The sequence below is a fragment of the Pseudomonas sp. NBRC 111138 genome (assembly GCF_001320835.1).
Lineage (GTDB): Bacteria > Pseudomonadota > Gammaproteobacteria > Pseudomonadales > Pseudomonadaceae > Aquipseudomonas > Aquipseudomonas paracarnis.
The window spans coordinates 1-46814 of sequence record NZ_BCBO01000040.1 but is presented as its reverse complement, the minus strand read 5'-3'; the positions used below and the strand labels follow the sequence as shown (position 1 = coordinate 46814).

Here is a 46814-nt window from a genome sequence, read left to right as displayed (position 1 = left end):
GGCTTGCCCCGATTGCCATGCTGGCTGACGAACGCCTGCACCGCCTTCAGGTCATTGGCCAACACGGTGCAGCGCTCTTCGCGCTCGAACAGGTCGGTCAAATGTTCCGGCAGATCCAGCGCCTTGCCAATGCCGGCTTTCTCGACCGCTTCCGGGAACTTGACCGGGTGTGCGGTACCGAGGATCACCATTGGAATATCCAGGCTGCGGCGGCATTCGCGGGCGGCTTTCACGCCGATAGCCGTGTGCGGGTCGAGCACTTCGCCGGTCTCGGCATAGACCTGCGCGATGGTTTCGCAGGTCTGCGCATCGTCCACGGCCAGGGAATCGAACAGCTTGCGGGTTTCGGTCCAGCGCTCTTGCTCGACGCTGAAACCGCCACCTTGCTTGAAGCTGTTCATCAACTCGGCCAGGGCTGCGCCGTTACGACCGTGCATGTCGAACAGCAGGCGCTCGAAGTTCGACGACACCATGATGTCCATGGACGGCGACAGCGTGGCGTGCAGGGTTTCCTTCACATACTGGTTGCCGCTCATGAAGCGATGCAGGATGTCGTTGCGGTTGGTGGCGACGATCAACTGGTTGATCGGCAGGCCCATGTTGCGCGCCAGGTAACCGGCAAAAATGTCGCCGAAGTTGCCGGTCGGCACCGAGAACGACACCGAACGCGCCGGGCCGCCCAACTGCAGCGAAGCGTGGAAGTAGTAGACGATCTGGGCCATGATCCGCGCCCAGTTGATCGAGTTCACCGCCACCAGGCGTGTGCCCTTGAGGAAGCTCTGGTCAGCGAAGCTGTTCTTGACCATTTCCTGGCAGTCATCGAAGTTGCCTTCGATGGCGATGTTGTGGATGTTCTCACCGAAGATGGTGGTCATCTGCCGACGTTGCACTTCCGACACGCGCTTGTGCGGGTGCAGGATGAAGATGTCGACGTTTTCGCAGTGCTTGCACCCTTCGATGGCCGCCGAGCCGGTATCGCCGGAGGTAGCACCGATGATCACCACGCGCTCGCCACGTTTTTCCAGCACGTAGTCGAGCAGGCGACCGAGCAGTTGCAGGGCGAAGTCCTTGAACGCCAGGGTCGGGCCGTGGAACAGCTCCAGTACCCACTCATTGCCGTTCAGTTGGCGCAGGGGCGCGATGGCGTTGTGGGAAAACACGCCATAGGTTTCTTCCAGAATCTTCTTGAAGTCCGCATCCGGAATGCTGCCGGTCACGAACGGGCGCATCACTCGGAAAGCCAGCTCGTGATACGGCAGGCCGGCCCAGGAGGCGATTTCTTCCTGGGTGAAGCGTGGCAGGTTTTCCGGCACATACAGGCCGCCGTCGGTGGCAAGGCCTGCCAGCAGAACGTCTTCGAAATTCAGGGCCGGTGCCTGGCCGCGGGTGCTGATGTAACGCATGACTGGCTCCTCTAAAACATTCTCGAACAGGGGCCGCCGAATGGACGGGGCCCCTGGAACAAATCGGTTAGTTCAAGTGCTCGACGCGAATGCGCACCACCGGGCCGACCACGCCTTGCAGGGCTTCGAGGGCATGGATGGCATCGTTGATGTGCTGTTCGAGCACGCGGTGGGTCAGCAGGATCATCGGCACCTGGCCGTTTTGCTCCTCGACTTCCTTCTGCATGATCGACTCGATGTTGATACCGCGCTCCGACAGGATGCTGGCTACCTGGGCCAACACGCCTGGATGGTCCTGGGCCTGGATGCGCAGGTAGTAGGCACTTTCGCAGGCTTCGATCGGCAGGATCGGGTGGGCCGACAGCGAGTCCGGCTGAAAGGCCAGGTGCGGCACGCGATTTTCCGGGTCGCTGGTCATGGCGCGAACCACGTCCACCAAGTCGGCGATCACCGACGACGCGGTCGGCTCCATGCCGGCACCGGCGCCGTAGAACAAGGTAGAACCGGCGGCGTCGCCGTTGACCATCACCGCGTTCATCACACCATTGACGTTGGCGATCAGGCGGTCGGCCGGGATCAGCGTCGGGTGAACCCGCAACTCGATGCCCGCCGGGGTGCTGCGCGCCACGCCCAGGTGCTTGATACGGTAGCCCAGGGCTTCGGCGTAGTTGACGTCGGCGGTGGTCAGCTTGGTGATGCCTTCGGTGTAGGCCTTGTCGAACTGCAGCGGGATACCAAAGGCGATGGAGGCCAGGATGGTCAGCTTGTGGGCGGCGTCGATGCCTTCCACGTCGAAGGTCGGGTCGGCTTCGGCGTAACCCAGGGCCTGGGCTTCGGCCAGCACGTCTTCGAAGGTACGGCCCTTCTCGCGCATTTCGGTGAGGATGAAGTTACCGGTGCCGTTGATGATGCCGGCTACCCAGTTGATGCGGTTGGCGGACAGGCCTTCACGGATCGCCTTGATCACCGGGATACCACCGGCCACCGCGGCTTCGAACGCTACGATCACGCCCTTCTCGCGGGCCTTGGCGAAGATCTCGTTGCCGTGCACGGCGATCAGCGCCTTGTTGGCGGTGACCACGTGCTTGCCGTTCTCGATGGCCTTGAGCACCAGCTCGCGGGCCACGGTGTAGCCGCCTACCAGCTCGATAACGATATCGATCTCAGGGTTGGTGGCTACGGCGAACACATCGTTGGTAATCGCAATACCGGTCGTTTCGAACTGAGGCTTTGGCGAACGCGTGGCAATCTGCGCCACTTCAATCCCGCGACCTGCGCGGCGGGAAATTTCTTCAGCGTTACGCTGAAGTACGTTGAAGGTACCGCCACCGACGGTCCCTAACCCACAGATGCCTACTTTGACCGGTTTCACTGAAGAACTCCCCATGAAACGGCCGACGCTAGGTCGGCCGTGAAAACAGCCGCACAACTGCGGCTCTCAATTAATGACTCGCCGACGGTTCGGCGGGCCATGATCGTCAAAGGCTCAACGATAAATGCTTACTTGGCACCCAGTGCCAGTTTGGCAACTTGCGGCGCCGGCTGGTAGCCCGGAATCACCTGGCCGTCGGCCAAAACGATGGCCGGTGTACCGTTCACACCAATGGATTGGCCCAGGGCGAACTGCTTGGAAACCGGGTTGGCGCATTTGGCCGATTTGATTTCCTTGCCGTCGACCATCTTGTCCATGGCCGCTTTCTTGTCGGCCGAGCACCACACCGCCTGCAACTGCTCGTCACCCGGCGAACCCAGGCCCTGGCGCGGGAAGGCGACGTAGCGCACTTCCACGCCCAGCTTGTTCAGTGCCGGGATTTCAGCGTGCAGCTTGTGGCAGTACGGGCAGGTGGTGTCGGTGAACACGGTGATATGGGTCTTGGTTTCGCCAATGGCGGGGTAAACCACGGTTTCAGCCACCGGGATGCCGTTGATCAGCTTCGACACGCCCAGGCGCTCGGCCTTCTCGGTCAGGTTGACCGGCTTGCCATCCTTGAGCTGGAACAGGTAGCCCTGGACGATGTACTGGCCATCGGCATTGGCGTACAGCACGCGGCTGCCCTTGAGCTTGACTTCATACAGGCCGGCCATGGGGCTGGCGCTGATGCTTTCGATCGGGGTGTCGAGCGCCAGGTTGGCCAGGCTCTTGCGAATGGTTTGCTCGGCCGCATCATCGGCGACCGCAAAGGTGGAAACCAACGCAATGGCTGCGGCGGCAATAATCTGGGTCAAGCGCATGGGAACTCCTGAAGGCAGAGGCAGGGACGGGAGCAGAATACTGATCTGGAACACAACGGGTGCCGTCCCCTTTGCGAACCGGCAAAGCCTACCACAGTTGGGCGGGAGGGCAGACCGCGACAGCTAAAATGGGCCATTTCTGACGGTTTTATCCGCGCGGGTGGTGCTTGGCGTGCATGTCCTGCAAACGTGCGCGTGCCACATGGGTGTAGATCTGGGTTGTGGATAAGTCGCTGTGCCCAAGCAGCATTTGCACTACGCGCAAATCCGCACCGTGGTTGAGCAAGTGGGTGGCGAACGCATGGCGCAAGGTGTGGGGCGACAGCGCCTTGCCGATCCCGGCCACTTTGGCCTGGTGCTTGATGCGGTGCCAGAAGGTCTGGCGGGTCATCTGCTCGCCGCGCTGGCTGGGAAACAGCACGTCGCTGGGGCGCCCACCCAGCAGTTCGTGGCGCGCATCGCGCATGTAGCGCTCGACCCACACAATCGCCTCCTCGCCCATCGGCACCAGCCGCTCCTTGCTGCCCTTGCCCATCACGCGCAACACGCCCTGGCGCAGGTTGACCTGCTCCAGGGTCAGGCTGATCAGTTCGGTGACGCGCAGGCCGCAGGCATACAGCACCTCCAGCATGGCACGGTCGCGCTGGCCGATGGCCTCGCTCAGGTCCGGGGCCGCGAGCAGGGCATCGACGTCGGCTTCCGACAAGGATTTGGGCAACGGCCTGCCGAGTTGCGGCATGTCGATTTGCAGGGTCGGGTCGACGGCAATGAGTTTTTCCCGCAGCAGGTAGCGATAAAAGCCACGCACGCCGGAGAGGAATCGCGCAGTGGAGCGCGGTTTGTAGTTCTGCTCCAGGCGCCAGGCCAGGTGATCGAGGATCAACTCGCGCCCGGCATTGATCAGTTCGAGGTTTTTCTCCTGCAGCCAGCCGTTGAACAGCGCCAGGTCGCTGCGGTAGGCCTGGCGTGTGTTGTCCGACAGGCCTTTTTCCAACCAGAGGGCGTCGAGGAAGCGGTCGATCAGGGGATGGTCAATGGCAGGCATGGGCACTCAAGCGACTTAGCACAAGGCAATACGCGTATTATTTAAGGAACTGTGACAAGAGCCATTAGTCTTTCATAGCCCGCTATTTCAAGGAACAGGAAGCTTTAATGAACGAACAACAGATTTTGTTGGCTTTTGGCGGCATTGGCGTGGCCGCACTCGGCTGCCAGTGGCTGGCCTGGCGCCTGAAACTGCCGGCGATTCTGTTTCTTCTGCTGAGCGGGATTCTGGCAGGGCCGATACTCGGATGGCTCGACCCGCAAGAAATGTTCGGCCCTCTGTTGATGCCGTTGGTGTCGTTGGCAGTGGCGCTGATCCTGTTTGAGGGCAGCCTGACCCTGCACCTGTCGGAATGGAAGGAAATCGGCAGCGTCGTCCACCGGCTGGTCACCGTCGGCGCACTCTCGACCTGGGCGGTGATCACCCTGGCCACCCACTGGCTGCTGGGTTTCGACTGGATGCTGGCACTGCTGTTCGGCACCCTGACACTGGTCACCGGCCCAACCGTGATCGTGCCCATGTTGCGTGTGGTGCGTCCCAAAGCCTCCATCGCCAACATCCTGCGCTGGGAAGGCATCGTTATCGACCCGATTGGCGCACTGCTGGCGGTAGTGGTGTATAGCTTCATCATCGCCAGTGCATCGGGCGACGGTTTGAGCCACAGCCTGCTGACCTTCGGCGGCGTTATCCTTTGCGGCAGCCTGTTCGGCATCGCCGGTGGCTGGGTACTGGGGCAGATCATGCGCCGCCAGTGGTTGCCGGAATACCTGCATAACCTGGCGACACTGGCAGGCGTGCTGGGCATCTTCATTGCCTCCAACCAGGTGATGCATGAGTCCGGCCTGCTGGCGGTCACGCTGATGGGCATGTGGATGGCGAACATGAAAGGCGTGGATGTACGACACATCCTGCACTTCAAGGAAAACCTCAGTGTGTTGCTGATTTCCGGGCTGTTTATCCTGCTGGCGGCACGCCTGGACCTGAACGCCATGATCGCCCTGGGCCCGTTCGTGTTGATCCTGCTGTTGATCATCCAATTCATTGCACGCCCGTTGAACGTGGCGCTTTCGACCTTTGGCTCGGGGTTGAACTGGCGCGAGCGCGCGCTGCTGGCCTGGATCGCCCCACGGGGCATTGTGGCGGCGGCGGTGTCAGCGATCTTTGCGATCCGCCTGGATGAGGCTGGCCACGAAGGCGCGTTGTTGCTGGTGCCGCTGACCTTCGCGGTGATCATCGGCACCGTGGTGCTGCAAAGCGCCACGGCACGCCCCTTGGCCCGCCTGCTCAAAGTCGCTGAGCCGGCGCCTAGCGGCTTCCTGATCGTGGGTGCGAACAGCCCGGCGCGAGCACTCGGCAAGGCGTTGCAGCAATTGGGCAGCCGCGTGTTGCTGACGGATTCCAGCTGGGAAAACATCCGCGCCAGTCGTATGGAAGGCTTGCCTACGTACTTCGGCAACCCGGCCTCCCAGCATGCCGAATCCCATCTGGACCTGGTCGGCCTGGGGCATCTGCTCGCCCTCTCGCCTTCTGGCGAACTGAATGCCTTGGCCACCATGCGTTTTCGCCATGACTTCGGCCATCGCCTGTTCGCCCTGGCCAGCAGCCAGGAAAACCGTCGCACCGACAAGCACAAGGCCAGCCATGAACACCGTGGCCATTTGCTGGGCAGCCAACCTTTGAGCTACACCAAACTGGCCAGCCTGTTGGGCCAGGGCGCCGAACTGTATAGCACCAACCTCACCGACGGCTTTGGCTGGGAGCAGTACCAGGCGTTGCACGGCGAGCGGGCTACCTTGCTGTTTGCCCGGGACACCAGCGGCTGGGTGCATGTGGTCTCGCCCGAGAGCAATTTGAAGCCTGTAGCGGGCTGGACCTTGCTGGCGGTCATTCAACCGCAGGCCAGCACCACCGAGTAATCAGTCAACAAAGCCAGGCAGTACCGGGACAGGGCGTTTATCTGCGTCAATCGCGACGAAGCTGAACACGCCCTGGATCGCCTTTTCACGGCCATCAGCGCTCATGCTCTCGACGAACACTTCAACCTCGACCTTGAGGCTGGTGTTGCCGACCTTGATCACCCGACCGATCAGCTCAACGATAGAGCCGGCCGGGATCGCGTGGTTGAAGTCGATACGGTCGGTGGAGACCGTCACCAAAGGCAAGCGACAGAAACGCGTGGCGGTGATGAACGACACTTCGTCCATCCATGCCAGGGCGGTGCCGCCGAACAGGGTGTTGTGGTGGTTGGTGGTGGGCGGGAACACGGCCTTGGTCACGTGAGTGACGGACAGGTCGGTACGGCGTTGGATTTCTTCGAGGCGGGTGGTCATGGGTCAATACCGGCGTATAGGCAAATTTCAGGCACAAAAAAGCAGCCCGTAGGCTGCTTTTTTCTGCATCGGGAAGCTGGACTTAAGCCAGTTTTTCCTTGATGCGAGCTGCTTTACCGGACAGGTCACGCAGGTAGTACAGCTTGGCTTTACGTACGTCACCGCGACGCTTGACGGCCATGCTGTCGATTTGCGGGCTGTAGGTCTGGAAAGTACGCTCTACGCCAACACCGTTGGAGATTTTACGAACAGTGAAAGCACTGTTCACACCACGGTTACGTTTGGCGATTACCACGCCTTCGAACGCTTGCAGACGCGAACGGTCGCCTTCCTTCACTTTCACCTGAACGACAATGGTGTCGCCCGGGGCAAAGGTAGGGATCTCTTTGGTCATCTGCTCTGCTTCGAGTGCAAGGATGATTTTGTTAGTCATGCTGTGCTCCTAAGGTAAGTCAATGGACCTACCATCGATACGTTGTTAACTATCGTCCCGCGCGAGGATGTATTCCTCGAGCAGCTTCTTCTCTTCTCCAGAAAGCGAGCGGCTTTCCAGAAGATCGGCGCGTCGTTCATAGGTCCGACCAAGGGACTGCTGTAAACGCCAACGCCGGATGTGTGCGTGATTGCCACTTAGCAATACGTCGGGAACACGCTGATCCACATACACCTCCGGACGGGTGTAGTGCGGGCAATCCAGCAAACCATCCGTGAAGGAATCTTCCTCCGCGGAGTCCGCATGCCCTAAAGCTCCGGGCAGCAGTCGTGTAACCGCATCTATCAGGACCATCGCCGGCAGCTCGCCGCCAGACAGGACATAGTCCCCAATCGACCACTCTTCATCGACATGAGCTTCAATAAAACGCTCGTCAATGCCTTCATAGCGACCGGCAATCAGGATCAAACTTTCCTCATTCGCCAGTTCGCGTACCGCCGCCTGTTTCAGCTGACGGCCTTGAGGGGACAGGTAAATTACCTTCGCCTTCTCCCCGGCGGCTGCCTTGGCCTGAACCAACGCGTCTTCCAGGGGCTTGATCTTCATCACCATGCCCGGGCCACCGCCAAATGGGCGATCGTCCACAGTGTGATGTCGATCCGTCGTGTAGTCTCGCGGGTTCCAACAGGTGAGCTGCAACAGCCCCTGTTTCACCGCCCGACTGGTGATGCCGTACTCGCTGATGGCGGAAAACATCTCGGGAAACAAACTGATCACTTCAATGCGCAAATTAGCCACGCTTAGAAGTCCGCGTCCCATTCCACCTTCATCTCGCCCGCGGCCAGGTCGACGGCCAACACGCATTGCTCGGTATAGGGCAACAGGCGTTCACGGTCATCCAGGCTGCCAGCGCAAGGCTTGACCACCATTACATCATTGGCGCCGGTTTCCAGAAGATGATCGATTTTCCCCAGCAATTGCCCGAGTTGATCAATAACCTTCAGACCTTCCAGCTGGTACCAGTAGTACTCGCCGTCGGTCAATTCAGGGAACAGGTTGCGCGGCACGCAGATCTCATAACCGGCCAGAAGACGAGCTTCTTCACGATCATCAAGACCCTTGAGCTTTGCGACCAGGAACTTGTCGCTCCCGCGTCCACTGACCAGCTCAACCTGCTTCACACTCCCTTCGCGCTTGAGCGTCCAGGTTTTGTACTGCAACAGGTTTTCAGTCGGATCAGTAAAGGAATACACCTTCACTTCGCCGCGAACGCCATGAACAGAGTAAATCTTGCCGATAACGATCAAATCATCAGCAACAGCTGGCGTCGCGTTCATATTGCTCAGGCTGCGGCCTTAGCCGAGTCCTTCAACAGTTTTGCAACGCGCTCGGATGGCTGTGCGCCAACGCTCAGCCAGTAGGCTACGCGCTCTTGGTTCACGGACAGACGAACTTCTTGACCACGAGCAACAGGGTTGAAGAAACCAACCTGTTCCTTGTGCGAACCGTCACGCGGGTTGCGGCTGTCGGTTACGGTCAAGTGGTAAAACGGGCGCTTTTTGGAGCCGCCAAGGGCAAGACGGATTGTTAGCATGTGAACATCGTTCCTGTAGTCGGTGCTGCAAATCTAAATGCACAGCGGGCATAGGTGCCCGAAAGGCCGCATATTCTAAGGAATATCCGGACTTTTGCAAATGTCTTTTTCTGGCGCCTATCAGCGTGCCATTCAGATCTGCTATAGAGCCGTCGGTTAAAACGGCGAGTCAGCGCCCGCCAACGGCGGGTTTGCTGGAGATCCCACATCCTTGTGGGGCGGAGCGCAAGCAAGGCTTGCGCTCGAATACTTTACATTTTAGGCATGCCGCCGCCGGGCAACATACCGCCCATGCCGCGCATCATCTTGGCCATACCGCCCTTGGCGGAGAATTTCTTCATCATCTTCTGCATCTGCTTGTGCTGCTTGATCAAGCGACCGATGTCCTGCACCTGGGTGCCGGAACCCATGGCGATCCGGCGCTTGCGCGAACCGCTGATCAGCTCAGGGTCGCGGCGCTCGGCCGGGGTCATGGAATTGATGATGGCTTCCATCTGCTTGAACTGTTTCTCTGCCGCGCCCTGGGCGTTGCCCATTTGCGCCAGGTTCACACCGCCGATGTTGGGCAGCTTGTCCATCAGGCCGCCGAGGCCGCCCATGTTCTTCATCTGTTGCAGCTGGTCGCGGAAGTCTTCGAGATCGAAGCCCTTGCCCTTCTTCAGCTTCTTGGCCAGTTTGTCGGCCTTGTCCTTGTCGAGCGTGGCTTCGGCCTGCTCGATCAGGCTGAGCACGTCACCCATGCCGAGGATGCGCGAGGCGATACGCTCAGGGTGGAACGGCTCGAGCGCTTCGCTCTTCTCGCCCATGCCGATGAACTTGATCGGCTTGCCAGTAATGGCACGTACCGACAGCGCGGCACCGCCACGGGCGTCGCCGTCGACCTTGGTGAGGATCACGCCGGTCAGCGGCAGTGCGTCACCAAAAGCCTTGGCGGTGTTGGCCGCATCCTGGCCGGTCATGGCGTCGACCACGAACAGGGTCTCGACCGGGTTGATCGCGGCATGCAGCGCCTTGATCTCGCCCATCATCTCTTCGTCGATGTGCAGGCGACCGGCGGTATCGACGATAACCACGTCGATGAACTTGAGCTTGGCTTCTTTAATAGCCGCGTTGGCGATGTCGACCGGCTTCTGGCTCAGGTCGGACGGGAAGAAGGTCACGCCCACTTCGCCCGCGAGCATTTCCAACTGCTTGATGGCCGCCGGACGGTACACGTCGGCCGATACCACCATCACGGATTTCTTCTTGCGCTCTTTGAGGAAGCGCGCCAGTTTGCCGGCGGTGGTGGTTTTACCCGCACCTTGCAGACCCGCCATCAGCACGACGGCTGGCGGCACGGCACTGAGGTTCAGGTCTTCGTTGGCCGCGCCCATCAGGCTTTCGAGTTCGGCCTGGACGATCTTCACAAAGGCCTGGCCCGGGGTCAGGCTGCGGGACACTTCGGTGCCGACCGCACGCTCCTTGACCGAGTTGACGAAGTCCTTCACCACCGGCAAAGCCACGTCGGCTTCCAGCAACGCCATGCGCACTTCACGCAGGGTGTCTTTAATATTGTCCTCGGTCAGCTTGGCCTTGCCGGTAACGTGGCGCAGCGTCTGCGAGAGACGGTCAGTCAAGTTTTCAAACATGCGCGATCCTTTCAGGCCCTATTCATCGAAATGCAGGTAGACCGAGGTAATGGCGGCCCAGGCTGGGGGAAATCGCTATTAAAAACAGCGTTCGCCGAGCCTGCGGCGTGGGCAGGTCGCGGATTATAGCGAAGACTGCGCCCATGCACACCCGCTGTCTGGCCCGGGAGTCTTTCGTGCAACGCAGGTGTGTGCCAAACTCAACGCCTTTCGGGCTTGCCTACCAGGATTTATGCTCCCCTTGTCACCCAGTTTGCTACCCAGCCTCGCCGCCGCCATTTTGTATGCCGCTGCGACCCTCTATCAGGGCACTCGTCTGGCCCAAGGCACCAAAGCGGACAAACGTCTGCTCGTCGGCCTTGGCGTGCTGGCCCTGCTGGCCCATGCCGCCAGCCTGTTCACCCACCTGATGACCCCGGTCGGCCTGGGCCTGGACTTTTTCAGCGCCGCCAGCCTGATCGCCGCGGCCGTCATCGCGCTGACGCTGCTGGCCTGCTACCGGATTCCGGTGGAGAACCTGCTGGTGCTGCTATTCCCCCTGGGAATGCTGACGGTGCTGCTGGCGCAGTTCACCCCTACTGGCACCGTACAGGTGATCGACGAGGAGCCGGGCATCCTTGCCCACATCCTGTTGTCGATCCTCGCCTACGGCATGTTCACCATCGCGGTGTTCCAGGCCCTGCTCCTGCTGCTGCAGGATCACCAGCTCAAGCACAAGCACCCGTCCGGGTTGATCAAGAACTTCCCGCCGCTGCAAACCATGGAAAGCCTGCTGTTCGGGTTCCTGTGGGCCGGCTGGACCCTGCTGTCGCTGTCGCTGATCTCCGGCTGGCTGTTCGTCGAAAACCTGTTTGCCCAGCACCTGGTCCATAAAACCTTGCTGGCGTGCCTGGCCTGGGTCGTGTTCAGCGTGCTGCTGTGGGGGCGCAACCGCCTCGGCTGGCGTGGGCACAAGGCCATCCGCTGGACCCTGGCCGGTTTCTGCCTGTTGATGCTGGCCTATTTCGGCAGCAAGCTGGTTCGCGAATACATCCTGCATATCTGACGGGCAGTGATCATGGACAACTTGCCCTTAGGGCCGATGCTCGCCGTAATTGCCCTGCTGATTCTATGGGCAGCACTGTTTACCGCCATTGAAGCCGCGCAACAACACCTGCTGGCCCTACGCCCTGGCACACGCCAGGGCGACAAGGCGGCCGCACGCCTGAGCTTCCCGCGCCATAGCCTGATCCTGTGCAACAGCCTGTGCCGCGCCGCCGTGGTGATTCTCTGCACCCTGTTGGCGATCTATGCTTGGGCAGAGAACGGGCCCTGGCTAGGCTGGCTGATTTCCTGCGCAGGGCTGCTGGTGCTGGCCGACTACCTGCCCCGTACCCTGGCTACCCGTCACCCCCAAGCAGTGCTGGGCTTTGGCAATACATTGCTGGGCGTGCCGCTGAAAATCCTTTACCCGCTGGCCTGGCTGCTCAATGGCATCAGCCAGCTGTTATTGCGCCCGTTTGCACGCAAATCCGGCGTGGTGAAAAACAGCGACGAGCCCCTGCCCGACCATGATGACGACCCAGAGCCCGACACCGACGCCGACCGCACTCCCGGCCTGCCAGGTATCCATGCCCTGGACAACATCACGGTCAACGACATCCTGGTGCCGCGCAGCGAAGTGGACGGCATCAACCTTGATGAGTCGATAGAAGACATCATCGAACAGTTGCGCACCTCACCGCGCACCCGCCTGCCCGTGTTCCACAGCGACATCAACCAGGTGCAGGCCGTGCTCAATACCCGGCAGGTCCAACACCTGCTGCCCGACGCCAGCCTGACCAAAGAGGCCCTGCTCGCCGCCTGCCACGAGCCTTACTTCGTGCCGGAAAGCACGCCGTTGCAGCTGCAACTGCTGAATTTCCACAAACAGCAGCGGCGCCTGGGCATGGTGGTGGACGAGTACGGTGAAGTGCTGGGCATCGTCACCCTGGAAGATATCCTGGAAGAAATCGTCGGCGAATTCGAAAGCGATCAGGCTGTGGATAACCCGCACATCGAAGCCCAGCCCGATGGCCGCTACATCATCGATGGCGCCGCTTCGATCCGCGAACTGAACAAGAGCCTGGGCTGGCACCTGCCCAGCGACGGCCCCAAAACCCTCAACGGCCTGGTGACCGAAGCGCTGGAAACCATCCCCGATTGCGCGGTCTGCCTGAAAGTCGGCCGCTATCGCCTGGAAATCCTCGAGACCGAAGACAACCGGGTGAGCAAAGTATTGATCTGGCATACCAGCCACGTGCCAGTCGCTGCCTGACCTCAGCAGGCTCAACCCGGTCAATGTGGGAGCTGACTTGTGTGGGAGCCGGGCTTGCCCGCGATGCAGGCGCTTAGGGGTGTCAATCACACCGCAGTGATGCTATCGCAGGCAAGCCAGCTCCCACATTGATCCAGTTCCAGGCCATAGATCCTCACCAGCCCCTTGTTGGATCCTTAGCCCCCTTCCTATAATCCCTGCGGCTTACCCAAGCCCCGCCAGACCGCGTGCTATCCGCACCCAGCGTGTCCTGGCACCGCCTTACCATGTCCGACCGGTGTTTGCTCCCATCCCGAGCCGCCCCGCGCACAACCCTGATCCATGGGTGTTCGACCAATAATAATCCGCGTCCAAACGCGCAATAACCGTCAGGGATAACGTCATGAGCACCACCTACCAAGAGGCTGCGAGCGCCGCACCTGCCAACTCGACCGCCCGCGTCGCCACCGCGAGCATCGTCGGCACCGCCATTGAGTTCTACGATTTCTACATCTACGCCACGGCTGCCGCCCTGGTGATCGGCCCGGTGTTCTTCCCACAGACCTCCGGCACCGCGCAGATGCTGGCATCGTTCCTGACCTTCGGTATCGCTTTTATCGCCCGCCCTCTGGGGTCGGCGTTGTTCGGTCACTTCGGTGACCGTATCGGCCGTAAATCAACCCTGGTGGCTTCACTGCTACTGATGGGTGTATGTACTACCTTGATCGGCTTGCTGCCGGGCTACGACAGCATCGGTGCCTGGGCACCGATCCTCTTGTGCGTATTGCGCTTCGGCCAGGGCCTGGGCCTTGGCGGAGAATGGGGCGGCGCGGCCTTGCTGGCGACCGAGAATGCTCCCAAGGGCAAGCGCGCCTGGTTCGGCATGTTCCCGCAACTGGGCCCGTCGATAGGCTTCCTGGCGGCCAACGGTTTGTTCCTGATTTTGGCCATGAGCCTGAATGACGAGCAATTTCGCAGCTGGGGCTGGCGCATTCCGTTCATCCTCAGCGCCGCACTGGTGATGGTGGGCCTGTACGCACGCCTCAAGTTGCATGAGACGCCGGTGTTCGCCAATGCAGTGGCCAAGGAAAAACCAGTGAAAGTGCCGCTGGTAGAACTGTTCAGCCAGCATTGGCTGCCGGTACTGCTGGGCGCCGCGTCGATGGTGGTGTGCTACGCGCTGTTCTATATCACCACGGCGTTTTCGTTGAGCTACGGCGTTTCCACCTTGGGCTACAGCCGTGAAACCTTCCTCGGCCTGCTGTGTTTCGCGGTGCTGTTCATGGGGCTGGCGACACCGCTGGCCGCCCTGGCCAGTGATCGCTACGGGCGCAAGCCGGTGCTGATTGTAGGCGCGGTCCTGGCGATTCTGTCGGGCTTTACCATGGAGCCGCTGCTGACCCATGGCTCGACCTGGGCCGTGGCGCTGTTTCTGGCGTTGGAGCTGTTTTTGATGGGCGTGACCTTCGCACCGATGGGCGCGCTGCTGCCAGAACTGTTCCCGACCCGCGTGCGTTATACCGGTGCATCGGCAGCGTATAACCTGGGTGGGATCGTGGGGGCCTCGGCGGCGCCGTTCTTCGCGACCAAGCTGGTGGCGATGGGTGGTTTGAGTTATGTCGGGGGATATGTATCGGCAGCAGCGTTGCTGAGTTTGATTGCGGTGCTGTGCCTGAAAGAGACGCGGGATAACGACTTGAACAAGGTCGCCTGACCCCATGCTCGTTCCCACGCTCTGCGTGGGAATGCAGTTAGGGACGCTCTGCGTCCCCAAGCGCGACGCAGCGCGTCACAAGAGGCATTCCCACGCAAAGCGTGGGAACGAGCGTGGCGGCTTAGAGCTCTACAACAACTGCTTGGGAAGCACGTGTCGCCTTGGCACGAGCCGCTTCAATCGACTCGTCCCGCGCCAGCGCCACGCCCATACGGCGCTGGCCATTCACTTCAGGCTTGCCAAACAGACGCAACGCCGTATCCGGCTCGCTCAACGCAGCGCCGAGGTTGGCAAACGCCGTCTGGGTCGACTGCCCTTCCACCAGGATCACCGCCGACGCCGAAGGCCCGAATTGACGGATCAACGGGATCGGCAGGCCGAGGATGGCGCGTGCGTGCAAGGCAAACTGCGACAGGTCTTGGGAAATCAGGGTCACCAGGCCGGTGTCATGGGGGCGCGGCGACACTTCGCTGAACCACACCTGATCGCCCTTGATGAACAATTCCACGCCAAACAAGCCACGGCCGCCCAAGGCTTCGGTCACGGCTTTGGCAACGCGCTCGGACTCTGCCAGGGCAATCGGGCTCATGGCCTGCGGCTGCCAGGACTCCTGATAGTCGCCCTTCTCCTGGCGATGGCCCACCGGCGCGCAGAAAGTGGTACCGCCGATGTGGCGCACGGTCAGCAGGGTGATTTCGTAGTCGAAGTCGATAAAGCCTTCGATGATCACCCGGCCCTTACCGGCACGCCCGCCCTCTTGGGCGTAGTCCCAGGCTTTCTGCACGTCGTCGGCGCTGCGCAACAGGCTCTGGCCCTTGCCCGACGAACTCATCACCGGCTTGACCACGCACGGAAAGCCCAGGTCCTGGACGGCCTTGCTGTAATCTTCGAAGGTATCGGCGAAGTGGTACGGCGAGGTCGGCAGGTCCAGCTCTTCGGCGGCCAGGCGACGGATGCCTTCACGGTTCATGGTCAGCGACGTGGCGCGGGCGGTGGGGATCACGGTGAAACCTTCGGCCTCCAGCTCAACCAGGGTCGCGGTGGCGATGGCTTCGATTTCCGGCACGATGAAATGCGGCTTCTCCGCCTCGATCACCGCACGCAATGCGGCGCCGTCGAGCATGTTGATCACATGGCTACGGTGCGCCACCTGCATGGCCGGCGCGTTGGCGTAGCGATCCACGGCAATCACTTCAACGCCCAGGCGCTGCAGTTCGATTACCACTTCCTTGCCCAGCTCACCGCAGCCACACAGCAAAACGCGGGTCGCGGTTGGCGACAATGGAGTTCCGATTCGGGTCATCTCAGGTCCTCAGGGGAGCGGATCATGGGGGAGAAAGGCCGGCATTTTACATGAACTGTAAAAATTGGCCTCAGTTGGCGACAGCCCGCCGGCGGATACGCCAGGCCATGATCAGCCAGACCACGGTGACACCGGCGAACTTGGACACCAACGCCGTGCCCGCCACCGCCGGCGTCAATGCGCCGATCAGGCCGAAAAAGATAAAGGTATCGAGGGGAATGCTCAGCGCCGAACTTATCCACAGGCGGTCATGCAGCGGGCGTTTGGTGATACTGAACACCAGCCAGTCGATGCACTCGGACACGGCGAACGCCGTAGCGCTGGCCAGGGCGATGGAGGGGTCGGAGGTGATATAGGAGAGCACCAGCGCCGCGAGCATGGCGATGATTGCGCCATGGCCGAAGCGGGTTTGCACCATGTCGCGCAGGATAAATACCAGGCCACCCCAGGCGGACCAGATGACGTCCAGGTGTGGGGCGGTGGAGAAGGCGAAGTTGATTAGCACGACGCTACTGATATAGGCGATCAGGAAAAACATGGAGGATGGACCTGTGGGCAATGCCGCACAGGGTACACAATTACAAGGATGTCGTCTGGCAGGGCCTCATCGCAGGCAAGCCAGCTCCCACATTTGAAGGTATTCACACATCAAGGGTGGGAGCTGGCTTGCCTGCGATGGCGGCCTGTCAGGCGCCAGATTTCCCAGGGGTCATCCACACCATCCCACTCGCCACCGCCCGCTCATTGCACAACCCCAGCACCAGCCGGCGCTCGGCGTTGTCCATGCGGCTCCAGCGCGTAATCTCATCCACATTGCGCTGACAGCCGGTGCAGATATCGTCGTCGTCCAGCGCGCAAATACTCACGCACGGCGAGGCAACAGGCCGTTCAACCGTACTCATTCTTCCTGCTCAACCAGATCCCGCGCGTAACGCTGCGAGTTATGCACATAGTGCGCGGCGCTCGCCTCAAGCATGCGTTTCTGCGCCTCGGTCAGCTCACGCACCACTTTGCCTGGCGAGCCCATGACCAGCGAGCCATCGGGAATTTCCTTGCCCTCACCGATCAGCGAGTTGGCGCCGATGATGCAGTGCTTGCCGATCTTGGCGCCATTGAGGATCACTGCGTTGATACCGATCAGGCTGTAGTCGTCAACGGTACAGCCGTGCAGCATCGCGTTATGGCCAATGGTCACGCCGGTGCCGAGGGTCAGCGGGTAGCCCATGTCGGTGTGCATCACGCTGCCGTCCTGGACGTTGCTGTTCTTGCCGATCAGGATCAGCTCGTTATCGCCACGCAACACCGCGTTGAACCAGACGTTGGCGCCCTCCTCCAGCTTGACCTTGCCCACCAGCGTGGCATTCGGTGCAACCCAACTGTCGGGATGGGTCTCGACGCGGGCGTCGCCCAGGCGGTATTTCATGGTTTTTCCTCACGGCATGCCATTTGAACGATGGCTTATAGATTGATGAAGCTCTTGGGCGGCTGGTGCAGGCTGATTTTGGCATCGTCATAGAGCAGGTTGATCAGCTCGACGATCATGATCGCTGTCAGCCCCCAGATTTTGTATTCGCCGAACCTGTAGCTTGGCACGTACCAACTACGGCCCTGGTAATCAATGCGGTGGGTATGTTCGCGTGGGTCCTGTCGGAAAAAATCCAAAGGCACGCTGAAAACGGCGGCAATCTCGGCGTCGTTGGCCAGGTATTCGACGTAATCGGGGATCACACCTACATAGGGCGTTACGCGGATGCCGTGCAGGGAAATCAGCGGGCTCAACGGGCCTATGACCTCAACCAGCCCCGGCGGCAGGCCGATTTCTTCTTCGGCTTCGCGCAAGGCGGTAAAGATCAGGTCCGGGTCTTCAGGGTCGCGGCGCCCGCCGGGAAAGGCCACTTCGCCACCGTGGGTCGACAGGCCGCTGGCGCGCAGGGTCAGGATCAGCTCGGGTTCGTCACTGCGGGTAATCGGCACCAGCACCGCAGCCTCGGGGAAACGCCCGTCGGTTTCCAGGGTATGGGGGGTGTGGTTGCTTACCCGGCGAAGTAGCTCGTCCAGCATGAGTCATCTCGGTCTGTTGGCTACCTTGCATCATGCACCAAAGCTTGCGAGCGCCCAACCCCAAAACCGCAGCGCTGTCGCGAAACGACAACTTGCAGGAACGCCCGGCACCGAGCCAAGATGTGCCCATTGTCCAGGAACCCCAGCATGAATTTCTGCAGCCAGTGCGGCAAACCGGTGACCCAACGCATTCCCGAAGGCGACGCACGCCTGCGCTATGTATGCGACCACTGCTCGACCATTCATTACCAGAACCCCAATATTGTCGCCGGTACCCTGCCGGTATGGGGCGACCAAGTGCTGTTGTGCCGCCGCGCCATCGAGCCACGCCTGGGTTACTGGACCCTGCCCGCAGGCTTTATGGAAAACGGCGAAACCGTCGAGCAGGCGGCCATGCGTGAAACCCTGGAAGAAGCCTGCGCCCGGGTGCGCAACCTGAGCCTCTATACCCTGATCAATGTACCGCACATCAGCCAGGTGCATATCTTCTACCGCGCCGAACTGATCGACCTGGACTTTGCCGCTGGCCAGGAAAGCCTGGAAGTGAGGTTGTTCGACGAAGCCGATATCCCTTGGTCCGAGCTGGCTTTCCGCACGGTCGGGCGTACCTTAGAATGCTTCTTCGCTGACCGTCGCCAACAGGCATACCCGGTACGTAGCGAATCTGTGCCACCGCTGTCCAAGCCCGCCCAATAACAAGCCGGCCAATGTCGCCAAAGGGATACCGTTTCAATGCGTTGGTTGCTTGCTCTGATCTGCCTGTCGTTCGCCACGCTGTCCCCAGCCTCCACGGTGCAAACCCTTGGCGGTAAAACGGTCGAGAAAGTCCTGGTGCTCAAGTCCGCCCACCAGCTGCAGCTGATCAACGACGGCAAGCCGTTCAAGACCTATCGCATCTCCCTGGGCAAGAACCCCAAGGGCCACAAGCTGATCGAAGGTGACCGCCGCACGCCCGAAGGCCTCTACTGGATCGACTGGCGCAAGACCAGCGACCGCTTCAACCTGGCCATGCACATTTCCTACCCGAACATCAGCGACGCCGCCCGCGCCCGCCGCGAAGGCGTAAAGCCGGGCAGCATGATCATGATCCACGGCACCCCTGACACCGAAGACTACCCGGAACAGTGGTTCCACACCCTGGACTGGACCGACGGCTGCATCGGCATGCGCAATGTGGATATGCGCGAAGTGTGGAACCTGGTCAAAGACGGCACCCTCATCGAGATTCGGCCGTAATCGCGTGCCGTTCGTAAAATAATTCGAAAATAATTCCTGCCCCAGGCAGCGCCTGCCGGTGAATACCAGTTCACCGCGCGGGACCCTGCACTTGTGCGCGCCACAAAGACCTCTCTAATACCACTTGATACCAAGCCCCATTAAAGTGCCATGAAACCGGGATTTTCACCGTTTTGGCAGCATTGACATGGTATTTAAGTGGTATTAGTTTTCGGCCATTACCGGGCGACAACATTCCAATAACGCATCGGAAACCTGACAGATGAATCCCATCCTGGCCCTGCGCCCCGACGACAAGCAATCCACGCCGCTGTACCTGCAACTGGCCCGCAGCCTTGAAGCAGCGATCCATGCCGGCCAGTGGAAATCCGAACAGGCCCTGCCTTCGGAACGCGCCCTCAGCGAGCAATTGAGCATCTCGCGGGTCACCGCCCGTAAAGCGCTGGAAGTGTTGCTGGCTCAAGGGCTGATCCGTCGCAGCCAAGGCTCCGGCACTTTCATCACGCCGCGCCTGGAACAACCCTTGTCGCGCCTGTCGGGGTTCAGCGAGATGCTGCGGCTCAAGGGGTTTGTGCCGACGTCTCAGTGGCTGGAGCGCGACATCACCCCGCCGACCCATGAAGAACTGATCCGCCTGGGCCTGTCGCCCACCGACAAAGTGGCGCGCCTCAAGCGCCTGCGCAAAGCCGACGACACGGTGATGGCGATTGAAATGACCGCCATGCCGGCCTCGGTGCTGCCCCATCCCCAGGCCATCGGCAATTCGTTGTACGAATACTTGGAAAGCATCGGCAAGCCCATCGTGCGCGCCTTGCAGCATATCCAGGCGATCAATGCCTCGGATGAGTTCGCCGCGCTGGTCGGCATCGCCCCCGGCACCGCCATGCTGCTGATGACCCGCGTGGGCTACACCGCCGACAACACGCCGATTGAGATCACCGACACCTACTGCCGCAACGACTACTACGACTTTGTCGCAGAGCTGCGCCGCCATGACTACTCCGCCTGAATGCGAACTTAGAGAACTGCCCATGACTGAAGACAATATCCTCACGCCCAGCGGCTGGATGCGTGGTCGCCTGGTGCACGAGCACGGCAAGGTGGTCGCCATTGACGGCACGCCGTGCGACCCGGCCGACAACGACCTGCCCTACCTGCTGCCGGGCTTTATCGACCTGCATGTGCATGGCGGTGGCGGCGCGGACATCATGGAAGGTGCGGGCGCCTTCGAGACTATCACCCGTACCCACGTACGTTTCGGCACCACCTCGCTGCTGGCCACCACCATGACGGCGCCGGTGGAAGAAATTTCCCGCGTGCTTGGTGAACTGGGCAGCTTCTGCGAACAGCGCCCCGTGGGCAGTGCGCGGGTGCTGGGCGTGCATTTGGAAGGGCCCTACATTAACCCCGGCAAACTCGGCGCCCAACCCAACTTCGCCCACACCGCGTTGATGCAGGAAGTGGAAGCCTACCTGCGCCTGGCGCCAATCCGGGTGATCACCATCGCCCCGGAAATTGCCGGCCATGACGGCCTGATTCGCGCCCTCAGCCAACGCGGCGTGCGCATGCAGATCGGCCACACCCTGGGCAGCTATGAAGAAGGCGTTGCCGCCCTGGCCGCTGGCGCCACCAGTTTCACCCATTTGTACAACGCCATGAGCCCGCTGCATCACCGCGAACCCGGCATCGTCGGCGCCGCGCTGGCCCACGCCCAGTACGCCGAGCTGATCCCGGACTTGCTGCACGTGCACCCCGGCGCCATGCGCGTGGCCCTGCGCTCGATCCCGTGCCTGTATTGCGTCACCGACTCCACCGCCGCCGCCGGCATGCCCGACGGAGAGTACAAGCTGGGCAGCCACACCGTGACCAAATGCCTGGGCGGCGTGCGCCTGGCCGACGGCACCCTGGCCGGCAGCACGCTGACCATGGATCAGGCGCTGCGCAACCTGGTGAAAATCGGCCTGCCAATCAGTGAAGCCTCACAACGCCTGTCGCAATTTCCTGCGGACTACCTGGGCCTGGAAGAACGCGGCCGCCTGCAACCGGGCAGCTTTGCCGACTGCGTGCGTCTGGACCGCTCCCTGACACTCACCGACGTAATGGTCGAAGGAGAAACCATTGACTTCAAAAATGCTTGAAGAGGCCCTGGCCTCCTGCGACGCCGTCGCGGCCCAACTGCAGCGCCTGGACCCGATGCTGGAAGAAGTCGCCGGCCGCCTGCGCCGCCAGCCGCCGCAAGTGGCGATGACCATCGCCCGCGGCAGCTCCGACCACGCCGCCAGTTACTTCGCCTACCTGGCCATGCAACACGTGGGCATTCCGGTGGCGTCGCTGCCGATGTCGGTGGTGACCCTGTTGCAGGCGCCGATGAAAGTCAGCGGCCAGGTAGCGTTTGGTTTCTCCCAATCGGGGCAGAGCCCGGACCTGGTCAACAGTCTGCGCTTGTTGCGCAAGCGTGGTGCCTTGAGCATCTCCCTGGTCAATGCCGAAGACTCACCGCTGGAAGCCGCCTGCGAGTTCCACGTGCCGCTGTGCGCCGGGCCGGAACTCAGCGTGGCCGCCACCAAGAGCTTTATCGCCACCCTCAGCGCCAGTGCACAGTTGATCGGCCACTGGAATCAAGAAGCCGACTTGCTGCAAGCCTGTCAGGCCTTGCCCGAGGGCCTGCGTGACGCCGCCAGACAGGATTGGCGCCTGGCCGTCGACGCCCTCAAAGGCAGCCAGCGCTTGATGGTGATCGGCCGTGGCGCCGGGTTTGCCATCGCCCAGGAAGCCGCGCTCAAGCTCAAGGAAACCTCGGCGATCCAGGCCGAAGCCTTCAGCAGCGCCGAAGTGCGCCACGGGCCGATGGCCTTGATCGACGAGAACTACCCCCTACTGGTGTTCGCCCCCCGCGGCGCCGAGCAGGCCGGCCTGCTGAGCCTGGCCGCCGATATGCGCCAACGCGGTGCTCGCGTGTTGCTGGCTGCGCCGGACGATATCGCCGAACGCGACCTGACGCTGAGCCGCGCCGAACACCCGAGCCTGGACCCGATCCTGGCTATCCAGAGCTTCTACGTGATGGCCGCAGGCCTTGCTGAGGCACGGGGCATGGACCCGGACCAGCCGCGCCACCTGAGCAAAGTCACCCGCACGCACTAAAGCGGCGTTTTCCTGATGAGTACCGTGCCCATGCCCAACAACAATAATCCATTGACCCTTAGCGCCCCCTTGAGTGGGCCGGTGCTGGCCCTGAACCGCGTCCCCGACGAAGTGTTCGCCAGCGGCGCCATGGGCGACGGTCTCGCTATCGACCCGTTGAACGATTGCCTGCACGCGCCCTGTGACGGCGTGATCATCCACGTCGCGCGCACCGGGCACGCCCTGACCATCCGCGCTGATAACGGTGCCGAAGTACTGATGCATGTGGGCATCGACACCGTGGAGCTCAATGGCGAAGGCTTTGCCTTGCTGGTGAAGGACGGCGCACGGGTGAGCGAGGGTCAGCCGTTAGTGCAGTTTGATCTGGACCGCATCGCACGCCAGTGCAAGAGCCTGGTGAGCCTGATCATCCTGACCAACAGTGACCGCTTTGAGCTGACGCCCGTGACGCTGAAGACGGTCAAGATCGGTGAGCCGTTGTTGCAGATTGCTGCGCGCACCACCGCCACCGCCCAAGCAGCTGTGGATAACTCCAGCTTCGAGGCCAGCGCCAGCGTACGCATTACCCATCGAGGCGGTTTGCATGCACGCCCTGCCGCCCTGATCCGCAAGACCGCCCAGGGTTTCAGCAGCCAGTCGCACCTGCACTTCGCTGATAAATCGGCGTCGTGCGACAGCCTGATTGGCTTGATGGGACTGGGCATCGGCGAAGGCGACGAAGTGCGGGTGAGTTGCCGTGGCCAAGACGCAGAGGCGGCGTTGCAAGGGCTGGTCGCGGCGCTATCCGTGGCGGTCAGCGAAGCCCATCACGCCCCGGTAGCCACTGCTGCGCCACGTCGCGCCAGTGTGGAAGCCGATGTGCTGCAAGGCGTGTGTGCAGCACCCGGCCTGGTGTGCGGGCCACTGTTCCGCCTGTCCGGCATCGAGCTGCCCGAAGACACCGGTAACCATAGCGCCGACGAACAACAGCAGCGCCTCGACACGGCACTGGAGCAGGTGCGTGACGAAATCCGCAGCACCCTCGAGCATGCCCGCCAACGCAAGAATGTCGAGGAAGAAGACATCTTCGCCGCTCACCTTGCACTGCTCGAAGACCCGGCGCTGCTGGAAGCGGCCACCGACGCCATCGCCCACGGCAGCGCTGCCACCCACGCCTGGCGTGATGCGATCCAGGCCCAGTGCGCCGTGCTGTTGGCGTTGGGCAAGCCGTTGTTTGCCGAGCGCGCCAACGATCTTCGCGACCTGCAACAACGCGTATTGCGGGCCTTGCTGGGTGAGGCCTGGCACTTTGAGTTACCCGCCGGATCGATTGTCAGCGCCCATGAACTGACCCCGTCAGACTTGCTGCAACTGAGTGAACAGCAGGCCGCCGGTATCTGCATGGCCGAAGGCGGCGCCACCTCCCACGTCGCGATACTTGCTCGGGGGAAAGGCTTACCCTGCGTGGTCGCCCTCGGTGCCGAGGTATTGGATGTGCCTCAGGGCCAGCGCGTGGTGCTGGACGCCATCAATGGCCGCCTGGAACTGGCCCCTACCGATGCGCGCCATGCTGAAGTGCACCAGATACGCGACGCGCAAAAACTGCGTCGCCAGCAGCAACAGGCCCAGGCGCAACAACCGGCACGCACCCGCGACGGTGTGAACATTGAAATCGCCGCCAATGTTGCCTCCAGCAGCGAGGCCCAAGTGGCGTTTGAAAACGGTGCCGATGGCGTCGGCCTTCTACGCACCGAATTCCTCTTCGTCGACCGCCGTACCGCGCCGGATGAGCAGGAACAGCGTCAGGCTTATCAGGCCGTATTGGATGCCATGGGCGACAAGTCGGTGATCATCCGCACCATCGACGTGGGCGGCGACAAGCAGCTCGACTATTTGCCGCTGCCGATCGAGGCCAACCCGGTGTTGGGCCTGCGCGGCATTCGCATGGCCCAAGTGCGTCCGGAATTGCTCGACCAGCAACTGCGTGCCCTGCTGCAAGTCTCGCCGCTGGCGCGTTGTCGCATCCTGTTGCCGATGGTCAGCGAGGTGGATGAACTGCTGCAGATTCGCCAGCGCCTGGATGAACTGTGCGCCGAGTTGGGTTTGAGCCAGCGCCCCGAACTGGGGGTGATGATCGAAGTGCCCGCCGCTGCGCTGATGGCTGAACAGCTGGCCGAACATGCGGACTTTTTGTCCATCGGCACCAATGACCTGTCCCAGTACACCCTGGCCATGGACCGCGACCACGCAGGCTTGGCCGCGCGCGTCGATGCGCTGCACCCGGCCTTGCTGCGACTGATCGCGCACACCTGCGCCGGTGCGGCGAAGCACGGGCGTTGGGTCGGCGTGTGCGGTGCCCTGGCGTCGGACCCGCTGGCCACGCCGGTACTGGTCGGCCTGGGCGTCACCGAGCTGTCGGTAAGCCCGCCGCAGATCGGAGAGATCAAAGACCGCGTTCGCCATCTGGACGCGGCGCAATGCCGGCAGCTGAGCCAGGAACTGCTCAACCTGAGCAGCGCCAAGGCCGTTCGCCAAGCCTGTCAACACCACTGGCCGCTGAGCTGAAAACAACAAGAATAGGGAGACACGCCATGTACCAACACTTTATCGAAGGCCTGCAACGCCTGGGCCGCGCCTTGATGCTGCCGATCGCGATCCTGCCGATCGCCGGCCTGCTGCTGCGCCTGGGCGACACCGACTTGCTCAACATCGCGGTGATGCACGACGCTGGCCAGGCGATCTTCGCCAACCTGGCGCTGATCTTCGCCATCGGCATTGCCGTGGGTTTTGCCCGTGACAACAACGGCACTGCGGGCCTGGCCGGGGCGATTGGTTACCTGGTGATGATCTCCACGCTCAAGGTGATGGACACCACCATCAACATGGGCATGCTCGCCGGTATCGCCAGCGGCTTGATGGCCGGTGGGCTGTACAACCGCTTCAAGGACATCAAGTTGCCGGAGTACCTGGCGTTCTTCGGTGGGCGGCGGTTTGTGCCGATTGTCACCGGGTTCAGCGCGGTGGGCCTGGGCGTGATTTTCGGCCTGATCTGGCCCCCGATCCAGCACGGCATCAACAGCTTCGGCGTGCTGTTGATGGAAAGCGGCAGCCTCGGTGCGTTCGTGTTTGGCGTGTTCAACCGCCTGCTGATCGTCACTGGCTTGCACCACATCCTCAACAATATGGCGTGGTTCGTGTTCGGCAGCTTCACCGACCCGGTAACCGGCGCGGTGGTCACGGGCGACCTGACCCGCTACTTTGCTGGCGACCCCAAAGGCGGCCAGTTCATGACCGGCATGTTCCCGGTGATGCTGTTCGGCTTGCCGGCTGCCTGCCTGGCGATGTACCGCAATGCGTTGCCTGAGCGGCGCAAAGTGATGGGCGGGATTTTCCTGTCGATGGCGCTGACCTCGTTCCTCACCGGGGTGACCGAGCCGATTGAATTTGCCTTCATGTTCCTGGCGCCCTTCCTGTACCTGATTCACGCGCTGCTCACCGGCCTGTCGATGGCGGTCACCGACCTGCTGAATATCCACCTGGGCTTTACCTTCTCCGGTGGGTTTATCGACATGGTGCTGGGCTGGGGCAAGTCCACCAATGGCTGGTTGGTGGTACCGGTAGGCCTGGCCTACTCGGTGATCTACTACACGGTGTTCAGCTACTGCATCCGCCGCTTCAACCTGAAGACGCCGGGCCGTGAAGACATCCAGGTGGTGCAGGCTGAAGCGATGAGCGATAACCAGCGTGCGACGGCTTATATCCAGGCGTTGGGAGGCGCCGAGAACTTGCTGAGTGTGGGTGCTTGTACCACGCGGCTGCGCTTGGACATGGTGGATCGCAACAAGGCGGTGGATGCAGAGTTGAAAGCGCTGGGTGCCATGGCTGTGGTGCGGCCGGGGAATGGTGGGAGTTTGCAGGTGGTGGTCGGGCCGATGGCCGATAGCATTGCTGATGAAATCCGCTTGGCGATGCCGGGGTTTGTTGCCGCAAAGCCTGCAGCGGTTGCGCCTGTGGATAAGCCGGTGACGGTGAATGTACACGAGGCCGAAAAGTGGCTGAATGCCCTGGGTGGCCGAGAGAATGTGCGCCAACTGGAAGCGGTAGCGATGACCCGGTTGCGGGTGGAGTTGGGGGATGATTCGGTGCTGTCTGAAGCGGACCTCACTGCGCTGGGTTGCAAGGGTGTGAGCCAGCTGGATAGCGGGGTTTGGCACTTGTTGATTGGTGACAAGGCTTTAGGTTTGGGTGAGGCTTTGGAGCGGTTGGTTACCCGCCCTATCAACGCCTGACCGATCGTTCCCACGCTCTGCGTGGGAATGCCGCCCCGGACGCTCTGCGTCCCGCCCTGCGCAAGGGTGACGCTGAGCGTCACAGGATGCGTTCCCACGCGGAGCGTGGGAACGATCAGTTATGGGTGACAAGGCGTCCGGGTTGGGTGAAGCGTTGGAGCGGTTGGTGACTCGCCCGATCAACGCCTGATTTCCCCTGTGGCGAGGGAGCTTGCTCCCGCTGGGCTGCGCAGCGGCCCCAAAAATCCTGGGAGCGCTTCGCACTCCAGCGGGAGCAAGCTCCCTCGCCACAGAGTGTGGTTTATTCAGTTGCTGATGGGTACTTCGTGTAGATCCAGTACTCGATCCACCATCAACTGAATACCCTCTACCATCCGATGAATCCCCAGCACCGCATCACGGTGCGGGCCGTCGATTTCAAAAGCCAGATTACCCGCCAGTGCCTGTACGGATGCCAGGTCTTGGGAGGCATTGGCGAGCAGGGTTTCGGTGTTCAGACTGGGTAGTACGGTGAAGATCTGGTCGGATGGTGAATCACCAGCTTGGCGGGACTCGGCTTGAGATGAGATTGAACCAGTTAGCAAGTTGTCGCTGATCATCATTAAACTCCATATGGAATAGGCTCCTAGTGACTTTTCAGGCTTGCAGTCCCGGTCACTGGATTGGCAGCGACTCGAGAAGGTTAGGTGTGCGAGTTCCGACGGACAACCTGAAAGGCTTGTCGGAAAGTTTTGAGGCGCTTGCACCGACGCCATCGCAGGCAAGCCAGCTCCCACATGGAATTGAGGTACGGTCTGACAACGGGGTCAAATGTGGGAGCTGGCTTGCCTGCGATTGGCATTTACAACCAACAAAAAACCCGCTGACCAAACTGGCCCAGCGGGTTTCTTGTTTATGCAGCCAGCCGATCAAAAATCCGCCAACTGCCACACCTCATACGCCGGTGTCTCATACGGGTGGCTAAGTTTGAGAGCAGCCACAACAGCCACAATCAACTCATCCGCCACCACCAGCTCAACCTTCCACTCTTCAACCACTTCAACCTGGCCCACCTGCCCGATAAACGGCTGACTGCCGTCCAACGCGCGGAATTGGCCCTGGCCCAGCACTTGCCAGGCGCAGCTGTCGTAGTCGCCGATGCGCCCGCCGCCGGCTGCGAAGACGGCGGTTTTTACCGTCTCCACATGGCTGTCGGGCACGAAGAAGGCGAGCTTGTACACGGCCTTAGTTCACCCACACGCGAGCGTTGCGGAACATGCGCATCCAGGCGCCGTCTTCGCTCCACTCTTCCGGGCGCCACGAGTTTTGCACGGCGCGGAATACGCGTTCCGGGTGCGGCATCATGATGGTCACGCGACCGTCGCGGCTGGTAAGGCCGGTGATCCCGCGTGGCGAGCCGTTCGGGTTGGCCGGGTAGCTTTCGGTGACCTTGCCGTGGTTGTCGACGAAACGCAGGGCTACAGTGCCGGACAGGTCGGCTTCAAGCAGCGCTTCTTCGCTGCTGAATTCGGCGTGGCCTTCACCGTGGGCGATGGCGATTGGCATGCGCGAACCGGCCATGCCCTGCAGGAAGATCGAGTTGGACTCCTGCACCTGCACCATGGCGACACGGGCTTCGAACTGCTCGGAACGGTTACGCACAAAGTGCGGCCAGAACTCGCTGCCCGGGATCAGTTCGCTGAGGTTGGACATCATCTGGCAACCGTTGCACACACCCAGGGTGAAGCTGTCGTTGCGTTCGAAGAAGCCCTGGAACGCGTCGCGGGCACGGCTGTTGAACAGGGCCGACTTGGCCCAGCCTTCACCGGCACCCAGCACGTCGCCGTAGGAGAAACCACCGCAGGCAACCAGGCCTTTGAACTCGTTGAGGTCAACGCGACCGGCGAGGATGTCGCTCATGTGCACGTCGATCGCATTGAAGCCGGCGCGGTCGAACGCTGCTGCCATTTCCACCTGGCCGTTGACGCCCTGCTCACGCAGTACGGCAACCTGTGGGCGAATGCCCTTCTTGATGTAAGGCGCGGCGATGTCCTGGTTGACGTCGAAGCTGAGCATGGTGCTCAGGCCCGGGTTGTCTTCTTCCAGGATCACGTCGAACTCCTGCTCGGCGCAGTCGGCGTTGTCGCGCAGACGCTGGATCTGGTAGCTGGTCTCGGCCCACTGGCGTTGCAGCAAGCGGCGCTGACCGGTAAAGACCGTGTCGCCGTTGAAGGAGATATTGACTTCGCCGTTGTTGATCGGCTGGCCAATCACCGCCACGCACTCGGCCAGGCCAGCGGCGCTGAACTGCGCGAGCACGTCTGGGGTAGCGTCCTGACGCACCTGAATCACTGCACCCAACTCTTCGTTGAACAGGATGCCGTTGATTTCGGCAGCATCCTCGGCAACGCTGTCGAGCACGATGTTCAGGCCGCAGTGACCGGCGAAGGCCATTTCGACAACGCTGGTCAGCAAACCACCGTCGGAACGGTCGTGGTAAGCCAACAGGTGGCCGTCGGCGTTCAGGCCCTGGATCACGGCGAAGAAGGCTTTGAGGTCTTCGGCGTCATCGACGTCCGGGGCCTGCTTGCCCAGCTTGCCGTGGGTTTGCGCCAGGATCGAGGCGCCCATGCGGTTCTGGCCACGGCCCAGGTCGATCAGGATCAGGTCGGTGGTGCCCTTGTCCATGCGCAGTTGCGGGGTCAGGGTCTGGCGGATGTCAGTGACCGGCGCGAAACCGGTAACGATCAGCGACAGCGGCGAAGTCACGCTCTTGTCGGTGCCGTCTTCGTTCCAACGGGTGGCCATGGACATGGAGTCCTTGCCCACCGGAATGGTGATGCCCAGCTCCGGGCACAGCTCCATGCCCACGGCTTTGACCGTGTCGTACAGGCGCGCATCTTCACCCGGGTGGCCGGCAGCGGACATCCAGTTGGCCGACAGTTTGATGTCGGACAGCTTGCCGATGCGCGAAGCGGCGATGTTGGTGAGGGTTTCACCAATGGCCATGCGACCCGACGCCGGAGCGTCCAGCAAGGCCAGCGGTGTGCGCTCGCCCATGGCCATGGCTTCACCGGTGTACACGTCGAAGCTGGTGGCGGTGACGGCAACGTCAGCCACCGGCACTTGCCATGGGCCGACCATTTGGTCACGGGCAACCAGGCCTGTGATGGTGCGGTCGCCGATGGTGATCAAAAAGCTTTTGCTCGCCACGGCCGGGTGGTGCAGCACGCGTTCGATGCTGTTGGCCAGGTCCAGCGTGCTTGGGTCGAAATCATCGCCCAGCTCGCTTTCACGTACCGCCGAACGGTGCATGCGCGGGGCCTTGCCCAGCAGCACTTCCAATGGCATGTCCACCGGGCTGTTGCCGAAGTGGCTGTCGGTGACGGTCAGTTGCGGCTCGGCAGTGGCTTCGCCGACCACGGCAAACGGGCAACGCTCGCGTTCGCAGATGGCCTGGAAGCGTGCGAAGTCTTCAGGACCGACGGCCAGTACGTAGCGTTCCTGGGATTCGTTGCTCCAGATTTCGTGCGGGGCCATGCCCGGCTCGTCGTTTGGAATGTTGCGCAGTTCGAAACGGCCACCACGGTCGCCATCGTTGACCAGTTCCGGGAAGGCGTTGGACAAACCACCGGCGCCGACGTCGTGGATGAAGCTGATCGGGTTCTTGTCACCCAACTGCCAGCAACGGTCGATGACTTCCTGGCAACGGCGTTCCATCTCAGGGTTTTCGCGCTGTACGGAAGCAAAGTCCAGATCTGCCGAGCTGGTGCCGGTGGCCATGGAAGAGGCCGCGCCGCCGCCCAGGCCGATCAGCATCGCCGGGCCGCCGAGCACGATCAGCTTGGAGCCGACCAGAATCTCGCCTTTCTTGACGTGTTCTTCACGGATGTTGCCCATGCCGCCGGCCAACATGATCGGCTTGTGGTAGCCGCGCACTTCATCGCCACGCGGGGTGGTGATGGACTGCTCGAAGGTCCGGAAGTAGCCGGTGAGCGCTGGGCGCCCGAATTCGTTGTTGAACGCGGCGCCGCCCAGCGGGCCTTCGATCATGATGTCCAGCGCCGTGACGATGCGCTCAGGCTTGCCATACGGCACTTCCCACGGCTGTTCAAAGCCCGGGATCTGCAGGTTGGACACGGTGAAACCGGTGAGGCCCGCCTTGGGCTTGGCACCACGGCCGGTGGCGCCTTCGTCACGGATTTCGCCGCCCGAACCGGTGGCTGCGCCCGGGAACGGGGCAATCGCGGTCGGGTGGTTGTGGGTTTCAACCTTCATCAGGATGTGCACCGGCTCCTGCACCGCGCCGTACTGGCGGGTTTCCGGGTCCGGGAAGAAGCGACCGGCGACGGAGCCGACGATCACCGAGGCGTTGTCCTTATAAGCCGACAAAACGCCTTCGCTGTGCATCACGTAGGTGTTCTTGATCATGCCGAACAGGCTTTTTTCCTGGCTTTGGCCGTCGATGTCCCAACTGGCGTTGAAGATCTTGTGACGGCAGTGCTCGGAGTTGGCCTGGGCGAACATCATCAGTTCGATGTCGTGGGGGTTGCGCTTCAAGCCGGTGAAGGCGTTGACCAGATAGTCGATCTCGTCTTCGGCCAGGGCCAGGCCCAGCTCGGTGTTGGCCTTCTCGAGGGCGGCGCGGCCACCGCCCAGCACGTCAATCGCGGTGAGCGGCTTGGGTTCGGCGTGGCTGAACAGGCCGGCAGCCTGTTCCAGCTGGCTGACGATGATCTGGGTCATGCGGTCGTGCAGGCTGCTGGCGATCAGCTCGGCCTCGGCGTCGCTGAACTGCCCGGCGACGTAGAAGGCGATCCCACGCTCCAGGCGCTGGATTTTATCCAGGCCGCAGTTGCGGGCGATGTCGCTGGCCTTGCTCGACCAGGGCGAGATGGTGCCGAACCGTGGCAGAACCAGGAACAAGCGGCCAGTCGGCTCTTGAACGGGAACGCTTGGGCCGTACTTCAGAAGGCGTGCCAGCACTTGCTGTTCGTCGGCGGTCAAGACGCCGGTTACGTCGGCGAAGTGAGCAAATTCAGCGTACAGGCCTGTAACAGCTGGAACCTTCTGGCTCAGTTGCTCAAGGAGTTTGCTGTGGCGAAAGGCAGAAAGGGCAGGAGCGCCGCGCAGGATCAACATCTTCGGGACAGCCTCGGGAAGGGGTGTGCTTTGAGGCCGTGCATTCTAGCGTAAACCTTCGCCAACGGCACCCGAAACGCTACCGGTGGCCGCCGCCGAACGTCAGTTGGCACGCTTTGCCTGCAGTTACGGCGTTATCCAGGGTATTGGGCGCAGTTATTTTAACCGTCACAATCGCTCGCCAAGCCCCGTTTCTGCGGGCTGCAGCACAGTTTTACGCTGGCTAGCAGACAAGTGCGCCGCTGTCGAGATATGGCGCCGTGAGCCGTTTGCGTATACTGCGCAGATGTTCTTCCCAACTGTTTCGCGCCTGCGATGCGCCAAATGGCTCATCGCCACCTTGCTCTTCCTGATGCTCAGTGCCTGTGTTGATAAACCCAGCACACTGGAGCGAATCAAGGAGGATGGCGTATTGCGGGTGGTCACTCGCAACAGTCCCGCTACGTATTTCCAGGATCGCAACGGTGAAACCGGCTTCGAATACGAACTGGTCAAGCGCTTTGCCGACGACCTGGGGGTGAAGCTGGAAATCGAGACGGCCGACAACCTCGACGACCTGTTCAGCCGGCTGGGCAAACCCAACGGCCCGGTACTCGCCGCCGCCGGCCTGGTGAGCAGCGACCAGCGCCAGCAGCAGGTGCGCTTCTCTCACCCGTACCTTGAAGTCACCCCACAGATTATCTACCGCAACGGCCAATCGCGCCCCACCAACGCCGCCGACCTGGTGGGCAAGAAGATCATGGTGCTCAAGGGCAGCACCCACGCCGAGCAACTGGCGGCGCTGAAAAAACAGAACCCGGCCATCGAGTACGAAGAATCCGACGCCGTTGAAGTGGTGGATTTGCTGCGCATGGTCGACGAAGGGCAAATCGACCTGACCCTGGTGGACTCCAACGAAGTGGCCATGAACCAGGTGTACTTCCCCAACGTGCGCGTGGCCTTCGACCTCGGCAATGCCAGCAATCAAAGCTGGGCCGTGGCAGCAGGCGACGACAACAGCCTGCTAAACGAGATCAACAGTTACCTGGACAAGGTCGAGAAGAATGGCACCTTGCAACGCCTGAAGGACCGCTACTACGGGCACGTCGATGTCCTCGGCTATGTCGGCGCCTACACCTTTGCCCAGCACTTGCAACAACGCCTGCCCAAGTACGAGAAACACTTTCGCGCCTATGCCAAGGCCGAGAAAGTCGATTGGCGTTTACTGGCAGCCATTGGTTATCAGGAATCGCTGTGGCAACCCACGGTCACGTCCAAGACCGGCGTGCGCGGCCTGATGATGCTGACCCAGAACACCGCGCAAGCCATGGGCGTGTCCAACCGCCTTGACCCCAAGCAGAGCATCATGGGCGGCGCCAAGTACCTGGCCCGGATCAAGGATGAGCTGGACGACAAGATCGCCGAACCCGACCGTACCTGGTTCGCCCTCGCCGCCTACAACGTAGGCACCGGCCACCTGGACGACGCGCGCCTCCTGGCGAAGAAAGAAGGCCTGAACCCGAACAAGTGGCTGGACGTGAAGAAGATGCTGCCACGCCTGTCGCAGAAGCAGTGGTACAGCAAGACCCGCTACGGCTACGCCCGCGGCGGCGAGCCGGTGCATTTTGTGGCGAACATTCGACGTTACTACGACATTCTTACCTGGGTGACCCAGCCGCAGCTGGAGGGCAACCAGGTGGTGGAAGGCAACCTGCATGTGCCGGGCGTGGACAAGACCAAGCCGCCACAAGACACCCCACAACTCTGATCACGGCAGCCCGCACACTGCAAATCCCTGTGGGAGCCGGGCTTGCCCGCGATGGCGGCCTGACAGTCGAGGTAGTCGGCGCCTGACACACCGCTATCGCGGGCAAGCCCAGCTCCCACATCTGATCATCGTCGCCTTATAGGCCGGTGAGCAGATGGAGCACGCCGCCCGGCAGTACCATCACTGCGGGTATACCGGCAGCCTTCAACGCCGACTCATCCAACCCACCCACCTCCTTCAATTGCACGCGCACCCGCGTGAGTGCCACGCGCTGCTGTGACGTGACGTTCCCCTCCCCGCCCAATGCACTCACCACATCGGCCGACAACAGGCTCGGCGTCGTCGGTGCGACCGTCTCGGCCACCAAATCAGGCGTCAGGGCTTTCCAGAACGCCCGCTGCAATTTCTCGAACATGCTCAGTGCTCCACGACAGGTGAGGTTTCAACGGTGGCCGCGTGGTACAGGCGCAGGGCCTCGCGCACTTGGTCGGCTTCTTCCAGGCCCAGCACTTGGCGGGCAATGATCTGGCAGTCGTGCAGGTCCAGTTCGCGCACGGTGGCCTTGATGGTGGGGATCAGCGGCACGCTGACCGACAGCTCATCCACACCCAGGCCGATCAACGCCGGCACAGCAAGGGTTTCGGACGCCAGCGCACCACATACGCCCACCCACTTGCCATGGGCATGGGCCGCCTTGACGGTGATGTCGATCAGGCGCAGGACGGCCGGGTGAAAACTGTCGGCCTGGCTGGCCAGGCGCGGATGGTCGCGGTCCATGGCCAGGGTGTACTGAGTCAGGTCGTTGGTGCCGATGGAGAAGAAATCCACATGGGGCGCAAACACATCCGCCATCAGCGCTGCGCTGGGGACTTCGATCATGATGCCCAGCTTTGGTAACTCGGCCAGCCCGAGGGCCAGCGCCTCTTCTTCGAGCATCTTGCGCGCCAGATGCAGCTCCGACAGCAGGCTGACCATCGGCAACATGATATGCAGCCGCGCCAAGCCTGCACTGGCAAGAATCGCACGCAACTGTTCACGCAGCAGTTCGGGGCGTTCCAGGCACAGGCGGATACCGCGCAGGCCAAGGAATGGGTTGGTCTCGCTTTCCATCGGCACATAGGCCAAGGGTTTATCGCCGCCCACATCCAGGGTACGTACCACCAGATTACGCTCGGGGCCGAGGGCGCGGGCGATGGCGCTGTAGGTGTCGGCCTGCTCCTCTGCGCTCGGGGCACGGTTGCGTTCCAGGTAGAGGAACTCCGAACGCAGCAGACCCACGCCTTCAGCGCCCAGGGTCAGTGACTGTTCCACTTCCTGCAATGAGGCGACGTTGGCTGTGACCTCGACGTGGTGACCGTCGCGGGTGACCGCCGCCTGTGAGGCCTGTGCCACTTCACGCTGCAGCCGTAGCTTTTGCTGTTGACGAACCGCCTGCAGTTGCTCGATTTCAGCCAGGTTCGGCTCCAGCTGCAGCTCGCCTTTGTCGGCGTTGAGCAGTACCCGCTTGCCGTTGGCCAAGGCCAATACTTGACTGGGTACGCCGCAAAGGGATGGCAGGCCGAGGGCCCGGGCGAGGATGGCCACGTGGCTGGTAGCGCCACCGGCGACCGTGACGAAGCCCAGCACTTTGCTGGTATCCAGGCCGGCGGTTTGTGAGGGGGTCAATTGTTCGGCGACCAGAATGGCGCACTCCGGCAGCTCCATGGAACGCTCCGGCACCCCCAGGATCAACTTGAGCACGCGCTGGCCGACGTCGGCCAAATCCGCCGCACGCTCAGCCAGCAGCGTTTTACCCAAGCCTTCGAAGAGCCTGGCGGTCGCCACCGTGGCCGTATTCCAGGCAAAGGCCGCGCTCTTGCCTTCGGCCAGCAGGCTATGGGCTTGTTCAAGCAGGGTCGGGTCTTCGAGCAGTTCCTGGTGGGCGCGGAAGATCTCGGCCTGGGCACTGCCGGCCGCCTTGGCCTGCAACGCTTGCAGCGCCTCGTTTGCCGCCCGCAGGCCACGGGCCAATGCGGTACGTTCGAAGGTTTCTCCGGCACCGGCTTCGGGAATCTCAAGCGCCGGTTCAGCCACTTGGACAACCTGGCCGAACGCCGAGCCCGGCGACGCGCAGACGCCTCGCAACACGGACGCAGAAGACGCAGGCGTGGCGGGCTCGTTGATCGCCTCGACCGCTACCGGCAGCGTCTCGCCACAGCCGTCGAGCAGCAACGCCACCAGCGCCTGGATTGCCGCCTCGGCATCTTCCCCCGCCGCGCTCACTTGCACGCTGTCGCCCTGGGAGGTCTGCAGCGCCATGATCGCCACAAGCGACTTGGCATTGGCGCTCAGGGTTTGCTTGTGCAGGAAAATGCTGGAACTGAACCCCTTCGCCGCCTGGGCAAACACCGCCGCAGGGCGGGCGTGCAGGCCGCTGGCATTGGGCAATGTCACTGGCTTGGAAAACAGCGCATTGCCCTCTTCCTCGTCCACCTCAGCGGGCATCGGCCCCGGTGAGACCTGCACCAGAGGCTGGCCGGACTCCACCAGCGCCTGACCGGCCACCAATGGCACAAACGGCTCGCCGCTCACAATGAGCATCAAGGTCAGCAGGCTGCGTGCATTGAGCGCCACGTAATCGGCATCGAACTCGATCAGCGGCTGCCCGGCCTCCACCCGCTGGCTCTCCTCGACCAGCCGGGTGAAGCCCTGGCCCGCCAGGTTCACGGTGTCCAGGCCAATATGCAGCAGCACCTGCACTCCGTTATCGGCGGTGACACTGACGGCGTGTCCGCTGTCCTGAATATTGCTGATCACCCCGGCCAACGGCGCGCAGAGGGTGTGCGAGGTAGGGTCGATGCACAGGCCATCGCCAATCACGCGGCCGGAAAATACCGGGTCGGGGACCTGATCCAGCGCCAGCAAAACCCCGGACAAGGGTGCCAGCAGTTCCAGGGGTTGAGATGTGGTCATGACTTCACCTGTTTGTGTTGTTCTTTAAAAATCATTGAGCCGATGCAAGGTTGAGGATGACGAAGATCAAAGGTGGGAGCGGGCTTGCTGTGGCGAGCAAGCTTGCTTGCGCTGGGGTGCGAAGCGCCCCCAAAAGCCTGCGACTGCTGCGCAGTCGAGCGGGAGCAAGCTCCCTCGCCACAGCAAGCCCGCTCCCACACGAGCCCGGCTTACTTCCACCAATATTCGACCTGCACACCGACGTTCGACCCATGCCGCGCCGTGCCATAGGCGCCGGTGTCGGACAACGCCGAGCCCGCCGCCAGCTCATTGGCCGCACGCTTGGCCGCTTTATTCCAGGACGCATAGGTGTAATACAACCGTACTTCCGGCCGCGCCCAGAACTCAGGGCCTTTGGGCGACCAGGTCGGGGCGAAGGTAAATTTGCTCAATTTGCGCGTACCGCCGGTGGCCTCGACCTGATCGTGCCCCAGCTCAGTGACCAGTTTGAATTGCTCGCTGAGCGCATACGCAGGACGCACACCGAGCGACATCCAGTTCTGGTCCTGGCGCCCTGGGCGCACATCTTTCTGGTACACCGCCTCGACTTGCCCGCCGAAACGCGGGGTCACTTGCCAATCAAAGAACTCCACGGCGCGGTAACTTTTGCTGCTTTTGTCCAACGTGGTATTGCCGGTGTAACCCAGACCGGTGCCGGGGCCTTCGCCGTACTGCAGGGCAAACTTGTTCTTGCCACCCAGGAAGGCCGCTTGTACATGCTGCGCCGTCAGCGCCCAGCCACTGTTGGTGTCACGCCCACCGGCCTTGGCGATGTAGCTCAAGCCAAGTTCCAGTTCGCCACCGGCGTTGGTCTTGAAACCTGCGACGTTGAAGTCGTGACGGGTGGCGTACTCCTTCTGGTACAGGTTGTCCTTGCGCGACAGGGCGTAGCTGTATTTCAAGCCGCCGATCAACACGTCCTCGATCCCTCCACCGGTGGCGCTCTGGTTCCAGTAGTAGAAGTCGGAAATATGGATGTCGTTACGTTTGTAGTAACGCCGCCCGGCCCACAGCGAACCGCCATTGAGACTGGGCAGGTTGGACCATTGCGCATACATCTGCGGCATGCGCGCCGAGCCATTGTTTTCACCCTGGAACTTCAGGGCACGGTCGTACTTGTTATAGAGGGAAGCCATGGCATCGACGCTGAACACCGAACCGTCATCGAGGGTCAGCAAATCCTGACGCAGTTCCAGCTCGGCGTACTGCTCGCATTCGTTGCCCAAGCGGTACTTGGTTTGCGCACCCGGCAGTTGGAAACATTGCTGCTTGCCGCTGCCCGTTGACGTGCCCGCGCCGCTGCGCAAATACCCGGCAAATTCCAGGGCCTGCGCGCCAAAAGGCACCGTGAGGCAGGAAGCAATAAGGCCCAGTTTTATTGTTGTTTTCATGAAGTGCTCCTTTTATTTTTATTGTTTTTTCTTGCTGTCTTGCGTGACGCGATCACCTGTAGGAGCGAGCTTGCTCGCGAAGAATTTGCAACCTCCACGCAACACCTGGAGGGGCGCGTTAGCGTTGGCGATCTTCGCGAGCAAGCTCGCTCCTACAGGGGGCATTTCAACCAGTCAGGTGCAGCACGAAGGATTCATAAGGGCGTAGCACCATCGTGCTTGTGCGCAGCGGGCAATCGGGGTAGTTGCTGATCAGAAGGCGTTGCTCGTTTGCGGCGTTGATCACGCCTTCGGGCAGTTGGATCTCGCACGACGATCCATAGAAGTTGTTGAGTACCAACAGGCGCTCGCCATGACCTTCACGCAGGTACGCCCAGACCTGGAGATGGTCTTGCAGCAACGCACGGTAAACGCCTTGCTGTATCAGCGGCTCGCGACGGCGCAGGTCGATCAGCCTGCGGTAGTGATGCAGCACCGAATCCGGGTCATCCATCTGGCTGTTGACATTGATCTGCGCAGCATTCGCGGGAATGCCGATCCAGGGTTCACCGCGGCTGAACCCGGCGTTCGCTTCGGTGCTCCACTGCATGGGCGTACGCCCGTTATCGCGGGACTTCTGCATGATCGCCGCCATGCTCGAAGCTTCGGACTCTCCCGCGTCGCGCTTGAGGCGGAAGATGTTCAGGGTTTCCACATCGCGGTATTGCGAAATGCTGTCGAAGCCGGGGTTGGTCATGCCCAGCTCTTCGCCCTGATACACATACGGCGTGCCCTGCAGAAAGTGCAGCGCCGTGGCGAGCATCTTGGCCGAGACCACGCGGTATTCGCCGTCGTCACCAAAGCGCGAGACCACCCGTGGCTGGTCGTGGTTACACCAGAACAACGCGTTCCAGCCGCCACCGGCCTGCATGCCCACCTGCCAGTCGGAGAAAATCTGCTTGAGTTGCAGGAAATCGAAATCGGCCTTCACCCACTTCTGCAGGTTGGGGTAATCGACTTTCAGGTGATGGAAATTGAAGGTCATCGACAGCTCTTTCGACGCTGGATTCGAGTAGCGAATGCAGTGTTCCAGGCGGGTGGATGACATCTCGCCCACGTTGATCAGGTCATGGCCTTCAAAGACCTCGCGGTGCATTTGCTGCAGGTATTGGTGCACGTTCGGGCCGTCGGTGTAGAAACGGCGACCGTCGCTGTTGTCTTCGGGGAAATCGGCGGGCTTGGAGATCAGGTTGATCACATCCAGGCGGAAGCCGCCCACGCCTTTGTCGCGCCAGAAACGCATCATCTTGAACACTTCGGCGCGCACCTTGGGGTTGTCCCAATTGAGGTCGGCCTGGGTATGGTCGAACAGATGCAGGTAGTACTGGCCAGTCTGCGCTTCGTATTCCCAGGCCGAGCCGCCGAACTTGGATTCCCAGTTGTTCGGCTGGTCACGCCAGATGTAGAAGTCACGATAGGGATTGTCGAGGCTGCTGCGCGCCTGCTGGAACCATTCGTGTTCGATGGAGGTGTGGTTGACCACGATGTCGAGCATCAGCTTGATACCATGCTTGGCGGCTTCGCTGATCAGCAGGTCGCAGTCGGCCATGGTGCCGTAGCTGGGGTCGATGGCGTAGTAGTCGCTGATGTCGTAGCCGTTGTCGCGCTGGGGCGAGCGCAGGAACGGAGTAACCCACAGGCAGTCCACGCCCAGCCACTTGAGGTAATCGAGTTTGTCCACGATGCCCAGCAGGTCACCGGTGGCGTTACCCGCGTGGCTGTGGAAGCTTTTGGGGTAGATCTGGTAGATCACCGAGTGTTGCCAGGTTTGCATGGTGGATTCCTTCAGTAGAGTTGGGTGTTGGCCCTTCCGGCCTCATCGCAGGCAAGCCAGCTCCCACATTTGAATGTGTTCACACATCACTGTGGGAGCTGGCTTGCCTGCGATAGCGATCTTCAGGCGACCCGGTAACCAGGCCGAACGATCTTCATGCTCAACATGCACGTCAGCGCAAACGGCACGACCATCGCCACGACCATGCCAATCACGAACATCGGAATGGCGCTCGGTACGATCGAGATAAACCCGGGTAGCCCACCGACGCCGATGGCCGAGGCCTGCACCTTGTTCAACGACAGGAAAATGCTGCCCAGCGCCGAGCCCAGCAGAGCGGCATAGAACGGGAATTTGAAACGCAGGTTCACCCCGAACATCGCCGGCTCAGTGATGCCGAAGTAAGCTGAAATGGCCGAGGTCGAGGCCATGCTTTTGTCCCGCGCATTGCGAGTCATGTAGAACACCCCGAGCGCGGCGCTGCCCTGGGCCAGGTTGGACATGACGATCATCGGCCAGATAAAGGTGCCGCCCTGGGTGGAAATAAGCTGCAGGTCGACGGCCAGGAACATGTGGTGCATACCGGTGATCACCAGCGGCGCATAGAGCAGGCCGAAAATCGCGCCGCCGACCATAGGTGCGATTTCAAACAGGGTGACCAGGCCTTCGGTAATCAGGATGCCGAGGTGACGCGTCACCGGGCCGATGATTGCCAGGGCCAGCACACCAGTGACCACGATGGTGGTGATCGGCACCACCAGCAGTTGAATGGCATTCGGCACCCGCGCCCTCAGCCACTTCTCGATCACGCTCATGACAAAGGCCGCCATCAGGATCGGCAGGATCTGCCCCTGGTAACCCACCTTCTCGATCTGGAACCAGCCGAAGATATCGAAGTACGGAAGGCTCTGGCCGTCGAGGCCGGCGACCGCCTTGCCGTAGTTCCAGGCGTTGAGCAGGTCCGGGTGCACCAGCATCAGGCCCAGCACGATGCCGAGGATTTCACTGCCGCCGAACCGCTTGGCCGCCGACCAGCCCACCAGTGCCGGCAGGAACACGAAGGAGGTGTTGGCCATCAGGTTGATCAGGCTCCACAGGCCATCCAGATTCGGGTAGGCCTCCAGCAGCGTCTGGCCTTCGATGAACATGCCCTTGGCGCCCATCAGGTTGTTCACGCCCATCAACAGGCCGGCAATGATCAGCGCGGGCAGGATCGGCATGAACACATCGGAGAACACCCGCACCAGGCGCTGCATGGGGTTGGCCTTGTCGCCGCCGGCTTTCTTGACGTCGGCAATGGTCGAAGCGGCAAGGCCGGTCAGTTCGCGCAGGGCGGCGTAGACCTTCTCCACTTCGCCGGGACCGATCACCACCTGGAACAGGCCGCCGGTAAAGAACGAACCCTTGACCAGATCGACCTGGTTCAGGGCACTGCTGTTGACCAGGCTGGGGTCCTTGAGCGCCAGGCGCAGGCGGGTCACGCAATGGGCAGCCTGCTCAAGGTTTTCGCGGCCTCCGAGGTTGTCGAGGATCTCGCGGGCAATCGTTGAATAGTCGTGGCTCATGCTCGTTTTCCACTGTGATTGTTTTTATGGGTGGCAGTCGTTGGCAGCACGCCGAGGAGGGAAAAGTACTCGTCTGTACGAGTTAAATCAACAACTCGTCTGTACGAGTTACACTTTTGTTTATTCATACGATCTTTCCGTCAGGTTTTTCACCTACGGGCACGGGTGTCCAATGGACAAACCCAACCTCTGCCACTAAGGTTCCTGCCTTGAACGCGCAGTCCACCTTCATAACGCCGGGCAAGAGCCATCCCATGAGCAAATACAACCAGATCTATACGGATCTGCTTGCCAGCATCACCACCGAGCGCCTGCAACGCGGTACGCGCCTTCCCTCCGAAACCGAACTGATGGACGCCTACCAGGCCAGCCGTGGCACCGTGCGGCGCGCCATCGAGCAGTTGCAGGAGCGTGGCTTTGCGCAAAAGATCCACGGCAAGGGCACCTTTGTGTTGTCGCCCAACCCGATCGAGTTCCAACTGGGCGGCATCGTCAGCTTCCACGAAACCCACGCTGACCTGGGCGATGATGTACGTACCGACGTGGTCGAGTTCACCCAGATCCCGTTGGAAGGCTCACTGCTGCAACACATCGAGGCCGAACCCGGCACCCTGATCACGCGCATCAAACGGGTGCGCCGCATCGGCGGCAAACGCGTGATTCTGGACATCAACCACTTCATCAGCGACCTGATTCCCGGCCTGGACCGCGACATCGCCGAGCAGTCGATCTACGCGTTTATCGAGCAAACGCTGCAGCTGCAGATCAGCTACGCGCAACGCACCATCGAAGCCCTGCCACGCAGCAAGGACGACCAGGCGCATCTGGATCTGGAGGGGCAAAGCCATGTGATTGTGGTGAGTAACCAGACGTTTTTGCAGGATGGAAGGCAGTTCGAGTACACCGAGTCGCGGCATACGTTGGATAAGTTTTACTTTTCGGATATAGCGCGGCGGTAAGCGTAAGCCGTGAAACCCACTGACACCACGAAAAATACCCTTCACGAAAAACCTTCTTCGTAGTGACTGCATTAACTGTTGCGCAGACGCCGTACACATTATCCGAGTCAAACCAAGGGAGAGAATACGATGTTCAGGAAGAGCCTGGTGTCGAGTATGTACGCGTTGCTATTGATCGGCTGCACCGGCAGAGGCTTTCAACCACCGCCGCCGGAATTTACCAATTGGAAGAAGATCGGGGTGTCTGAAGAGGGCGTCAAACACGCCATGACCGCATGCGGCTATACCAACCTGATAGGGACGGGCGACAGAACCCCGATTGACCAGGTGCTCACGCGGTTTTATTGCATGAAAGACGCAGGTTTCAAGCGCACAGATAACATTGACCTTTGCAAGGAAGGCCGCATCGGCGAATCACCCGTTTGCGAAGGCCGCCGGTAATCCGTCAGCGAAAAGACACAAGGTGCTTGGCGATGCACAAAGCTGCCAGAATTTGCCAGACCCAAAAAGCCAAAAGCCCGCAATTACGCGGGCTCCAGGGCATTTCTTGCTAGATCGTGCCGGACAATGCCGGACGTCCCATCATTCCCACTCAATCGTCGCCGGCGGCTTGCTCGACACGTCATACGTCACGCGCGAGATACCTTCGATCTCGTTGATAATCCGGCCGCTGACCGTCTCCAGCAGTTCGTAAGGCAGGTGTGCCCAACGCGCTGTCATGAAGTCGATCGTCTCTACGGCACGCAACGCAACAACCCATGCGTAACGACGACCATCGCCTACAACGCCAACCGATTTCACCGGCTGGAATACCACGAACGCCTGGCTGACCTTGTGGTACCAGTCGGCCTTGCGCAGTTCTTCGATGAAGATGTGGTCGGCGCGACGCAGCAGGTCGGCGTATTCCTTCTTCACTTCACCCAGGATACGCACGCCCAGGCCCGGGCCTGGGAATGGGTGGCGGTAGACCATGTCGTACGGCAGGCCCAGTTCCAGGCCCAGACGGCGGACTTCGTCCTTGAACAGTTCGCGCAGCGGTTCTACCAGCTTGAGGTTCATCTCCTCAGGCAGGCCACCCACGTTGTGGTGGGACTTGATCACGTGGGCCTTGCCGCTCTTGGCGCCGGCCGACTCGATCACGTCGGGGTAGATGGTGCCCTGGGCGAGGTACTTGATGTTGTCCAGTTTGTTGGACTCGGCATCGAACACGTCGATGAAGGTGCGGCCGATGATCTTGCGCTTCTTCTCCGGGTCGGACTCGCCGGCCAGGTTGTTGAGGAACTGGTCCTCAGCGTTGGCGCGGATCACCTTGACGCCCATGTTCTCGGCGAACATGGCCATCACTTGCTCACCTTCGTGCAGGCGCAGCAGGCCGTTGTCGACGAATACGCAGGTCAGCTGGTCGCCAATGGCCTTGTGCAGCAAGGCGGCCACAACCGAGGAGTCAACGCCGCCGGACAGGCCAAGCAATACGTTGTCAGTGCCGACCTGGGCGCGCACTTGGGCGATGGCGTCTTCAGCAATTTTCGACGGGGTCCACAGGGCTTCACACTCGCAGATGTCGAGGATGAAACGCGACAGGATGCGCCCGCCTTGCTTGGTGTGGGTCACTTCCGGGTGGAACTGCACCCCGTAGTAGCGACGCTCATCGCTGAACATGCCGGCAATCGGGCAGCTCGGGGTGCTGGCCAGGATGTGGAAGTCTTCCGGCATTTTGGTGACCTTGTCACCGTGGCTCATCCAGACGTCGAGGCCGAACAGGCCGTCGGCGTCGATGTGGTCTTCGATGCCGTCCAGCAGGCGGCTCTTGCCGACCACGTCCACACGGGCATAACCGAATTCACGCAGCTCGGAGCCTTCTACCTTGCCGCCCAGTTGCTCGGCCATGGTCTGCATGCCGTAGCAGATGCCGAATACCGGCACACCCAGGTCGAATACCGCTTGCGGGCAGCGCGGGCTATTGGCTTCGTGCACGGACTCGGGGCCACCGGCGAGAATGACGCCTTTGGGTGCGAATTCGCGGATCGCTTCATCGTCCATGTCGAACGGATGCAGTTCGCAGTACACGCCGATTTCACGCACGCGGCGGGCGATCAGCTGGGTGTACTGGGAACCGAAGTCGAGGATCAGGATGCGGTGGGCGTGAATGTCGAGGGCCATGAAGTCAGTCTCGTCTAATGAATCAGAAACAACTCGGGGCTGAAGAACAGCCCCGGTTACTTAACGTTTTGCTGGAAGCCTCAACCTACACGGTAGTTTGGCGCTTCCTTGGTGATCTGCACGTCGTGGACATGGGATTCAGCCATGCCGGCGCCGGTGATCCGTACGAACTCTGGCTTGGTGCGCATTTCTTCGATGTTGGCGCTGCCGGTGTAGCCCATCGAGGAACGCAGGCCGCCCATCAGTTGATGGATGATCGCGCTCAGGGTGCCTTTGTACGGCACACGGCCTTCGATGCCTTCCGGTACGAGCTTCTCGGCGCCTGCCGAAGAGTCCTGGAAATAACGGTCGGAAGAGCCTTGCGCCTGGGACATGGCGCCCAGCGAACCCATGCCACGGTAAGCCTTGTACGAACGGCCCTGGAACAGTTCGATCTCGCCCGGTGCTTCTTCGGTACCGGCGAACATCGAGCCCATCATCACGCAGGAGGCACCGGCTACGATGGCCTTGGACAGGTCACCGGAGAAACGGATGCCACCGTCGGCGATCAAGGGTACGCCAGTGCCTTCAAGGGCAGCGGCGACGTTGGCGATGGCGCTGATCTGCGGCACGCCCACACCGGCGACGATACGCGTGGTGCAGATGGAGCCTGGGCCGATACCGACCTTGACTGCGTCGGCGCCAGCTTCGGCCAGGGCCTTGGCGGCAGCGCCGGTGGCGATGTTGCCGCCGATCACCTGCACTTCAGGGAAGTTCTGCTTGACCCAACGCACGCGGTCGATCACGCCTTTGGAGTGGCCGTGGGCGGTGTCGACCACTACCACGTCAACACCGGCAGCGACCAGCGCCGAGACGCGATCACCGGTGTCTTTACCGGTACCGACAGCAGCGCCAACGCGCAGACGACCTTGGTCATCCTTGCTGGCCAGTGGGTAAGCCTTGGCTTTTTCGATGTCGTTGACGGTCATCATGCCTTTGAGGGCGAATTTGTCGTCGACGATCAGCACGCGCTCGATGCGGTGCTTGTGCAGCAGTTCGCGCACATCGTTCTTGTCGGCGCCTTCCTTGACGGTGACGAGGCGCTCTTTAGGCGTCATCACTTCGCGGACGGTGACTTCAAGGCGGTTCTCGAAACGCACGTCACGGGAAGTGACGATGCCGACCAGGTCGCCATCGTGCAGCACCGGGACGCCGGAGATGTTGTGCATACGCGTGAGTTCGAACAGGTCACGCACGGTGGCGTCAGCTTCGATGGTGATCGGATCTTTCACCACGCCGGCTTCGTAACGCTTGACCTTGCGCACTTCGGCAGCTTGCTGCTCGATGGTCATGTTCTTGTGGATGATGCCGATGCCGCCTTCCTGAGCCATGGCAATGGCCAGACGGGCTTCGGTGACGGTGTCCATGGCAGCGGAAACCAGGGGAATATTCAGCTCGATGCCACGGGTTAGGCGGGTCTTGAGACTGACTTCGTTAGGAAGCACCTCGGAATAACCGGGCACTAGGAGAATGTCGTCGAATGTCAGAGCTTCTTGGCTGATACGCAGCATCGCGGGGGCTCCCGAGCGGGAAAATGGAAGCGCGCCATTATATACATGCACCCTGCCGGGCTCAATGTAAAACTCTGACAAACTTGGTAATACTGATAGATGGGTAATTTCATCGCCCCGATCATTCCCATGCTCCGCGTGGGAATGCCTCTGGTGACGCTCCGCGTCGCCTTGGGGCAGGATTCAAAATCTCCGACAACAACGGGACGCGGAGCGTCCCATGCGGCGTTGCCCACGCGGGAGCGTGGGAACGATCGTGTTCGGCAAAAAGTTACAGTTCGACTTTGACCCAGCTCATTTTTTGATCGAGCCAATCGGCAAACTCGTCGATAAAGCTCTGTTTGAAGCCCGCCTCCGCCCAGTTGTTGAAAATGAATCCCAGGTTGGAAAACCCGCATTCCTGCAGGAACAGAAAGCCATTGATGTCGTCTTCATGCCCACATAGCGGGCAGGTGAAGTTATCGGTGTGGCCAGGCATCCAGTCTTCCAGGCTTTCAAACAGCGCCTCGCCGACTTCCTTTAGGCACTCCGGGCAGCCCGCTTCTTCGAGGAACCCCTTGGCCGGCGTGTAGATGCAACGCTTGTAGATGATCTCCAGGCCATTGACCGGCTCGTTGAACGGCAGCGCTTCGGGGTGCAGCACCACCGCGCGGGCACCATCGGCCAGGGCGTAGCCCATGCGGTTGCCGGTACGCCCGCAAGTGGTGAGCTCTTCCTTGATGATGTTCTTGCGCACCAGCCAGCGCACAATCGCCCGGGCGCGGGGTTCGTGGACCGGCAAGGTGGAGATTTTCGGGACAAGGATGCTTTGGGAGTTCATGGGAGTCCTGCGGTGTGGCTATTGGCGCCATCGC

Annotated in this window: 40 protein-coding genes; 14 read left to right on the top strand and 26 right to left on the bottom strand. The window is 61.3% G+C overall.

Going from position 1 to position 46814, the window contains the following annotated elements:
• The 4 genes from thrC to xerD form a co-directional block, all read right to left on the bottom strand.
• On the bottom strand, positions 1-1403 hold a 1403-nt coding region (thrC, locus tag APH41_RS08015), incomplete at its 3' end, for a threonine synthase (RefSeq protein WP_054918318.1).
• 67 nt (positions 1404-1470) lie between these two features.
• On the bottom strand, positions 1471-2775 hold the full coding sequence (locus APH41_RS08010) for a homoserine dehydrogenase (RefSeq protein ID WP_003193959.1): 1305 nt from the start codon (positions 2773-2775) through the stop codon (positions 1471-1473).
• 128 nt (positions 2776-2903) lie between these two features.
• Positions 2904-3635, bottom strand: coding sequence for a thioredoxin fold domain-containing protein (locus APH41_RS08005; RefSeq protein WP_054918317.1), 732 nt, complete (start codon positions 3633-3635; stop codon positions 2904-2906).
• A gap of 148 nt (positions 3636-3783) precedes the next feature.
• Positions 3784-4680: a site-specific tyrosine recombinase XerD gene (gene xerD / locus APH41_RS08000; protein ID WP_020301360.1), complete on the bottom strand. Its 897-nt coding sequence runs from the start codon at positions 4678-4680 to the stop codon at positions 3784-3786.
• A 107-nt stretch (positions 4681-4787) separates the two neighbouring features.
• Between xerD and APH41_RS07995 the strand changes: the two genes are divergently transcribed.
• Entirely contained in the window at positions 4788-6596 is a 1809-nt protein-coding gene (locus APH41_RS07995) for a sodium:proton antiporter (RefSeq protein WP_054918316.1), read from the top strand.
• On the opposite strand, the gene APH41_RS07990 is transcribed toward APH41_RS07995, so the two are convergent.
• The 6 genes from APH41_RS07990 to ffh all read right to left on the bottom strand — a co-directional run bounded on the left by APH41_RS07990 (position 6597) and on the right by ffh (position 10665).
• Positions 6597-7010 (bottom strand): acyl-CoA thioesterase, encoded by a 414-nt coding sequence (locus APH41_RS07990; RefSeq protein WP_003193963.1) that lies wholly within the window; start codon positions 7008-7010, stop codon positions 6597-6599.
• A gap of 82 nt (positions 7011-7092) precedes the next feature.
• Positions 7093-7443: a 50S ribosomal protein L19 gene (gene rplS, locus APH41_RS07985; RefSeq protein WP_003175895.1), complete on the bottom strand. Its 351-nt coding sequence runs from the start codon at positions 7441-7443 to the stop codon at positions 7093-7095.
• A gap of 45 nt (positions 7444-7488) precedes the next feature.
• The gene (trmD, locus tag APH41_RS07980; RefSeq protein ID WP_153475158.1) at positions 7489-8262 is read right to left on the bottom strand and encodes a tRNA (guanosine(37)-N1)-methyltransferase TrmD; all 774 of its coding nucleotides are present in this window, start codon (positions 8260-8262) and stop codon (positions 7489-7491) included.
• The gene (gene rimM, locus APH41_RS07975) at positions 8244-8780 is read right to left on the bottom strand and encodes a ribosome maturation factor RimM (RefSeq protein WP_003175898.1); all 537 of its coding nucleotides are present in this window, start codon (positions 8778-8780) and stop codon (positions 8244-8246) included. The genes trmD and rimM overlap by 19 nt, the downstream gene beginning before the upstream one ends.
• Before the next feature lie 5 nt (positions 8781-8785).
• A complete protein-coding gene (gene rpsP, locus APH41_RS07970; RefSeq protein WP_003175899.1) occupies positions 8786-9037 on the bottom strand; it encodes a 30S ribosomal protein S16 in 252 nt (83 codons plus the stop codon).
• A gap of 251 nt (positions 9038-9288) precedes the next feature.
• Entirely contained in the window at positions 9289-10665 is a 1377-nt protein-coding gene (gene ffh, locus APH41_RS07965) for a signal recognition particle protein (RefSeq protein ID WP_003193965.1), read from the bottom strand.
• Positions 10666-10897: 232 nt separating this feature from the next.
• On the opposite strand from ffh, the gene APH41_RS07960 reads away from it, so the two are divergent.
• The 3 genes from APH41_RS07960 (at position 10898) to APH41_RS07950 (ending at position 14654) form a co-directional block, all read left to right on the top strand.
• Complete coding sequence (locus APH41_RS07960; RefSeq protein WP_034115853.1) at positions 10898-11710, top strand: inner membrane protein YpjD; 813 nt, start codon at positions 10898-10900, stop codon at positions 11708-11710.
• A gap of 12 nt (positions 11711-11722) precedes the next feature.
• Positions 11723-12961 carry a transporter associated domain-containing protein gene (locus APH41_RS07955; RefSeq protein WP_054898904.1) on the top strand — a complete coding sequence of 413 codons (1239 nt, stop codon included), beginning with the start codon at positions 11723-11725 and terminating at the stop codon, positions 12959-12961.
• A 382-nt stretch (positions 12962-13343) separates the two neighbouring features.
• Positions 13344-14654, top strand: a complete 1311-nt coding sequence (locus APH41_RS07950) for an MFS transporter (protein WP_003193968.1) — start codon at positions 13344-13346, stop codon at positions 14652-14654.
• 121 nt (positions 14655-14775) lie between these two features.
• Here APH41_RS07950 and purT read toward each other — a convergent pair whose 3' ends face one another.
• The 5 genes from purT to APH41_RS07925 form a co-directional block, all read right to left on the bottom strand.
• Entirely contained in the window at positions 14776-15957 is a 1182-nt protein-coding gene (gene purT, locus APH41_RS07945) for a formate-dependent phosphoribosylglycinamide formyltransferase (RefSeq protein WP_054918313.1), read from the bottom strand.
• A gap of 70 nt (positions 15958-16027) precedes the next feature.
• Positions 16028-16495: a preQ0 transporter gene (locus APH41_RS07940; protein WP_003193971.1), complete on the bottom strand. Its 468-nt coding sequence runs from the start codon at positions 16493-16495 to the stop codon at positions 16028-16030.
• 148 nt (positions 16496-16643) lie between these two features.
• Positions 16644-16859 (bottom strand): DUF1289 domain-containing protein, encoded by a 216-nt coding sequence (locus tag APH41_RS07935; protein WP_054918311.1) that lies wholly within the window; start codon positions 16857-16859, stop codon positions 16644-16646.
• A complete protein-coding gene (locus APH41_RS07930) occupies positions 16856-17380 on the bottom strand; it encodes a gamma carbonic anhydrase family protein (RefSeq protein ID WP_034115859.1) in 525 nt (174 codons plus the stop codon). Before APH41_RS07930 ends, APH41_RS07935 begins: the two co-directional genes overlap by 4 nt.
• Before the next feature lie 35 nt (positions 17381-17415).
• Positions 17416-18018, bottom strand: a complete 603-nt coding sequence (locus APH41_RS07925; RefSeq protein ID WP_032895425.1) for a CoA pyrophosphatase — start codon at positions 18016-18018, stop codon at positions 17416-17418.
• Between the two features lie 147 nt (positions 18019-18165).
• Between APH41_RS07925 and APH41_RS07920 the strand changes: the two genes are divergently transcribed.
• The 7 genes from APH41_RS07920 (at position 18166) to nagE (ending at position 26663) form a co-directional block, all read left to right on the top strand.
• Positions 18166-18714, top strand: coding sequence for an NUDIX hydrolase (locus tag APH41_RS07920; RefSeq protein WP_034128643.1), 549 nt, complete (start codon positions 18166-18168; stop codon positions 18712-18714).
• A 36-nt stretch (positions 18715-18750) separates the two neighbouring features.
• Positions 18751-19254, top strand: coding sequence for a murein L,D-transpeptidase family protein (locus tag APH41_RS07915; RefSeq protein ID WP_014719790.1), 504 nt, complete (start codon positions 18751-18753; stop codon positions 19252-19254).
• A 262-nt stretch (positions 19255-19516) separates the two neighbouring features.
• A complete protein-coding gene (locus APH41_RS07910; protein WP_032895423.1) occupies positions 19517-20263 on the top strand; it encodes a GntR family transcriptional regulator in 747 nt (248 codons plus the stop codon).
• Between the two features lie 22 nt (positions 20264-20285).
• A complete protein-coding gene (nagA, locus tag APH41_RS07905; protein WP_054918306.1) occupies positions 20286-21392 on the top strand; it encodes an N-acetylglucosamine-6-phosphate deacetylase in 1107 nt (368 codons plus the stop codon).
• Complete coding sequence (locus tag APH41_RS07900; protein ID WP_087149524.1) at positions 21373-22395, top strand: SIS domain-containing protein; 1023 nt, start codon at positions 21373-21375, stop codon at positions 22393-22395. Before nagA ends, APH41_RS07900 begins: the two co-directional genes overlap by 20 nt.
• Before the next feature lie 30 nt (positions 22396-22425).
• The gene (ptsP, locus tag APH41_RS07895; RefSeq protein WP_054918305.1) at positions 22426-24939 is read left to right on the top strand and encodes a phosphoenolpyruvate--protein phosphotransferase; all 2514 of its coding nucleotides are present in this window, start codon (positions 22426-22428) and stop codon (positions 24937-24939) included.
• 26 nt (positions 24940-24965) lie between these two features.
• On the top strand, positions 24966-26663 hold the full coding sequence (gene nagE, locus APH41_RS07890) for an N-acetylglucosamine-specific PTS transporter subunit IIBC (RefSeq protein WP_054918304.1): 1698 nt from the start codon (positions 24966-24968) through the stop codon (positions 26661-26663).
• 305 nt (positions 26664-26968) lie between these two features.
• Here the strand turns inward: nagE and APH41_RS07885 are convergent, their stop codons facing one another.
• The 3 genes from APH41_RS07885 to purL form a co-directional block, all read right to left on the bottom strand.
• Entirely contained in the window at positions 26969-27262 is a 294-nt protein-coding gene (locus APH41_RS07885) for a DUF6124 family protein (RefSeq protein ID WP_256220181.1), read from the bottom strand.
• A gap of 309 nt (positions 27263-27571) precedes the next feature.
• Positions 27572-27883, bottom strand: coding sequence for an NIF3 1 (locus APH41_RS07880; protein ID WP_003193986.1), 312 nt, complete (start codon positions 27881-27883; stop codon positions 27572-27574).
• A gap of 4 nt (positions 27884-27887) precedes the next feature.
• A complete protein-coding gene (purL, locus tag APH41_RS07875) occupies positions 27888-31784 on the bottom strand; it encodes a phosphoribosylformylglycinamidine synthase (RefSeq protein ID WP_054897796.1) in 3897 nt (1298 codons plus the stop codon).
• 286 nt (positions 31785-32070) lie between these two features.
• On the opposite strand from purL, the gene mltF reads away from it, so the two are divergent.
• Positions 32071-33531, top strand: coding sequence for a membrane-bound lytic murein transglycosylase MltF (gene mltF / locus APH41_RS07870; protein ID WP_054897797.1), 1461 nt, complete (start codon positions 32071-32073; stop codon positions 33529-33531).
• 136 nt (positions 33532-33667) lie between these two features.
• On the opposite strand, the gene APH41_RS07865 is transcribed toward mltF, so the two are convergent.
• The 5 genes from APH41_RS07865 to treP form a co-directional block, all read right to left on the bottom strand.
• Positions 33668-33946: a PTS transporter subunit EIIB gene (locus tag APH41_RS07865; RefSeq protein WP_054897798.1), complete on the bottom strand. Its 279-nt coding sequence runs from the start codon at positions 33944-33946 to the stop codon at positions 33668-33670.
• 2 nt (positions 33947-33948) lie between these two features.
• The gene (gene ptsP / locus APH41_RS07860; protein ID WP_054918302.1) at positions 33949-36483 is read right to left on the bottom strand and encodes a phosphoenolpyruvate--protein phosphotransferase; all 2535 of its coding nucleotides are present in this window, start codon (positions 36481-36483) and stop codon (positions 33949-33951) included.
• Between the two features lie 209 nt (positions 36484-36692).
• A complete protein-coding gene (locus tag APH41_RS07855) occupies positions 36693-37913 on the bottom strand; it encodes a carbohydrate porin (RefSeq protein WP_054918301.1) in 1221 nt (406 codons plus the stop codon).
• A 166-nt stretch (positions 37914-38079) separates the two neighbouring features.
• A complete protein-coding gene (gene treC, locus APH41_RS07850; protein ID WP_054918300.1) occupies positions 38080-39726 on the bottom strand; it encodes an alpha,alpha-phosphotrehalase in 1647 nt (548 codons plus the stop codon).
• A gap of 122 nt (positions 39727-39848) precedes the next feature.
• Complete coding sequence (treP, locus tag APH41_RS07845; protein ID WP_054918298.1) at positions 39849-41291, bottom strand: PTS system trehalose-specific EIIBC component; 1443 nt, start codon at positions 41289-41291, stop codon at positions 39849-39851.
• A gap of 254 nt (positions 41292-41545) precedes the next feature.
• Here treP and treR point away from each other — a divergent pair, with 254 nt between their 5' ends.
• Both treR and APH41_RS07835 read left to right on the top strand, forming a co-directional pair.
• On the top strand, positions 41546-42250 hold the full coding sequence (gene treR, locus APH41_RS07840; RefSeq protein ID WP_054918297.1) for a trehalose operon repressor: 705 nt from the start codon (positions 41546-41548) through the stop codon (positions 42248-42250).
• Between the two features lie 129 nt (positions 42251-42379).
• Positions 42380-42691: a hypothetical protein gene (locus tag APH41_RS07835; RefSeq protein WP_054897803.1), complete on the top strand. Its 312-nt coding sequence runs from the start codon at positions 42380-42382 to the stop codon at positions 42689-42691.
• Positions 42692-42832: 141 nt separating this feature from the next.
• Here the strand turns inward: APH41_RS07835 and guaA are convergent, their stop codons facing one another.
• The 3 genes from guaA to APH41_RS07820 all read right to left on the bottom strand — a co-directional run bounded on the left by guaA (position 42833) and on the right by APH41_RS07820 (position 46780).
• Positions 42833-44410, bottom strand: coding sequence for a glutamine-hydrolyzing GMP synthase (gene guaA, locus APH41_RS07830; RefSeq protein ID WP_014719806.1), 1578 nt, complete (start codon positions 44408-44410; stop codon positions 42833-42835).
• Positions 44411-44490: 80 nt separating this feature from the next.
• The gene (guaB, locus tag APH41_RS07825) at positions 44491-45960 is read right to left on the bottom strand and encodes an IMP dehydrogenase (RefSeq protein ID WP_034128014.1); all 1470 of its coding nucleotides are present in this window, start codon (positions 45958-45960) and stop codon (positions 44491-44493) included.
• 271 nt (positions 45961-46231) lie between these two features.
• Entirely contained in the window at positions 46232-46780 is a 549-nt protein-coding gene (locus APH41_RS07820; protein ID WP_005791157.1) for a hypothetical protein, read from the bottom strand.
• Between the last annotated feature and the right edge of the window lie 34 nt (positions 46781-46814).

Excerpts from the sequence above, each read along its gene's own strand:
- APH41_RS08005 (WP_054918317.1), bottom strand. The coding sequence starts at position 3,635 with ATGCGCTTGACCCAGATTATTGCCGCCGCAGCCATTGCGTTGGTTTCC.
- xerD (WP_020301360.1), bottom strand. The coding sequence starts at position 4,680 with ATGCCTGCCATTGACCATCCCCTGATCGACCGCTTCCTCGACGCCCTC.
- APH41_RS07995 (WP_054918316.1), top strand. The coding sequence starts at position 4,788 with ATGAACGAACAACAGATTTTGTTGGCTTTTGGCGGCATTGGCGTGGCC.
- APH41_RS07990 (WP_003193963.1), bottom strand. The coding sequence starts at position 7,010 with ATGACCACCCGCCTCGAAGAAATCCAACGCCGTACCGACCTGTCCGTC.
- rplS (WP_003175895.1), bottom strand. The coding sequence starts at position 7,443 with ATGACTAACAAAATCATCCTTGCACTCGAAGCAGAGCAGATGACCAAA.
- trmD (WP_153475158.1), bottom strand. The coding sequence starts at position 8,262 with ATGGGACGCGGACTTCTAAGCGTGGCTAATTTGCGCATTGAAGTGATC.
- rimM (WP_003175898.1), bottom strand. The coding sequence starts at position 8,780 with ATGAACGCGACGCCAGCTGTTGCTGATGATTTGATCGTTATCGGCAAG.
- rpsP (WP_003175899.1), bottom strand. The coding sequence starts at position 9,037 with ATGCTAACAATCCGTCTTGCCCTTGGCGGCTCCAAAAAGCGCCCGTTT.
- ffh (WP_003193965.1), bottom strand. The coding sequence starts at position 10,665 with ATGTTTGAAAACTTGACTGACCGTCTCTCGCAGACGCTGCGCCACGTT.
- APH41_RS07960 (WP_034115853.1), top strand. The coding sequence starts at position 10,898 with ATGCTCCCCTTGTCACCCAGTTTGCTACCCAGCCTCGCCGCCGCCATT.
- APH41_RS07955 (WP_054898904.1), top strand. The coding sequence starts at position 11,723 with ATGGACAACTTGCCCTTAGGGCCGATGCTCGCCGTAATTGCCCTGCTG.
- APH41_RS07950 (WP_003193968.1), top strand. The coding sequence starts at position 13,344 with ATGAGCACCACCTACCAAGAGGCTGCGAGCGCCGCACCTGCCAACTCG.
- purT (WP_054918313.1), bottom strand. The coding sequence starts at position 15,957 with ATGACCCGAATCGGAACTCCATTGTCGCCAACCGCGACCCGCGTTTTG.
- APH41_RS07940 (WP_003193971.1), bottom strand. The coding sequence starts at position 16,495 with ATGTTTTTCCTGATCGCCTATATCAGTAGCGTCGTGCTAATCAACTTC.
- APH41_RS07935 (WP_054918311.1), bottom strand. The coding sequence starts at position 16,859 with ATGAGTACGGTTGAACGGCCTGTTGCCTCGCCGTGCGTGAGTATTTGC.
- APH41_RS07930 (WP_034115859.1), bottom strand. The coding sequence starts at position 17,380 with ATGAAATACCGCCTGGGCGACGCCCGCGTCGAGACCCATCCCGACAGT.
- APH41_RS07925 (WP_032895425.1), bottom strand. The coding sequence starts at position 18,018 with ATGCTGGACGAGCTACTTCGCCGGGTAAGCAACCACACCCCCCATACC.
- APH41_RS07920 (WP_034128643.1), top strand. The coding sequence starts at position 18,166 with ATGAATTTCTGCAGCCAGTGCGGCAAACCGGTGACCCAACGCATTCCC.
- APH41_RS07915 (WP_014719790.1), top strand. The coding sequence starts at position 18,751 with ATGCGTTGGTTGCTTGCTCTGATCTGCCTGTCGTTCGCCACGCTGTCC.
- APH41_RS07910 (WP_032895423.1), top strand. The coding sequence starts at position 19,517 with ATGAATCCCATCCTGGCCCTGCGCCCCGACGACAAGCAATCCACGCCG.
- nagA (WP_054918306.1), top strand. The coding sequence starts at position 20,286 with ATGACTGAAGACAATATCCTCACGCCCAGCGGCTGGATGCGTGGTCGC.
- ptsP (WP_054918305.1), top strand. The coding sequence starts at position 22,426 with ATGCCCAACAACAATAATCCATTGACCCTTAGCGCCCCCTTGAGTGGG.
- nagE (WP_054918304.1), top strand. The coding sequence starts at position 24,966 with ATGTACCAACACTTTATCGAAGGCCTGCAACGCCTGGGCCGCGCCTTG.
- APH41_RS07885 (WP_256220181.1), bottom strand. The coding sequence starts at position 27,262 with ATGATCAGCGACAACTTGCTAACTGGTTCAATCTCATCTCAAGCCGAG.
- purL (WP_054897796.1), bottom strand. The coding sequence starts at position 31,784 with ATGTTGATCCTGCGCGGCGCTCCTGCCCTTTCTGCCTTTCGCCACAGC.
- mltF (WP_054897797.1), top strand. The coding sequence starts at position 32,071 with ATGTTCTTCCCAACTGTTTCGCGCCTGCGATGCGCCAAATGGCTCATC.
- APH41_RS07865 (WP_054897798.1), bottom strand. The coding sequence starts at position 33,946 with ATGTTCGAGAAATTGCAGCGGGCGTTCTGGAAAGCCCTGACGCCTGAT.
- ptsP (WP_054918302.1), bottom strand. The coding sequence starts at position 36,483 with ATGACCACATCTCAACCCCTGGAACTGCTGGCACCCTTGTCCGGGGTT.
- APH41_RS07855 (WP_054918301.1), bottom strand. The coding sequence starts at position 37,913 with ATGAAAACAACAATAAAACTGGGCCTTATTGCTTCCTGCCTCACGGTG.
- treC (WP_054918300.1), bottom strand. The coding sequence starts at position 39,726 with ATGCAAACCTGGCAACACTCGGTGATCTACCAGATCTACCCCAAAAGC.
- treP (WP_054918298.1), bottom strand. The coding sequence starts at position 41,291 with ATGAGCCACGACTATTCAACGATTGCCCGCGAGATCCTCGACAACCTC.
- treR (WP_054918297.1), top strand. The coding sequence starts at position 41,546 with ATGAGCAAATACAACCAGATCTATACGGATCTGCTTGCCAGCATCACC.
- APH41_RS07835 (WP_054897803.1), top strand. The coding sequence starts at position 42,380 with ATGTTCAGGAAGAGCCTGGTGTCGAGTATGTACGCGTTGCTATTGATC.
- guaA (WP_014719806.1), bottom strand. The coding sequence starts at position 44,410 with ATGGCCCTCGACATTCACGCCCACCGCATCCTGATCCTCGACTTCGGT.
- guaB (WP_034128014.1), bottom strand. The coding sequence starts at position 45,960 with ATGCTGCGTATCAGCCAAGAAGCTCTGACATTCGACGACATTCTCCTA.
- APH41_RS07820 (WP_005791157.1), bottom strand. The coding sequence starts at position 46,780 with ATGAACTCCCAAAGCATCCTTGTCCCGAAAATCTCCACCTTGCCGGTC.